The sequence below is a fragment of the Chryseobacterium defluvii genome, assembly GCF_003634775.1.
GTDB classification, from domain to species: Bacteria; Bacteroidota; Bacteroidia; order Flavobacteriales; family Weeksellaceae; genus Chryseobacterium; species Chryseobacterium defluvii.
On record NZ_RBXB01000003.1, the window covers coordinates 403,699 to 461,369 of the forward strand.

General features: G+C 36.7%; 52 protein-coding genes (2 of these 52 only partly in view). 29 read left to right on the plus strand and 23 right to left on the minus strand.

Features of this window, described 5'->3' with window-relative positions; all coding sequences use genetic code 11:
- Positions 1–23, minus strand: partial view of a pseudouridine synthase gene (locus tag BCF58_RS13740; protein WP_121462382.1) — the beginning only. Its footprint begins 691 nt before the window's first position; the window shows 23 of its 714 coding nt (coding positions 1–23); its start codon is at positions 21–23; the stop codon falls past the left edge of the window.
- A 227-nt stretch (positions 24–250) separates the two neighbouring features.
- On the opposite strand from BCF58_RS13740, the gene BCF58_RS13745 reads away from it, so the two are divergent.
- The 4 genes from BCF58_RS13745 (at position 251) to BCF58_RS13760 (ending at position 5,205) form a co-directional block, all read left to right on the plus strand.
- Complete coding sequence (locus BCF58_RS13745) at positions 251–1,792, plus strand: glycine--tRNA ligase (protein WP_121462383.1); 1,542 nt, start codon at positions 251–253, stop codon at positions 1,790–1,792.
- An 80-nt stretch (positions 1,793–1,872) separates the two neighbouring features.
- Complete coding sequence (locus tag BCF58_RS13750) at positions 1,873–3,009, plus strand: serine hydrolase domain-containing protein (protein ID WP_121462384.1); 1,137 nt, start codon at positions 1,873–1,875, stop codon at positions 3,007–3,009.
- An 11-nt stretch (positions 3,010–3,020) separates the two neighbouring features.
- On the plus strand, positions 3,021–3,632 hold the full coding sequence (locus tag BCF58_RS13755; RefSeq protein ID WP_121462385.1) for a YdeI/OmpD-associated family protein: 612 nt from the start codon (positions 3,021–3,023) through the stop codon (positions 3,630–3,632).
- 13 nt (positions 3,633–3,645) lie between these two features.
- Positions 3,646–5,205: an AraC family transcriptional regulator gene (locus tag BCF58_RS13760; protein WP_147462062.1), complete on the plus strand. Its 1,560-nt coding sequence runs from the start codon at positions 3,646–3,648 to the stop codon at positions 5,203–5,205.
- Here BCF58_RS13760 and BCF58_RS13765 read toward each other — a convergent pair whose 3' ends face one another.
- The 4 genes from BCF58_RS13765 to BCF58_RS13780 all read right to left on the minus strand — a co-directional run bounded on the left by BCF58_RS13765 (position 5,206) and on the right by BCF58_RS13780 (position 9,310).
- Positions 5,206–6,096 (minus strand): hypothetical protein, encoded by an 891-nt coding sequence (locus tag BCF58_RS13765; RefSeq protein ID WP_147462063.1) that lies wholly within the window; start codon positions 6,094–6,096, stop codon positions 5,206–5,208.
- Positions 6,097–6,129: 33 nt separating this feature from the next.
- On the minus strand, positions 6,130–6,942 hold the full coding sequence (locus BCF58_RS13770) for a hypothetical protein (protein ID WP_147462064.1): 813 nt from the start codon (positions 6,940–6,942) through the stop codon (positions 6,130–6,132).
- Positions 6,943–6,952: 10 nt separating this feature from the next.
- Positions 6,953–7,813: a complement C1q domain-containing protein gene (locus BCF58_RS13775; protein ID WP_121462389.1), complete on the minus strand. Its 861-nt coding sequence runs from the start codon at positions 7,811–7,813 to the stop codon at positions 6,953–6,955.
- Between the two features lie 219 nt (positions 7,814–8,032).
- Entirely contained in the window at positions 8,033–9,310 is a 1,278-nt protein-coding gene (locus BCF58_RS13780) for a Y-family DNA polymerase (RefSeq protein ID WP_121462390.1), read from the minus strand.
- A gap of 178 nt (positions 9,311–9,488) precedes the next feature.
- On the opposite strand from BCF58_RS13780, the gene BCF58_RS13785 reads away from it, so the two are divergent.
- The 12 genes from BCF58_RS13785 to BCF58_RS13840 all read left to right on the plus strand — a co-directional run bounded on the left by BCF58_RS13785 (position 9,489) and on the right by BCF58_RS13840 (position 23,679).
- Positions 9,489–9,989 (plus strand): M15 family metallopeptidase, encoded by a 501-nt coding sequence (locus tag BCF58_RS13785; protein ID WP_121462391.1) that lies wholly within the window; start codon positions 9,489–9,491, stop codon positions 9,987–9,989.
- Positions 9,990–10,173: 184 nt separating this feature from the next.
- Positions 10,174–11,211 carry a patatin-like phospholipase family protein gene (locus BCF58_RS13790; RefSeq protein ID WP_121462392.1) on the plus strand — a complete coding sequence of 346 codons (1,038 nt, stop codon included), beginning with the start codon at positions 10,174–10,176 and terminating at the stop codon, positions 11,209–11,211.
- A 230-nt stretch (positions 11,212–11,441) separates the two neighbouring features.
- Entirely contained in the window at positions 11,442–11,612 is a 171-nt protein-coding gene (locus BCF58_RS17465; protein WP_170149029.1) for a hypothetical protein, read from the plus strand.
- Positions 11,613–11,910: 298 nt separating this feature from the next.
- Positions 11,911–13,416: a leucine-rich repeat domain-containing protein gene (locus BCF58_RS13800; RefSeq protein ID WP_170149030.1), complete on the plus strand. Its 1,506-nt coding sequence runs from the start codon at positions 11,911–11,913 to the stop codon at positions 13,414–13,416.
- Between the two features lie 10 nt (positions 13,417–13,426).
- Positions 13,427–17,536 (plus strand): hypothetical protein, encoded by a 4,110-nt coding sequence (locus BCF58_RS13805; RefSeq protein WP_121462395.1) that lies wholly within the window; start codon positions 13,427–13,429, stop codon positions 17,534–17,536.
- Between the two features lie 11 nt (positions 17,537–17,547).
- Positions 17,548–17,892 carry a nucleotidyltransferase family protein gene (locus BCF58_RS13810; RefSeq protein ID WP_121462396.1) on the plus strand — a complete coding sequence of 115 codons (345 nt, stop codon included), beginning with the start codon at positions 17,548–17,550 and terminating at the stop codon, positions 17,890–17,892.
- Position 17,893: 1 nt separating this feature from the next.
- Positions 17,894–20,437, plus strand: coding sequence for a polymorphic toxin type 28 domain-containing protein (locus tag BCF58_RS13815; protein ID WP_121462397.1), 2,544 nt, complete (start codon positions 17,894–17,896; stop codon positions 20,435–20,437).
- 11 nt (positions 20,438–20,448) lie between these two features.
- A complete protein-coding gene (locus tag BCF58_RS13820) occupies positions 20,449–20,967 on the plus strand; it encodes a hypothetical protein (RefSeq protein WP_121462398.1) in 519 nt (172 codons plus the stop codon).
- Positions 20,968–21,041: 74 nt separating this feature from the next.
- The gene (locus tag BCF58_RS13825) at positions 21,042–21,962 is read left to right on the plus strand and encodes a helix-turn-helix transcriptional regulator (protein WP_121462399.1); all 921 of its coding nucleotides are present in this window, start codon (positions 21,042–21,044) and stop codon (positions 21,960–21,962) included.
- An 85-nt stretch (positions 21,963–22,047) separates the two neighbouring features.
- A complete protein-coding gene (locus tag BCF58_RS13830) occupies positions 22,048–22,641 on the plus strand; it encodes an energy transducer TonB (protein ID WP_228434808.1) in 594 nt (197 codons plus the stop codon).
- Position 22,642: 1 nt separating this feature from the next.
- Positions 22,643–23,248, plus strand: a complete 606-nt coding sequence (locus BCF58_RS13835; RefSeq protein WP_121462400.1) for an energy transducer TonB — start codon at positions 22,643–22,645, stop codon at positions 23,246–23,248.
- Entirely contained in the window at positions 23,248–23,679 is a 432-nt protein-coding gene (locus tag BCF58_RS13840; protein WP_121462401.1) for a nucleoside deaminase, read from the plus strand. The genes BCF58_RS13835 and BCF58_RS13840 overlap by 1 nt, the downstream gene beginning before the upstream one ends.
- On the opposite strand, the gene BCF58_RS13845 is transcribed toward BCF58_RS13840, so the two are convergent.
- From BCF58_RS13845 to BCF58_RS13865, 5 genes are all read right to left on the minus strand, one after another.
- Positions 23,676–24,209 (minus strand): GNAT family N-acetyltransferase, encoded by a 534-nt coding sequence (locus BCF58_RS13845; protein ID WP_121462402.1) that lies wholly within the window; start codon positions 24,207–24,209, stop codon positions 23,676–23,678. The two genes, BCF58_RS13840 and BCF58_RS13845, sit on opposite strands and share 4 nt — an antisense overlap.
- The gene (locus BCF58_RS13850) at positions 24,209–24,967 is read right to left on the minus strand and encodes a type III pantothenate kinase (protein ID WP_121462403.1); all 759 of its coding nucleotides are present in this window, start codon (positions 24,965–24,967) and stop codon (positions 24,209–24,211) included. Before BCF58_RS13850 ends, BCF58_RS13845 begins: the two co-directional genes overlap by 1 nt.
- 164 nt (positions 24,968–25,131) lie before the next feature.
- Positions 25,132–26,976, minus strand: coding sequence for a M1 family metallopeptidase (locus BCF58_RS13855; RefSeq protein WP_121462404.1), 1,845 nt, complete (start codon positions 26,974–26,976; stop codon positions 25,132–25,134).
- A 185-nt stretch (positions 26,977–27,161) separates the two neighbouring features.
- Positions 27,162–28,259, minus strand: a complete 1,098-nt coding sequence (locus BCF58_RS13860) for a GTP pyrophosphokinase (protein ID WP_147462065.1) — start codon at positions 28,257–28,259, stop codon at positions 27,162–27,164.
- Between the two features lie 4 nt (positions 28,260–28,263).
- The gene (locus BCF58_RS13865; protein WP_121462406.1) at positions 28,264–29,952 is read right to left on the minus strand and encodes a DUF6909 family protein; all 1,689 of its coding nucleotides are present in this window, start codon (positions 29,950–29,952) and stop codon (positions 28,264–28,266) included.
- A gap of 287 nt (positions 29,953–30,239) precedes the next feature.
- Here BCF58_RS13865 and BCF58_RS13870 point away from each other — a divergent pair, with 287 nt between their 5' ends.
- The gene (locus tag BCF58_RS13870; RefSeq protein ID WP_121462407.1) at positions 30,240–32,435 is read left to right on the plus strand and encodes a glutamine synthetase III family protein; all 2,196 of its coding nucleotides are present in this window, start codon (positions 30,240–30,242) and stop codon (positions 32,433–32,435) included.
- Positions 32,436–32,772: 337 nt separating this feature from the next.
- Positions 32,773–33,483 (plus strand): C40 family peptidase, encoded by a 711-nt coding sequence (locus tag BCF58_RS13875; protein WP_121462408.1) that lies wholly within the window; start codon positions 32,773–32,775, stop codon positions 33,481–33,483.
- 207 nt (positions 33,484–33,690) lie between these two features.
- Here the strand turns inward: BCF58_RS13875 and BCF58_RS13880 are convergent, their stop codons facing one another.
- Positions 33,691–34,671, minus strand: coding sequence for a helix-turn-helix domain-containing protein (locus BCF58_RS13880; RefSeq protein ID WP_121462409.1), 981 nt, complete (start codon positions 34,669–34,671; stop codon positions 33,691–33,693).
- 199 nt (positions 34,672–34,870) lie between these two features.
- On the opposite strand from BCF58_RS13880, the gene BCF58_RS13885 reads away from it, so the two are divergent.
- From BCF58_RS13885 to BCF58_RS13900, 4 genes are all read left to right on the plus strand, one after another.
- Positions 34,871–35,533, plus strand: coding sequence for a hypothetical protein (locus BCF58_RS13885; RefSeq protein ID WP_121462410.1), 663 nt, complete (start codon positions 34,871–34,873; stop codon positions 35,531–35,533).
- A gap of 91 nt (positions 35,534–35,624) precedes the next feature.
- Positions 35,625–36,914 (plus strand): hypothetical protein, encoded by a 1,290-nt coding sequence (locus tag BCF58_RS13890; protein WP_121462411.1) that lies wholly within the window; start codon positions 35,625–35,627, stop codon positions 36,912–36,914.
- 227 nt (positions 36,915–37,141) lie between these two features.
- Positions 37,142–37,576, plus strand: coding sequence for a transposase (locus tag BCF58_RS13895; protein WP_121462412.1), 435 nt, complete (start codon positions 37,142–37,144; stop codon positions 37,574–37,576).
- A 59-nt stretch (positions 37,577–37,635) separates the two neighbouring features.
- Complete coding sequence (locus BCF58_RS13900; RefSeq protein WP_121462413.1) at positions 37,636–37,962, plus strand: helix-turn-helix domain-containing protein; 327 nt, start codon at positions 37,636–37,638, stop codon at positions 37,960–37,962.
- A gap of 138 nt (positions 37,963–38,100) precedes the next feature.
- Here the strand turns inward: BCF58_RS13900 and BCF58_RS13905 are convergent, their stop codons facing one another.
- The 6 genes from BCF58_RS13905 to BCF58_RS13930 form a co-directional block, all read right to left on the minus strand.
- The gene (locus BCF58_RS13905; protein WP_121462414.1) at positions 38,101–38,682 is read right to left on the minus strand and encodes a pentapeptide repeat-containing protein; all 582 of its coding nucleotides are present in this window, start codon (positions 38,680–38,682) and stop codon (positions 38,101–38,103) included.
- Positions 38,683–38,780: 98 nt separating this feature from the next.
- Complete coding sequence (gene rodA / locus BCF58_RS13910) at positions 38,781–40,010, minus strand: rod shape-determining protein RodA (RefSeq protein ID WP_121462415.1); 1,230 nt, start codon at positions 40,008–40,010, stop codon at positions 38,781–38,783.
- Entirely contained in the window at positions 40,007–42,037 is a 2,031-nt protein-coding gene (locus BCF58_RS13915) for a peptidoglycan D,D-transpeptidase FtsI family protein (RefSeq protein WP_121462416.1), read from the minus strand. Before BCF58_RS13915 ends, rodA begins: the two co-directional genes overlap by 4 nt.
- Entirely contained in the window at positions 42,034–42,540 is a 507-nt protein-coding gene (locus tag BCF58_RS13920; RefSeq protein ID WP_121462417.1) for a rod shape-determining protein MreD, read from the minus strand. The genes BCF58_RS13915 and BCF58_RS13920 overlap by 4 nt, the downstream gene beginning before the upstream one ends.
- On the minus strand, positions 42,533–43,387 hold the full coding sequence (gene mreC / locus BCF58_RS13925; RefSeq protein WP_121462418.1) for a rod shape-determining protein MreC: 855 nt from the start codon (positions 43,385–43,387) through the stop codon (positions 42,533–42,535). Before mreC ends, BCF58_RS13920 begins: the two co-directional genes overlap by 8 nt.
- Before the next feature lie 30 nt (positions 43,388–43,417).
- A complete protein-coding gene (locus BCF58_RS13930; protein WP_121462419.1) occupies positions 43,418–44,443 on the minus strand; it encodes a rod shape-determining protein in 1,026 nt (341 codons plus the stop codon).
- 244 nt (positions 44,444–44,687) lie between these two features.
- Here BCF58_RS13930 and hemA point away from each other — a divergent pair, with 244 nt between their 5' ends.
- Genes hemA through hemE form a run of 4 tightly spaced genes read left to right on the plus strand, consistent with a single transcriptional unit; the run spans position 44,688 to position 48,639 of the window.
- A complete protein-coding gene (hemA, locus tag BCF58_RS13935; protein ID WP_121462420.1) occupies positions 44,688–45,962 on the plus strand; it encodes a glutamyl-tRNA reductase in 1,275 nt (424 codons plus the stop codon).
- Positions 45,949–46,860 (plus strand): hydroxymethylbilane synthase, encoded by a 912-nt coding sequence (gene hemC / locus BCF58_RS13940; protein WP_121462421.1) that lies wholly within the window; start codon positions 45,949–45,951, stop codon positions 46,858–46,860. The genes hemA and hemC overlap by 14 nt, the downstream gene beginning before the upstream one ends.
- A gap of 33 nt (positions 46,861–46,893) precedes the next feature.
- Positions 46,894–47,574: a uroporphyrinogen-III synthase gene (locus BCF58_RS13945; protein WP_121462422.1), complete on the plus strand. Its 681-nt coding sequence runs from the start codon at positions 46,894–46,896 to the stop codon at positions 47,572–47,574.
- 39 nt (positions 47,575–47,613) lie between these two features.
- Positions 47,614–48,639 (plus strand): uroporphyrinogen decarboxylase, encoded by a 1,026-nt coding sequence (gene hemE, locus BCF58_RS13950; protein ID WP_121462423.1) that lies wholly within the window; start codon positions 47,614–47,616, stop codon positions 48,637–48,639.
- A gap of 59 nt (positions 48,640–48,698) precedes the next feature.
- Here the strand turns inward: hemE and BCF58_RS13955 are convergent, their stop codons facing one another.
- The 6 genes from BCF58_RS13955 to BCF58_RS13980 all read right to left on the minus strand — a co-directional run bounded on the left by BCF58_RS13955 (position 48,699) and on the right by BCF58_RS13980 (position 55,313).
- The gene (locus BCF58_RS13955) at positions 48,699–49,331 is read right to left on the minus strand and encodes a nitroreductase family protein (RefSeq protein WP_121462424.1); all 633 of its coding nucleotides are present in this window, start codon (positions 49,329–49,331) and stop codon (positions 48,699–48,701) included.
- Between the two features lie 195 nt (positions 49,332–49,526).
- Positions 49,527–50,747 (minus strand): cysteine desulfurase, encoded by a 1,221-nt coding sequence (locus BCF58_RS13960; protein ID WP_121462425.1) that lies wholly within the window; start codon positions 50,745–50,747, stop codon positions 49,527–49,529.
- A 160-nt stretch (positions 50,748–50,907) separates the two neighbouring features.
- Positions 50,908–51,555 carry a 50S ribosomal protein L25/general stress protein Ctc gene (locus tag BCF58_RS13965; RefSeq protein ID WP_121462426.1) on the minus strand — a complete coding sequence of 216 codons (648 nt, stop codon included), beginning with the start codon at positions 51,553–51,555 and terminating at the stop codon, positions 50,908–50,910.
- Between the two features lie 55 nt (positions 51,556–51,610).
- Positions 51,611–52,549 carry a ribose-phosphate pyrophosphokinase gene (locus tag BCF58_RS13970; RefSeq protein WP_121462427.1) on the minus strand — a complete coding sequence of 313 codons (939 nt, stop codon included), beginning with the start codon at positions 52,547–52,549 and terminating at the stop codon, positions 51,611–51,613.
- Between the two features lie 84 nt (positions 52,550–52,633).
- Positions 52,634–54,070 (minus strand): SGNH/GDSL hydrolase family protein, encoded by a 1,437-nt coding sequence (locus BCF58_RS13975; protein WP_121462428.1) that lies wholly within the window; start codon positions 54,068–54,070, stop codon positions 52,634–52,636.
- Between the two features lie 10 nt (positions 54,071–54,080).
- Positions 54,081–55,313: an OmpP1/FadL family transporter gene (locus BCF58_RS13980; protein WP_121462429.1), complete on the minus strand. Its 1,233-nt coding sequence runs from the start codon at positions 55,311–55,313 to the stop codon at positions 54,081–54,083.
- Between the two features lie 277 nt (positions 55,314–55,590).
- Here BCF58_RS13980 and BCF58_RS13985 point away from each other — a divergent pair, with 277 nt between their 5' ends.
- The 3 genes in view from BCF58_RS13985 to BCF58_RS13995 are tightly spaced (at most 6 nt apart) and all read left to right on the plus strand, a layout consistent with a single transcriptional unit that may run on beyond the window.
- The gene (locus BCF58_RS13985) at positions 55,591–56,934 is read left to right on the plus strand and encodes a PSP1 domain-containing protein (RefSeq protein WP_121462430.1); all 1,344 of its coding nucleotides are present in this window, start codon (positions 55,591–55,593) and stop codon (positions 56,932–56,934) included.
- Positions 56,927–57,388, plus strand: coding sequence for a gliding motility lipoprotein GldH (locus tag BCF58_RS13990; protein ID WP_121462908.1), 462 nt, complete (start codon positions 56,927–56,929; stop codon positions 57,386–57,388). Before BCF58_RS13985 ends, BCF58_RS13990 begins: the two co-directional genes overlap by 8 nt.
- 6 nt (positions 57,389–57,394) lie before the next feature.
- Positions 57,395–57,671 carry the 5' end (the start) of a penicillin-binding protein 1A gene (locus BCF58_RS13995; RefSeq protein ID WP_121462431.1) on the plus strand. It continues 2,105 nt past the right edge of the window, so 277 of the gene's 2,382 nt are visible here — the first part of the coding sequence; the start codon lies at positions 57,395–57,397; its stop codon lies off the right edge, out of view.

Sequence of the window (57,671 nt, forward strand, 5' to 3'; positions counted from 1 at the left end):
TCCCGATAAAGAATTTCTAACATGGTACAAAAGTAAAAATTTTAGTCTGATTAGCTCTGGTTGAGTGGCATGTTTGAGCTCTTTTCCGGGGATTGGTTGCGGCGGCTGCGCCGCCGCAACCAATCCCCGGAAAAAGCGAGCAGCAAAAGCAGGTTCCCGGCTCCTAATTTCCTCAATATAAAAACTTCCATCTTCCCGCTTCTATCTTCTACATTTTCACTATTTTTGCACATTCAGACGTAAAAAAATTATGGCAAAGCAAGAAGATGTTTTCAAGAAAGTGATTTCTCACGCTAAGGAATATGGTTTTATTTTCCCTTCCAGTGAGATCTATGATGGTTTATCCGCTGTTTATGATTATGGGCAGAACGGGGCTGAACTTAAAAATAATATCAAGCAATATTGGTGGAAAGCGATGGTACAGCTTAACGAAAATATTGTGGGTATTGATTCGGCGATCCTTATGCACCCTACCACATGGAAAGCTTCGGGCCACGTAGACGCTTTCAATGATCCTCTTATTGACAATAAAGATTCTAAAAAACGTTTCAGAGCAGATACTTTAATTGAAGATTACTGTGCTAAAATTGAAGATAAGGAGAAAAAAGAAATCGAGAAAGCAGCGAAAAGATTCGGTGATGCTTTTGATAAAGATCAATTTGTTGCCACGAATCCAAAAGTGTTGGAATACAGAGCCAGAAGAGAAGCTATTCTTTCAAGAATGGCAAAATCTCTGGAAAATGAAGATCTTGCTGATGTAAAAGCTTTAATTGAAGAGCTTGAAATTGCCGATCCGGATACAGGTTCCAAGAACTGGACGGATGTAAGACAATTCAACCTGATGTTCGGGACTAAATTAGGAGCTTCTGCAGACAGCGCCATGGATCTTTATTTAAGACCGGAAACCGCACAGGGTATTTTTGTGAACTTCCTGAATGTTCAGAAGACATCCCGTCATAAGCTTCCTTTCGGTATTGCACAAATCGGAAAGGCCTTCAGAAATGAGATAGTTGCGAGACAATTTATTTTCAGAATGCGTGAATTTGAGCAAATGGAAATGCAGTTTTTCGTAGCTCCGGGTACAGAGCTTGAATTCTATGAAAAATGGAAACAAACCCGTTTAAAATGGCACCTTGCTCTTGGCTTGGGTGATGAGAACTACAGATTCCATGATCATGAGAAGTTAGCACACTATGCTAATGCTGCGGCTGATATTGAATTCAATTTTCCTTTCGGATTTAAAGAATTGGAAGGTATCCACTCCAGAACGGATTTCGACTTAAAGGCCCACGAAAAGTTCTCCGGAAGAAAACTACAGTTCTTCGATCCTGAAAGAAATGAAAACTATGTTCCTTATGTGGTGGAGACATCTGTAGGTTTGGACAGATTATTCTTGGCCTTATTCTCTCATTGCTTAAAAGATGAAGTATTGGAAGACGGCTCAGAAAGAACGGTTTTATCTCTTCCGCCTGCTTTGGCTCCAGTGAAAGCCGCTATCCTTCCACTTATGAAAAAAGATGGTTTGGGTGAATATGCGGAGAAAATCTTCAACGATTTGAAATATGATTTCAATTTAATTTATGAAGAAAAAGATAGTATTGGTAAACGTTACAGAAGACAAGATGCTATTGGTACTCCATACTGTATCACCATAGATCATGATTCCCTGAATGATCACACGGTAACTCTTAGAGACAGAGATACAATGGTTCAGGAAAGAGTTCCCGTTTCAGAGTTAAGAAGGATCATTGACGAGAAAACGAATTTCAGAAATATACTTTCGAAAATATAGAACAGAGCCTTGAGAAATCAAGGCTTTTTTTATATGCTTTTTTTAAATAGATTTGTTTTGATCTAACTAACTTGAAACACATGGGGCTAATCGCTTTACAAAGTTTTTTGATTTTCATTGTCGTTGCTACTGTCCTTATATATGCTTTCGGATACGGCTATCTTTTTAACGGCATTTCAAAAACGTATTTAAAAGGAAAATTAAGCGCCAATATTGATGATGGAAAATATTTTTCCAATAACAATATTGCAACGAAAACGCCCAAACCCTGGAAAGAATCGGCACAATATAACAAAACCGAACTACCTAAAAACTTAGTTGAAAACTTAATTCATTCCAATACGGCTTCTTTTCTGATTATTAAAAACGGAGAATTAGTTCATGAGCAGTATTGGAACGGCTATCATAAGCTTTCCAAAACCAATTCTTTTTCTATGGCCAAGGCAGTAACCGTAATGTTATTGGGAAAAGCTTTGGAAGAAGGAAAAATAGACAGTATTGATGAAAACCTTTCAACATTTTTTGAAGAATTTTCAAATAAAGAATTCGGGAAAAACCTGACACTGAAAAATCTGGCACAGATGGAAGCCGGTTTGGACTGGGATGAAGACTATAAAAACCCGTTTCTTCCTAACGCTAAAGCTTATTATGGAAGAGATCTGATGAAAGCTACCTTTTCACGTAAATTCAAAGAAGAGCCGGGAACCCGATTTGAATATCAAAGCGGTTCTACTCAATTATTGGGATTTGCCGTAAAAAAAGCGATAGGACAATCTTTAGCCAGTTATTTATCTGAAAAATTCTGGATTCCGTTAGGCATGGAACAAAATGCGGAATGGAGTGCCGATGAAAATGGGATGGAAAAGACCTATTGTTGCATCCACTCTAACAGCAGAGATTTTGCAAAGCTTGGGCAGCTTTTTTTAGATGACGGAAAAATGGGTGGCCAGCAAATCCTGAACCTCAACTTTATCGAACAAATGAAAACTCCTACCCAAAAATCAGATGAAATCTATGGAATGGGGTTCTGGGTCAATAACGACAATCCTGTTAAACATTATTATTTTCTGGGACTTCAGGGACAATATATTATTATGGTTCCGGAACATAATATGGTGATTGTAAGAACGGGCAGCTATAACAACCTGCCTAAAAGTGACAGAGGAAGGCCAGATCAGGTAAAATTCCTTGTGAACGAAGCCGTACAATTATTTTAGTTAAAGAAACTATGGAAAAACACAGTCCAAAAGTTGATGAATACATCGAAAAATCTCCGGATTTTGCAAAGCCTATTCTTAATTACCTTCGTGAAACGATTCATGAAGTATGTCCTGATGCTGAAGAAGCGATCAAATGGAAATTCCCGACGTTCATGTATAAAGGAAAAATCCTTTGTTCGATGACCTCTTTCAAGCAGTATTGCAGTCTGGGATTCTGGCTGCACGGAGAAATGAAAACGTTACAAGAAATAGATTCTACAGCAGAAAAAAGTTCGATGTTCAGTTTAGGTAAGCTTACCAAAATGGAAGACCTACCCTCAAAACCTCAACTGAAAAAAGCAATTCTTGAAGCCATGGAATTAACGGAAATGGGAGTTACCATGAAAAGAGCTGCACCCACAAAAACAGAAACTGAAATTCCTGATTATTTTAAGGAAGCTTTACAGCAAACTGAAAAAGCTTTGGAGGTTTTTGAAAATAAGTCTCCTTCTTTCAGAAAGGAATATATCATGTGGATCACAGAGGCCAAAACCGAAGCCACCCGGAACAAAAGAATGGAACAATCTTTGGAATGGATTGCCGAAGGCAAAGGCCGGAACTGGAAATACGAAAAAAAATAAAAACACAACACCAATGAAGAAAAAAGCCCTATCCGTTTTCTTCTCCCTTATTTCTATCTATCTGTTCTCTCAATCTTATCAGTTTGAGAGTAAATACAAATATGCGAGACTCCTCTCCTCTAAAAACCCGGACAGCTCAGAAATTGTGCTGAACCAGATTATTGATGTTGCACAAAAGGAAAATCAACCGCAATATCTGGTAAAAGCCTATTATTTAAAATCATTTAACAGCTATCTGAAGTCAGATGCGAAAAGCAGTCTTGATTTCGCAGAAAAAGCATTGAAAATAGCTGAACAGAATAATTATGCTATCGGGAAAGCTCTTGCCTACAGAATGCAGGGAACGCAATATGCCAAGCTGGGTCTTTTGAAAGAATCCTCTCAAAGTCTCACTACCGCACTTTCCGAAGTAAAAAATGATAATACGGATGAAGGACACGAATTGAAAGGAATGATTTATAATTCTTTTTTAATTCTTCTCAACCAGAATGAATATGGCAAAAAAGAATATTATTCTAAAAATACAATCCGGGAATTTCAGAATATTAAAAATGTCACCCGAAGAAATGAGCTTCTGGTTTCCGCCTATACCAATATGGGGTATAATTTGTCTGAGGTAAAAAAGTTTGATCAGTCCAAAGTTTTTTTTAAAAAAGCACTTGCACTAGTAGGGAATGAAAATTATTATCTCAAATGTAATATTCTTCATGACATTGGTTTTTCTTTTTCTGAGCAAAATAAACCGGACAGCGCTGTTTCTTATTTTACAAAAGCTTTAAAAATTGCTGAAGATTACGGTTTCAATGAGAAAAAAGTAGAGATTACTCAAAATTTAGAAAAAGCTTATTCTCAATTAAAAGATGAAGATAATTCTCAGAAATATAAACTCAAACACCTTGAGCTGAAAGACAGTGTAGCCTATAATCAGAAAATGGCGGTAAACCAAACATTGTCTTCCAAAGAAGAACAATTTGATGAAAAATTAACTGAAAGTCATACTATTTCCAAAAGTTTAATTATGGCTTGTGTTGTTTTGGCTCTTATACTGGGCATTGTTATCTTCAACAGCATACAGCTCAGAAAAAAGCACAAGAAAATGGTTGCTGAAATTTACCAAAAGGGGATTACTCCGGTTTCATATGAAGAAGATCCTCAGGAATCCCAAGAAGACCGCAAATCGGATGAAAGTATTCCTGTTTCTGATATAAAAATTTCCCCTGAAGCAGAGGAAAATATTCTGAAAGGGCTGAAAAGCTTTGAAGAAAGCCTTCATTTTAACAATAAAAACATTTCACGTTACAACCTAGCCAATGAACTGAATGTGAATACGAAATATCTTTCAGCAGTCATTAAAAAGCACAAGAATTTCAATTTCAACCAGTATATCAACCATTTACGAATCAATTATATTGTTGATCATCTTAAAAATGACCCTCAATACAGAAAATATAAGATCAATCATCTGGCTGATCTCACAGGATATTCTTCACACAGCGCTTTTTCTCTTGAATTCAGAAAAATCACGGGAATGCACCCTTCTGCATTTATAAAAGCGCTGGAAGATATTTCTTAGTTATTGTTCCGCAATGGTAAGATTGTTATAACCTCCTGTATTATTCAGTGATAAATTAGGCAGATCCGAATTATTCAGGTTGAACCAGATATACGGCATCAGTCTTTGTCCTGCAGTCATATAAAAAGAAGCGGTACAGTTACTTCCCGCATCAATATTTCCGATGCTGTTGGAAGACATGGTATTAACACATTTTACTGTATTAACAATATTCGCCGGTGTTAAACCGATCGTATTATCATACAATTGCCAGATAGCTTCTATCTGAATGGGATTTAATGGATCTACCGTGTAATTGATAGCCAGAGAAGACATATCTGTCGTAAAAGAAGCAATATAGACTCCATTACGAGGTGCTGTGAAAACACCTGTAGTCGCATTGAAGCTGGTCCCGGAGTTGCTTTCAAAAGTTTTCGTCCAGCCTACCAGATAATTGCTTTGACGGTTTTGTAATCCTGTTGTCGTTGTGGCTGCAGCGGGAGTGATCAGTTTAACGTTATTATTGGTTTTTGAAGCAATAACGATCACTTTATTGGTTACCGGCTGAGCGGTAAGCAGAGGAAGCCATTCATTTCCGTTAGAATATTCCACGCGGTTATTATACCGTATTGCTCCTTCATCTGCCGCCGCTGCCGTTAAAGCAGAAGTTCCAAAGCCAATGGCCCCGTTTCCCGAATTTCGGACATCCACTTTTACAGCAGGAGAATGAGTGCCTGCTCCCACACTGCCTGTATTCGTTACTAAGATATCATTACTTTGCTGTATGGGAGTAAATAGAGTTCCCGTTACCGGATTATCTTTTTGTCCGTCAACATGCAAAATCCCTCTCGGATTTGGGGTATTAATTCCCATCTGGGAAAATACATGGTTAAAGCTCAATAATACTATCATTAAAAAAATATTCTTTATCATCATTGTATGTTTTTATAATCCGAAAATACTTACTGAAGTAAGGGTTGCATCGCTATCCAGCGTTTTGGAGCTTCCCAGACTTTGGGTAAGGCTTACTGTAATATTATCTCCCTGGTTAAGATTAAAAATTCCGGAGCAATTTCCTGCCACTCTATTGGAGATTGTATTATTTCCCGGATAACTTCCTACGCATTTGAATACTTTATTCGTGGCAGAAGATGCTGAATTGGTCTGAATCAGGCTTTCAAAACGGGCATCATTGGCAATAGTTCCCGAAGACAAGGAAAATGTAAAAGAAACAATGTATATTCCTGTTTTTGAAGCGGTAAAAACCCCTGTTGAAGAATTAAAACTGCCATTAACATCTGTCTTTTCAGTCCAGTTCGTAATGGCAGTCTGCACACCACTGCTGAAATTCTGCATTGAAGAATTTTCAGCATCAACAAAATCATTCGGGACTTTATGAGCTAAAGTTACCCAAGTGGTTCCATTAGAGTAACTCAGATCCTGAGTTCCTGAATTATATCGTAATGCTCCTGCTTTTGCTGCCGAAGCCGTTTGTGACGTTTCCCCTATTCCAATAGCATTCAAACGTTCATTTGATCTTAAATCCAGTCTTGTTTTAGGAGCTTTTGTTCCTATTCCTATATTCCCGGAAGAAGTTACCATCACATCGTCGTAATAGGTAGACGGTGATGTTGCAGAGGTATTTTTCTGACCATCTATGTGGATGATTCCTTCTGGTGAAGACATATTAATACCAATCTGTGCACTGACAAAACTGCAAAAAGAAATCAGATACATACCTATCAGGCTTTTTTTCATATTCATTGTGTTATTGTTCTACTATTGAAAGATTTATAAATCCATAATCGTTACTTGCAGGAGTAGTATCCGTTCTCAAGCTCAGGTTTCCGTTATACACGGATTGGTAAATCTGAGGCTGGAATGTATCTCCTTTATTTAATTGCACTCCCGCAACACATGATCCGGCGATCTGTGCCTGTTTGGATGTATTGGAAAAAGACTTGATACATTTTTTGACGACTGTGCTTCCGTTTACTACATACCGGGCTTCGGAAAAATATCCTGAAACAATAGGAATTCTTACAAAATCATAGGTAAACGACACCAGGTAAACACCGGTTCTTGGAGCTGTGAAAACCCCTGTTGCAGAATTAAAATTAGTGGTTGGATCAGAAATCTCATTCCAGCCTGCAATTCCTGTAGAAACCTGATAGGGTATTTTAATGGCAAAATTAGCCGCCTGGATATTAGCCACTACGACGGCTTTGGTTGGGGCAGAAATAAGGTCCTGCCAGACAACACCATCAGAATATTGCATCTTCCCGCCATTTAAGGGGTTGTACCTCATCGCTCCCGCTCCGGCTACTGCAGCTGTTTGTGTGGTTTCTCCAATTCCGATAGCATTATCTGTATTATTAGCGGAACGAACATCCAGCTTAGTGGCCGGAGACAAAGTCCCCACCCCTATTTCCCCTGAAGCGGTAAAAATAACGTCGTTGGCAATTTGGGCAGAAGTTGGAGCTCCGGTTGATGGATTATCTTTAGCTCCATCGATATGAAATGTTGCCTGAGGATTGGAAGTTCTAATTCCTACTTGCGCTTTTGTGCTATTCAGAAAAAAGCAGCCCAAAATCAGCACGGCCTTCAGCAAGGCGATAAAATTTTTCATGTGAATGTTGTGTTTTTTAAAATCGTGAAATTCTGTGGCAAAGGTAAACCCAAAAAGAAGTCAGCTGCAAACAACAAAACACGCGTGAAATTCAACCAACTGAAAAACAATTAATTACATATTATTTTACAATGATAAAATTCGGAATTTTAATACAAATTCTTAAAAAATACTCCCGGTTTTAATAGGGAATTTACCTGATTGTGAAATTTAAGGCTATTAGTGAAACCTGAAATTAGCTTCAGGTAATGTATTATTTTTCAGGAAAGCTTCATACTCCGGTGAAAGCTTGGCACGACCGAAAGTATTTTTCCCGCTCATACTTCCAAGACGGACTTTATCTTTTCCGTATTTTTTGTTCAAAGCATCCATTGCTCTCATGACAGGCAGGTGCTGATTTTGAGTATCTTTTTCAAAAAGGCTGATCAGTCTTTCATTTTCCGGAACAAAGTCATTCACCACTACACCGGCTCTTTTATAATGAAATCCTTCTTTATAAATAGCTTCAAAAAGTTCATTGGCTACTCTTCCGATAAGAATGGAAGAATTGGTAGGGTTGGGCAGGATCTGAGTGATTGCTTTTTTATATTCGGGAAGGTCTTTTCTGAAACGGTTCGTCTGTACAAAAACTGTGATCATTTTACAGCATGTATTTTGCTTTCTCAGTCTTTCAGAACAATACATCGCGAATGTTTCCACACGTTCTCTCACTTCTTCTTTGGTGGTAAGCATTTCCATAAAGCTCCGGGTAACGGCAATAGACTTTTTGGGGGAAACACCTGATAGTTCCAACTGGCGGATTCCTTTCAATTCATTAATCATTCTCACTCCATGAATTCCCATCATCTTGCGGACCCACATTTCAGGTTTCTGAAGCAAATCCCAGGCTTTATGCACTCCGTTATCCCGCATTTTTACACCTAATTTCCATCCGATTCCCCAAACATCCTCTATAGGAAGCCACTTCAATGCTTTCTCTATTTTATCCTGGGTATCTAAAACATATACACCTTCAAACTGTTGCGGATATTTTTTTACGATCCTGTTGGCAATCTTGCATAGGGTTTTTGTAGGAGCAATCCCTATGCTTACTGGGATGCCGGTGTCTTCCATGATCTTGTTCCGGATCTCAAGGCAGTAGTTATAAATATTAACATACTTAAAACTGGTAAGATCCAGGAAAAGCTCATCAATACTATAGATTTCATAATCCGCCTTATCAACATATGACGCTGCAATATTGATTACCTGCTGGCTTTTGAAATTATAATATTCAAATTTGGCGGAAAAGCTTTTCACATCATGTTCTTTGAAAAGATCTTTATACTTAAACGCCGGTGCTCCCATAGGAATTCCCAACGCTTGGGCTTCTCTGCTTCTGGACACTACACAGCCGTCATTATTGGAAAGGACTACAACAGGCTTGTTTTCCAGTGAAGAATCCAACGTTCTTTCACAGGAAACAAAAAAATTATTGCAGTCTACTAACGCGTACATGATGAGGTTATTTTAAGCAAAATTATGATTTTTGAATGAGAAATTCAGATCTTGTTCAAAATTTAACAATAGATTCAATCGATTGAATTACAACATATTAAATATTTTAAAAATACGTCAAGTTCTGTCGTATTCCACTTTTACTTTTGCCTTTTAGAACCTAGTAAAAATTAAAATTATGGACAAAATATCTTTACAACGAATTGAAAAACTGCATCCTTCGGTAAGAGAGGAGGTAAAAAGGATTATTAAAGAATGTGATGCGGCTCTTACCGGAAGAGCCAAGGTACGAATTACTCAGGGATTAAGATCTTTTGAGGAACAGGAAAGGCTTTACGCCATCGGAAGAATCACAACAGGAAAAAAAGTAACCAACGCCAAAGCAGGACAAAGCATCCATAATTATGGATTTGCGGTTGATATTTGTATGATTATTGACGGAAAAGCGGCAAGTTGGGATACGGTAAAAGACTGGGATAATGACCAAGTAGCCGATTGGTATGAATGTGTAAAAATTTTTGCCAGACATGGTTGGGATTGGGGCGGTAACTGGAAGACTTTTAAAGACCTTCCTCACTTCGAAAAAAAGAGTATTCCAACAAAAAAAGGACCCATCAAAACCACCTGGAGAGCACTCTTTAAAATAGCCAGAGATAAGGATGGATATGTAATTCTTTAATTCTCTTGTATTTGAAAATTAATTTTAATACGTCAAGTTCTGTCGCTTCCTCCACCTACCTTTGCTTTACAGGAAAACACCAAAAAACAATACAAATACACGTAGGAAAAACCAATAGTTTTTGAAAGAAATTATTGGTTTACTTGTCTAAAAAAGGTTCGTTTTCTTATTTAATTAAAGCATCATGAAAAAGACAACCATTCTTTCTTTGGACGGAGGTGGAATAAGAGGAATCATTACCTGCATTATTCTGCGTTACATAGAAGAGCAGCTACAGTATCACGATAAGCCCAGCGCAAAGCTTGGAGATTATTTCGATCTTGTCGCTGGAAGCAGTACAGGGGGACTGATTGCTTCTATCATTCTATGTCCTGATGGACACCAGAAAGCTAAATATTCTATTCAGAAAGGACTAGAATTATATGCTGAAAAAGGTGGCGATATATTCCAGGTGTCTTTTTGGGAAAAACTGATCAACCCATTCGGTTTACTGAATGAAAAGATCTCCCAGGAAGCACTTGAAAAAAATCTGAATGATTTTTTTGGAAATTTAGAACTAAAAGAATTAATAAAACCCTGCTTAATAACAAGTTATGATATTGAAAACAGAAGAGCCAAGCTTTTCAACTCATGGAAAGCCCATTTGAGCAATGACAATTTTTATGTAAAAGATGTTTGCAGGGCTACCTCAGCGGCACCCACCTATTTTAGTCCGGTACAGATAAAATCTATGTATGGACAGATCTTCAGTTTGATTGATGGTGGAATGTTTGCCAATAATCCTGCACTTTGTGCCTATGCCGAAGCAAGAAAAACACCTTTTGCTGAAGTTTTGAAAAATCATCAGAAGCCCAACCATCCCGGCGTGAATGATATGATTATTGTTTCTATTGGAACCGGATTCGAATCCAGAAGTTATTCTTTCCGGAAACTCGAAAAAGCCGGAAAGATCGGATGGGTAAATCCTATTATTGATATTTTAATGTCAGCCAATGCGGAAACTGTTGATTATCAGCTTTGCCAGATGTTCCAGACATTGGGACAAAGAAACCAGAAGAATTATTACCGCATCAATCCATCATTGAAAAATGCTTCCCCTGCGATGGATAATGTAAGAAGATCTAATATTGAAAATCTGATTCAGGCCGGGTTAAGTTATATTGATGATAACAGAGAAATGCTCAATCAAATAGTACAAAAGCTCATCAAAAACAAAATATAAGCTTTTTTACTTATATGTATAAAATATAAGCTTATCACATTATATTTTATTTTTCAAAAAGTTTTAAAACACGTCAAGTTTTGTCGCTTTCACCTCCTACTTTTGAAGTATAAACCAAAGCACAAAATCAATCATTAAAAATTTTATAACAATCATTGAGTTCAATATTGATTAATACTGAACAGCAGGAATTATATCAAAATTTAACAAAAACTTTACCAACACAAGACATGGAAACGCTACATCACCATTCAGATATTATTTTTGATGAAGACCTCTATACCATTGAATGGAGCGACATCGAAAATGCAGAGATAGACTATGAAAACTATCTTGATGAGATTGAAAATTTCTTCAGAGACGATTTTGAAAATGATATTCTTGAAGAAAACATTTTATAAAAAAAATTTAAACACGCCAAGTTCTGTCGCCGTTCACCATTACCTTTGAAACGCCAGTTAAGAACACAAAAACAATCATTTAGCTTTTAATAATGTCTTTGAATTCACCATTCACAAAAATGCTGAACGGCCAGAACTGTGTTTAAAATCTAATCCATAAAATCATAAACTAATGAACCTTCTTATTAAAAATTTTGGTGGAGATCCGGACCGGAAACCACCTAAAAAAATAAGGTCGTCAACTAAAGGGCATCTACTAAAAAGAGCCTTAAATCATAACCTTTTATACCTAAAATTAATGAAAACAAGAGATGAACTAAGACTTTATTTCGAGAATGGAGACAAGCCCACTCAGGAGCACTTCTGGGAATGGCAGAATTCCTACTGGCATAAAGAGGAGAAAATTGATATGGAAAAGATCACAGGTCTGGAAAACGGACTTCCTAATCCTAATGATATCTATCCAGAAATAGATCAGGAAGGTAATGCATCATTACAGTCCTATTTAGGAAAAAGAATGTTTATCTCAAAGGGAACGATAAACATTCCGGATAGTTTTGCCCCGGGTATGTCTATTACAAAAGTATCTATTCCGGAAGGAGTCACGAATATTGGTGTCGGAGCCTTTATGAGTAATTTAATTTCAGAATTAAATCTTCCTCAAAGTATGGTGAGCATTAAAAACAATGCTTTCTATAATAATAAATTAAGCTCTATCCACTTACCAGAGGGCATTATTGATATTGCTCCCGGTGCTTTTGGATATAATATGTTGGAATCAGTACATATTCCTGAAACCCTTTCTGTAATTTCCGAATATGTTTTTGCCAATAATCAACTAAAAAACGTAAATATTCCGGATAATATCACAGAAATTAAAGAAGGAGCTTTCAATACCAATCTTTTAGAATCCGTCAGTCTTCCTTCAGGAATTATTAAATTGGGGAGATATGTTTTTGCCTACAACCAGTTAAGCTCTATAGAGATTCCTGATTCAATCACAGAAATTAATGAATGGGCATTCCAAAGTAACCAACTTACCTCTATAAGGCTTCCGGAAAATATTACAATGCTTGGAAATGGGGCTTTTGAAGGCAACAAAATTACTTCTATCAATATTCCGCAAGGGATTACACAGATCAGCAGCTCTGTTTTTATGAATAATCAATTAAAAGAGCTAAATATTCCTGAAACCGTTACGTATATCGGAGTAAACGCATTTGCAAATAATGCACTCACATCAGTGATTATTCCTAACTCTGTAACCTATATTGATGGTGCTGCTTTTCAAAACAATAAGTTAGCCTCTATTAATATTCCTGAAAACATTACCAAAATTGAAACCTCAGTTTTTACTAATAATGAATTGGTTTCATTCGAGATTTCTGACAAGATTACAGAAATTGGTTCCGGAGCTTTCCAAAACAACAAGTTAACCTCAATCCATATTCCGGAGAGTGTTACCAGAGTTTTCGATACTGCATTTCAAAACAACCAGCTCTCATCTCTCAGCATTCCGAAGAGCATTAAGAAGATTGAAAGAAGTTCATTTGCCGATAACAAGATTGCATCCCTCAATATTCCTAAAAATATTTCATTTATCCAGGGAAGTGCGTTCAGAAATAATCAATTAACATCCGTAAACTTCGAAGGTGATGTTTATATCGGCTCGTTTGCTTTTGCCGGCAATAATCTGACTCAAGTAATTCTAGGTGAAAATACCATATATCACTCTCAGACTTTTGATCCGGGTGTTGAAGTGATAGGCGGATTTATAGATAACTCTGTAGATTATTATATGTAACAACTATGCAATGAAAACAATACAAGAAACTGCGTCTGTATTTACAATCGGAGAATCCTTCGTAGGAGAAGGAATCATTAATTACAAATCAACAAATAATATGAATACAAACAATAATACATCACAAACACTTTTCAGGTTCGCCACCATGCGTAATGCTGAATTAACCGATCCAAAAAACAAAACAAGAAGATTTATCTTCAGAGACTATGCGACTCAAAAAGGAGTTATTGACTCAAGAGTACAAGCCGGAGAAACTTTACAAAGAGTCTGTGAAACAATCAGTGGCCTAGTAATCGAAACAGAAAAATCATTAAGAGATAAAGATCCTGCATTCTATGAATTGGCTGTTTGGGTGGCCAGAAACAAAGCAACAGCAACCAAAGCTGAATTTGACAAAAAGTTCCATGAATATAAAAGCTCACAGCAGCCTTTTATTTCAATTGACTCTAAAATCTGGGATAACTTGATTTATCAGGTCGTTACCCAAAAAGATTTTTATGCGAAGGAAACATTGATGCAATACTTGCATCTAAACCATATTCTTTTAACATATGATGGTTCAAGTGAAGAAATTTATCAGGATATTATCAAAGCTAAAGTAGTTCTTCCTAAGGAACTATTCAAGGTAGATCAGAGTTCATCCAATACAGGTCCAACTTCCAAAGCTCCTAATGTAATATTCAATAAAGCCAATATGAAGTTTGCGGAAGCACAAATGCACCTTAACGCAAACAAAACGTTGCTTTCGGAATTAGAAAAGTTAGAAAACAGCTATAAGAAAGGGTACCAGGAAGCATATAAATCAGCTTATGAAGGCTATCAATCTGAAATTTCACCCGTTCAGAAAAGATATATGAATGATTTAGCCGACATGGAGAACAGAAAAACGGCTATTGAAAACAGGATTAAATATTTAACAGACCTGAGTCTGAAATATCCTGAAGATTCGGGAATTCGTGAAGAAATCTCGGCCTTGCAAGGAGATCTTTTACGTTCCACGGTTCCCCTTCCGGAATATCCTTCATTTTCTTTTGAATATGCAAAAGAAATTGATGCCGATGCTTTATCTAAAAGTTTAAGCGAAGAAAGTGCTCAGGCTTTAAGCAGAGCATTTGGTGCGACCAACGTTATTTCAGCATTAACCGGAATTTCTACTTATGAAGAAATCAACCAGGTAATAGCACAAAACAACCAGTCTTTACAGCAAACCGTTTTGGATAACACGGTATTGAACCCACAGGTTTCGGCTTCAGTAGGTGGTGTTGTAGTTCCCGTTACCAACTCATATAATAATACTTCAACCTGGGTGCCTTTCAGCGTACTGACCTTTTCGAGAAATGCATCAGAATGGAGTATTATGTTAACCATCAATAACCTTGCTCAGAATATTATTTCAGGAAGCTATAAGGTGACTCTTTCCGGCGGTGCTCAAATCACATCAAGCAATGTAACTTACTCTTCTACAGGAACTAACATTTTATTCGATGTAAATCCAAGAATTCCGGGAGATCAAACCGTAAACTTAAATGGCTTTATTCTTCAGGGTGAAGTGGTATTATCTGATGGCAAAACATATACGATGGATGTTACATTAATCAGAGATCCATACCAGATAGACCGTATGATCAAGCAGGGTATCTTCAAAGGAAGCGGAGCTTTCGCATTGAAAGATATTAAGCCTGAGGTACCTACGGAAGGAAATCCAAAACCCGTACAGGGAACTTTCATCCCTTCAGGATTCGGAATGAAAAATATCGGAATTGCTGATTACCGTAAAGTTGAGCAAAGTACTTATGCTTATGTGGAAGGAGATGTAGCTCATATTGAGAACATTATGGCCAGGGAATATAAAGAAAGAGCGACAAGAAGATTAAAAAGAAGCGAATCCCAGACTACACAATCCAGCGAATCTGAAAAAGAAAAACTTACAGATACCACCTCTACGGACAGATATGAAATGCAGAATGAGGTCGCAAAAATTCTTCAGGAATCTAAGGATTTCTCAGCACAAGCTGGTTTCACCGCAAGTTGGGGAGTAGAAGGCGGAGCAAAATATGGATTAAGTGTTGGAGCCAATTATGCGACCCATAATTCTAAAGAAGAAAGCAACAGGCAAGCTGTTACAAGCGCGAAAGATGTTACAGCTAGAGCTTTGGATAGAATCGTTACCAAAGTAAAAGAAGAACGTATCGACAAAATCCTGGAAGAATACGAAGAAAATAATAAGCACGGTTTCGACAATACCAAAGGTAATGACCATGTAGTAGGCGTTTACAGATGGGTAGATAAAGTAGTGAAAAACCAGATCTACAACTATGGCAAGCGTATGATGTTTGAATTTATGATTCCTGAGCCTGCAAAATTGCATAATCTGGGAATGCTGGTTTCTAAAAATCTGGAAAATCAATTGATAAAGCCAGTTGACCCAAGGGAATCTCCTGTTCATAAACTGGAAAACTTCTCTTCTTTACTTGATGAAACCAAATTTAAATATTGGATCAGCAAATACAATGTGGATACAGATAAAAAGCCAGAAGAAATCATCTACATCGGTAAAGCATTCTCTAATACGGTTGGAGATTCAAAAGAAAACGCCGAATGGGATGAAGCCATTGCAGGAGGTGCGGAAATTCAGATCCCTGAAAATTATGTAACTGTTGCTGCTATCGGGGTAATGCAAACCGGAGGAGAGGGAACATATGGTAACTTCCTGAGAATTGGTGGAAAAGCCATGAACGGAGGTGAGGTTACAATTAATAACTTCTATCAATCCGTTCCTGTATCATTCTCTGTGATCGGTTCTCATGCGGTTGATGTAAACGCAAGTGTAAAATGTCAGTTAACTACTGAAGCTAGAAATGAATGGTTGCAAACAACATTCAACAAAATTATTGAAGCCTATGAAGCAGAATTGGAAAAATATGAGCAGGCTTTAAATGATGCAAAAGCATTAGGAGTTCAGATCAAAGGTTCAAATCCGGGATTCTACAGAAAGATAGAAAATACGATCTTAAGAAGAAACTGTATTTCTTATATGCTGGATCAAGATCCGACTGTAGAGCTCACTTTTGGGAAAAATAAATATTACCAGACCGATAATGCAGCCGAAACATTCACCAATACCGAAATTAAAGTAGATGGAACATTAGATAAATATGCCGCGTTCGTGAAATTCATGGAACAAGCCTTTGAATGGGAAATCATGAGCTACTATTTCTACCCATACTATTGGGGAAGTAGAGCAAATTGGGATGAATTGTACCAGTTTGATGATAATGACCCTGTTTTCAGAGCATTTATGCAATCTGGTATGGCCAGAGTAATTGTTACCGTAAGACCTGGATTTGAAGAAGCTGTAAGACATTTCCTTGCTACTGGTCAAATCTGGAATGGTGGTGAGGTTCCTGTAATTGATGATCCGTTATTCCTATCTATCGTGGATGAAATGAAGAATCCTAAAGGTACTAAGGAAGGAGAACCATGGAGAGAAAAAATCCCTACTTCCCTTACCATTCTGCAAGCCGGATCTATTGGTCTTAAAGTAGAAAAGGCTCTTCCAGTTTACTGTGAAGCCGGGGTTAAGTTCGATGATAATCTTGGAGAAATGTGTATGAGCAATTTTGAATTGAATGATAATCAAATCGGACAATCTGCCGATAAATTGATTGAAATTACATTCAATCATATGGATTCGCATAAAACTATCGCCGAAATGGACGAAGAGCAGGTATTTCCAAAAGTTTATGAATGTTTAGGAAATACCATAACTATCAATAGAGATGCTTCATGGTTTGGCGTACAGTCATCTACTGTCTTTTATAAAGCTCTTGCAGATGAGGTCTCTTCCATTGAAGGTGTAGAAGCTTTCCCTACGGGAGAAAATGGTCTTACTTTCAGAATCAATATTTCCGAACTGAAAACATTTACATTTAGAAAACCGGGTGAAACGGACGATTTTGAATTACTAAAAATCTCTACAGATGCGGAAACATATGTAAAAGTCCATAGCCCGACAGCATACAATACTTCACAAAGAATCCTTGATAAAAATGGAGATGCTCTTACTCAGACAGAATTTACAGACCGAGCTCCATTGTCTAAATTTTTAATTTCTTAAATCTATAAATCATGAGCCGGGTAAAACCCGAGGCTATTTGGCAGCACGAAAAAGTGCTGCCTTATATCCTCACAACGTTGAAAAACAAGATTAGTGAAATTACTGCTGTTGAAAAGATTATTCTTTTTGGGAGCAGGGGAAGACTTCCTGAAGAACAATGGGAAGAATTGGAAGGAAAAGACTGGGATATTCTGGTTCAAGCAAGATGTAAATTAAGAAATGCTCAAGTTCTGGTAGATAAAAACTATCATCTGGATCTTATCGTATTAGATGAAGAACAATTCAAACACTTTAGCCAGCATAAAACAATTAAAGAAATTTTCCCGGTTAACATGTTGAATTTAAAACACAATTAAAATGGGAAACATAAAAGATGTAATAGAATTTCTCAGATTACAAAGAAGGTATGAAGAAGCTGAGAAAAAACTCCAAGAACCCACTGATGTACAATTGTCCTACCTTGAAGAAGATGGGTCTTACAGTGCGGATAAAATTATTTTTGAAACTGATTTTATTAAGTTCAAAAGAATTGTTCAAATCTTGGAAGACAATCATGCTGAAATCATTTATTTATACGAAACACCCACTGAAAGAAAATATTTTGTAAAAACTCCTGATGGAAAACTGTGCAACCTTCTTGATCAAAGTTTAGAAACACTCTCTACTTCAGGAATGGCAGAATTTCCCATAGAGTTTAAGTACAACGCTTATATTTATGACACCGAAAAAAACCGAATCGTCATTCTTTCTGAAACACTAAAAGAAGTAGTCGTATTTCCGGACACTATTTATTATAGCCCTGATGGAGAGTTTTTGAAAGATGTAGATAACGATAATTACCAGTATCAGTTCAGTGATCATACTACCTTCTTTGCAAAAGTAATTAAGTTTCTTTTTGTGGATGCAAAAAAAGTAGTGTATGATTCTGATAAAAAGCTAAATTTCAGGAAAGCTGAACTACCCGGTAAAATGAGATTAATTCCTTTTATGGATACTGATTTAGCACATAAAACTTTCATTTTGAAATATGCTTATGACTATAAGGATTATCGCCCAAAACTAAGGCTTCCGGATGAAGAATGTGCTATCATTTTGAAATTCAATAGTGTCGGAGCTTTGTTATCTTTTCTAAATGAAACCTTATTCAGCCAGGGATTTGACATCGAAACCTCTGATAATCAATCCAGAGATCCTTTCAGGGAACAGTTTAAGAGCCAAATCATTAGAAAAGTAGAAGAGAACGTCAAAACAGATGTCAAGTTATACTATAGAGATATGATGGAAATTCTATATTATCTCCCTGAATCTGTTGCAGTAGCGATCAGCAATGATGTACTCTGGATGTTGGTAGAAGAAGGAATGAAAAGAGATAGTCTTACTAATAAGTTAAAGCTGGCCGAAGAAGATATTTACATCAAATTATTAGAAATTATTCTTCAGAAAGAAGGGCAAGAAACTGTATTTATAGAACGTCTCAGTCAAAAAATCCTTGATGGAAAAAAATATGCTTCTGTATTAGAATATCTTTATGACAGAATACATGGAGATAATGTGGTAAAATTTGTGAATCTGGTAAATCGGACCTGGAAAAAAACCCGTTTTATAATTCCTGATACAGAAAAGAATCCCGAATATCAATCAACAGACGGACCATTAATACTTCCATACGAATCCGAAAAATGGTTTGGTTTTTATTTTAGTAATGCTACAGCAAGTTTTGAAACCAATCAAAAAAAAGAACGTGTTTTACAGATAGCCTATGATACAGGTAAGTATAAAACAGAAATGAGACCAGGATTAAAAACAGACAAGCTGGTTGCTACTCAGGTTGAAATTGTTGACTATTTTTGGTATCATCCATTCTATCCTATCTATATTAAAAATCTGGGGAAACAAGAAACAGAATTAAAACTTGATGCTATCATTCCTGCCTTTATGTTGAAGGCTAATCATGACAAACAGTTCTGGAATAACGTAGTCACAGGAGCAGAATATGCTTTGGATGTAGCAACCACATTATCCGGAGTTGGAAATATTGCTAAATTTAGATACTTATCAAAATTAGGCAAAGCAGGAAGCTTAATTGCAAAAGTTAAATTAGCAGTAGGCATAGTAGAAGTAACCAGTGGAAGTGTAAATGCTTTATTAAAGATCTCAGAATTAAGAGATTCGGAACTAGGACGAGCAATCTCTGAATACCTTTTCTGGCTGGAATTATTATCTTTGTCTGGAGAGCTTACTGTTGCTATTAAAGGTGGATTGAAGCGGTCCGCACGTAAATTAGTAGAAAAAGAAGAAGACCTAATTCAATTTGAAAAAAGCCTTGATGAGGTAGCAATAGAAAAAAACGGAGTAGAGCGTAAACTAGCACAGGATGAAAAGGATGAAATTCTTGACGAACTAGAAGATTTTGCAGAACTTTCTGAAGAAGCCGGAGGATCAAGACCAAAAAGAAAAACCAGAGGAAAACCTGAAGATCAGTTGAGTTCAATAGGAAGAAATATCCCTCCTCTTACTCCTGCAGAAGTGCAGAAAGTTTTGAAATGGCAAAACTATAGAAATACATTTTTAAAGAAATGGAGAGAGCTTGATTTTTCTCATCACATGCAGGACTTGGAAAGGAAACTTGAAAAAGCCAGAAATAGTATCAAGAAAAACCTAACGCCTGATGACCTTGCAGCCGTTATTAAAGAGAACCGAGGAGAACAGATCTTAGACCCTCATGGAGTGCCTTATGACCATTTATGGGAAAATAGACAAGCCCAAATCAGTGTTACTAATGCCATAAAAGCCTTAAAAAGTCAGATGTCAAGAAATCCTGCGAATTATGATGAGTTCAAAGAGCTATTGAGAGACTTAAGTAATTTAAAAGAGGAAGTAAATAATACAATAACAAAATAAATAATATCATTATGACCACAAAAGAAATGAAACAATTATTAGAAAGTGAAACAGATGGAAACGAATTATATGACTTGCTGATTGATTGTGGCAAAAAGTACTCCTGGACAGCACAGGAAAAAGATGAACTGAAAAAAGTGATATTAAAATACTGTGATCATCCTAGTGAGCAAGCCCGTAGTGCCGCAATTCGTGTATTATGCTTTTATTGGGGATTGGAAGAATATAGAGATAAAGCTTGGGAGATGTTTTCTCGTGGGAAAGAAGATGATGAAGTAAGATCTGACGCTTTGATGAGCTGGGCAAATACTTATCGCAATCAGAACAAGATATCTGTTTTGAAAAAACTATATTCTATTCTTAAGCAGAAAAGCTATGAAAAAAGTATACGAGAAGCTTCATATTGGGCTATTTTAGGAGTTTCTTCTCTTCCCCCTCAGAATTGGCCGAAAAAGGATATAGATTGGGATCATTTTGATAAAGACATCGATTGGACACTTTTGGAAACAATTATAAATCAGGGTGAATAAACTTATCCACAAAAATAAAACACGACACAGTTTGTCGCATTAAGACCATATATTTGTCTTAGAAAAATATCCTAATGAAAAAAGATTTTTACCTGACAAGATATGCCTTAATCATTAAAAGATTAGAAAGTTCTCCGGCTACGTATTCGCAGCTGGAGGACTATCTTTTAAATTCCTTTGAGTTCCAGGACGCGGGAATCAAAAGCTATTCTATCCGTACCTTGCAAAGAGATATTCGTGAGATCTCAGATCTTTTTAATCTTTCCATTCATAATAAGAAAAAAGGTGATAACCGGTATTATATCGAGAGCCGCCCTATTATGGAGGTAGATGAATACAACCAGAAATTACTGGAATCTTTCCAGGTAAGCAATGCCCTGAATCTGCATCCGGATTTTTCAGATTTTATATTTTTTGAAAGCAGAAAGCCAACCGGGGTTGAACATTTTTATGACCTTTTCTTTGCCATCAGAAATAAAAGAATTGTATCCTTTGAGCACTATAATTATAAAAATAAACTGATGACTTCGCGGAAAGTTCATCCATTGGCATTGAAAGAATCCAAAGACAGATGGTACCTTATTGCCATCGATACAAAGGATAAGGTTTTAAAGTCTTTTGGCTTGGACAGAATCAATTATCTTGACGTAAGTGATAAGCAGTTCCGCGAAAAGTATAAATACAATTTCAGGGAACATTTTAAAAATGCTTTCGGGGTGATGAATCTGACCGAACAAAACCCACAGAAAATTGTTCTGAAATGCAGCCGGCATCAGGGGGAATATATCAAAAGTTTTCCGCTTCACCAGTCACAGCAAAGTATCAGGGAAACTCCGGAAGATATCTATTTTGAATTTTTCCTCCACCCTACTTATGACTTTATGCAGGAAATTTTATCCTATGGAAAAGAAGTCACCGTTTTGGAACCGAAAGTTTTAGTTGATGACATCCGTAATCATTTACAGGAGTCTCTGAACAGATATATCGAGGGATAACGTATTCCCTGGACTTATCTTTTTTTTAATTACATTTACACAAATATATTTAACATTGAAATTTTTACTTCTTTACGTATTCTGCATGTTTTTTTCTTTTTGTTGTGCCCAGCAGAAAGAAGAGTTTAAACAGGTGAAGAGTTTTTATAACCAGCACCGGACCATGCTTAATACCGAGTTTAAGAAAAAATTCGATACCGAGACCAATGTTTTTGGTAAAGCCGCCATTAAACGTGATTTTTTATTTTTCATGAAAAAAATGGACAGTATCGAAAATGTAGCCATGATCGGAGCTTTACTCAAAGTCAGAAATATTGAAGATCTCAGCAGATTAAAAAATCCACTTCAAAAACAGGAACCTTCTGATGAAACTTCCGCTGCTGCAAGTAAAGCTGCGGATTATCCCGGCGGAATGAATACTTTACGTGAAGAGATCGCCAAACTCTTTTATTCCGAAGGAGTCTATACCGAAGTAAAAACAGTAAAGGCCAATGTCACTTTCATTGTAGAGAAAGACGGAAGCGTCAGTAATGTTCATGCACAGGGTGACAATTTTACATTTAACCGTCAGGCAGAAATTGCATTATATTGTATTTCAGAAAAGTTCTCCCCGGCTGTGGTCAACGGTAATCCGGTAAGATACCGTTACAAGCTTCCTTTAACAATGAATATTGAATAATATGAAAAAATTCTTTACTTTTTTATTCCTTTTCATTGTAAGCTTTTATTTTTCACAGCAGACCGAAGGACTCAGGATGATTAAAAAGAAATATGACCTCGAGCTGGAAAATCTTATCGTTCAATACAAACAAGATATTGCAAACAAGGCATATCGTAAGAAATTGAAAGAAATTACGAGGATAAAAGACAATGCTGTAAAAGAGCTGGAAATCAAGCGAAATGCAGAATATCTGGAGGAACTTTTAAAAATAAAAACAGATGAATTAAACCGTGTATTTGATGTAAGTAAACTTCAAGTAATAGATGAGAGAGGTGAAATCATGCCAAGATATTCTAAAGGAAATAATGTTTTCAAAGAAGAGCTCGCCAATAATTTTTATTCAGAAGCTGTAAAAGGAAAAGGAAAAATCAGTTGTGAATTATCTTTTGTAATTGAACGAGATGGAAGTATCGTGAATGTAAAAGGGACAGGAGAAAACGAAAGTTTCAATAAGCAGGCTGAACTTGCTTTATATTTAATTCTGGATACATGGGAACCTGGAAGATTGGATGGACGCACCGTAAAATGTAGAATGCGTGTTCCGCTAACTTTAAATCTCAACTAATGTTTACCGACGAATACTTTATGAAAATGGCTCTCCAGGAAGCCGAAATAGCCTTGGAAAAAGATGAAGTTCCTATTGGATGTATTATAGTTTCCAATAACCGCGTGATTGCGAGAGCTCACAACCTTACCGAAACCTTAAATGACGTTACGGCTCATGCAGAAATGCAGGCCATCACTTCCGCTGCTAATTTTCTGGGTGGAAAATATTTAAAAAACTGCACCCTGTATGTTACTCTGGAACCTTGTGTGATGTGTTCCGGAGCACTTTCCTGGGCCCAGATCTCTAAAGTGGTTATTGGAGCCAGAGATGAACAGAGGGGCTTTATCAATAAACACCTCACCCTTCATCCTAAAACGGAAGTCGTTACCGGGATTATGGAGAATGAATGTTCTTTCATTGTGAAAGAATTCTTCAGGTCGAAACGCTAATTCTTATCCCTGAAAACAGAATACATGGGCGTATCAAAGTATTCCCCGTTTTTCTTGATGTGCTGTTTCAGAATAGCCTCTTGTTCCATACCTGCTTTTAGCAATACTTTACCGGAAGTTGGATTATGAAGAAAGTGGGTGGCATAAATTTTATTAAATTGTAGTTTTCTAAAGCCAAAATCTATAATCTCTTTCGCGGCTTCAGTCACCAAACCTTTATTCCAAAAGGGCTGGGCAAGCCAATACCCTAACTCAGCTTTATCATCACCCCTGTCATGAAGGCCTATCGCGCCTAATATCTTTCCTTCTTTATTTCGAATGGCAAATGTAAACCCGCTTTTCATTTCGAAGGCCTGCCGGGAAATCTGCAGCCAGAATTTAGCATCCTCTTCCGAATAAGGATAAGGAATGTTAGAAGTAAGTTCAGAAAATATTTTCTCCTGAAGATATTCTACCACGAAAGGAATATCCTCTTCTTTTAACTGGGAAAGAATAAGCCTTTCTGTTTCTATGACGGGAAAATTTTCCATTATAAATTTTTTCCTAAAAAATACAATCCCTTTAGTGTATGGAGCCTGTCCATTACATGAATTTTATCCGTTAACGGTTTGTAAATATGAGAAACACCTCCTGTTGCCACCACAAAGCAATTATCATCTACTTCCTCATTGATCCTGTCGATAAAGCCTTCCACCATTCCGAGAAAGCCATACACCATTCCGCTTTGCATACAGGTTATGGTATCCAGTCCCAGAACAGATTTTGGCTTTTTAAGCTCTATTTCCGGAAGTTGGGCTGTGTGACTGATCAATGAATTCAGGGAGGTTACAATTCCGGGAGCAATAATAACTCCTAACGTTTCACCGTTTTCAGCAACACAACTTGCCGTAAGCGCTGTTCCGAAATCCAAGACTATTTTTTTTCTGTTAGGATATAGATTATGGGCAGCCACAAGATTAGCATAAATATCTGTTCCCATTTGCTTAGACTTTGCCTGTACATCAGAATGAGTATTCCGGTCTACAATTACGGGAAGTATTCCATGAATTTTTTTGATCGCCGAACTCATTACTTTGGTAAGCTGAGGGACAACGGATCCTATGATTACCTTATTGATTTGGGTTGGCTCTATTTTATAGGTTTGGTACAACATCAGCATCTGAACATATAATTCATCTGCCGTTTTATAAGGCTTTGTGTTAATTACCCAGGAAATATCACAATTATCATCATCAAACAGCCCAAACCTGATATTGCTGTTTCCTATATTGATTACGATTGAATTCATTGAATTTTTATAACTAAAAGGTGACAAAAAAATAATGGTAAAAATAAAATTTTAGAAATTAAAAACTTACTGAATCTGATGATTATTTTTAAAAATAAGACCAATTTGATGATATGGTGAATTTATACAAAAAAAATAAGGAGCTTAAACACTCCTTATTTATATCATTTTACTTCCACAAAGTTATTTTCCATATTTACATCAGCTATTCTCTGACTGAAATCAATTCCTAAAACAGCTAATTGAGATTTTGTATAAGGAATTGTTAAAGTATATTCTTTCTGTGTCCATGGCCAGTATTCCATTGTCTTAAAGTCACCATAGATATCTTTTTCCTTCCAGGAATGGGTCATATTCAATGGAATCTGATACGTAATGATTTTTTTATCCGTCGTCATCACACTGAAATCGACCGGCATTGGAACCTGCCCGTTATTCACCAGGGTAATGGTTGTAGATTTGGCATCATACTTTACGTCTTTAATTCCGTAATCAATAGTTTTGGTTGTATTAATCCAGTAATGATGAAACCATTTCAGATCCATCCCGGAAACTTTCTGGGCAATATGAAGAAAATCCCTGTCCGAAGGATGCTTCATGCTCCACTGATTATAATACTGTTTTAAGGTTTCAGCAAGGTTTTGTTCACCCATAATATATCCCAACTGTACTAAATATAATTCGCCTTTCACATAGGTGGAATAAGTGTAAGCCGAACCATTATCATGGTGGTCACCTAACCAGACAGCCGGTTCTTCAATTCCCTTTTTAATAAAGTTTCTGTAGGCATTCAGGCTGTTGGCAAAAGGGTTCGGAAGCGGCTCTTTCGGAGGGAACAACTGATTCATTACAAAGTTTTCCGCATAGCTCGTAAATCCTTCGTCCATCCATGGATGCATACTCTCATTGGTTGCCAACATCTGCTGATACCATGAGTGTGCTCCTTCATGAGCCATCAACCCCATTAATCCTTCCATATCCTGAGCTTCCCCTAAAATCATGGTACACATTCCGTATTCCATTCCGCCATCGCCTCCCTGAATAAAAGCATACGTAGGATATACATATTTTCCAAAATGAGAATTCATAAGCTGGAAATATTTGGTAACATAGGGCTGAGCCTGTTCCCAAACTTTGGTTTTCTCATTATTCTGATACACCAGAAACACTTTCGGGCCTTCAGGAACATCAAAGCTTTTTACGATATAATCCCGGTCTGCACTCCACGCAAAATCCAGCATATTCTTAGCGGTCCATTTCCAAACTGCTTTTTTGTCTTTTTCGGTTTTAATTTTTGCATTAGCATCATATCCTTTCACCTCTGTTGGGTTTTGAAGAATTCCTCCCGCTCCTACCACATAATCTTTATTAATTTTAATGGTCACATCAAAATCTGAAAAAGGGGCATGAAACTCTCTTCCTACATAATCAAATGTTGCCCAACCATCATAATCATATTCCGCAATCTTCGGATACCATTGGGTCATCGTCATATCAACTCCTTCCCTGTTGTTTCTTCCGCTTCTTCTGATCTGCTGAGGAATTACTGCATCCCACTCCATGGTAAAAGCAGTAGTAGAATTAGGCTTAATGGGTTCATTTAAATATACCTTCATAATGGTTTCCTGAATTTCAAATTTCAGATCCTTCCCATTCTGTTTAATCCAGTGAATATTTTGAGCGCCTTCCTGATCTTTTGGAATAGACGCCAATCTTGAAATCCCGTCTTTCTGCAATCTTGAGTCACCATTTTTCCCCTGGTTCCCCACTCTCTGGTCCATCATCGAATTAGGCTTAAATGCATTCCAATATAAATGAAAATAGACTACCTTCAGTTCGTCAGGTGAGTTATTGGTGTATTGTATGGTTTGATTTCCGTTATAGGTAAATTTTTCAGCATTGACATCAATATCCATCTTGTATTTGGCAGCCTGCTGATAATAAGGCGTTTGCTGAGCCTGAAATTGTGAAATGATAAACGCAAATAGGATTGCAACCGATTTTCTCATTTAAAATTTATTTTTTTCTAAAGGTAATAATTTCCGCTTGAACCTCAAATGTGGAGTTATTTGAGATTTATCTTGTTTGATAATCTCTGTCGTTTTTGAATAAATAATATTTTGTATAAAAAATCCTCAAATTGTAAACATTTGAGGATTAAATAAAATTAATTTTTAGTAAAATTTCCTTCATTTTAATTTTTTGAGATTTTGGAATATGCATTCATAATATCTTGCACATGTTTTTCAATATCTTGTTTTGATTTATTATAGAAAAATTTTTTAGAATATTCTTCAATAAAATCTAAATTGTTTTTCTCACTAACAAGCACATACACTAAATAAAACAAGGAAATTCCTTTACTAAAATAGCTCTTGTTTTCATTGTCATCTATTTCTACAACATCCTTTTTCCTAATTTTATTAAATTCTTTGGCAAATTCTGATATTCTCCCATTATATTCTATCAATTTATCTTCTAACTCTTTTATAGTAGTAATACCCACAAAATTTAATCTAGAATTCATCGATTGATCTTCACTATAATAGGAATTTAAATTAATTCCTGTCTTTTTAGAAATGTCTAAGTCAATTTTGTTGACTAATTCATTTTCTTCAATAAAAGTCTTAAGAGAAGCAGCATTAATTTCAACTTTCTCAGGATTTTCCACTATTTTCTTTCCAACATCTTTTGTATATTTTTCAAGCCCATCCCTAATTTTAAGAAACTCTAAATCAGCCGTTTCTAATAATGCGGCTACTCTATAAAAACTTCTTTTAAATTCATTGGGAATTGCACTTTCTGTTTTATATCCTAAATCATGTTCTATTTCTGCCCAAGCATGTTGCAAAATAGACCTTATCTGGATTTCAAACTTAATATCTTTAAACCTTTTATATTCTGTTAAGACTTTTCTATCTTCATGAAGCGTTACCACTTCATGAAGAGATCTATATCCGAATTTATCAGAATCTAATATTCTCTTATCTATTGAATTTTGAGTATCTTTTACAAATTCTCTATCAATAATATTTGCTATTTTATCAACATCATCCTCAAAGTAGGTTATAACCCTAACTCCAATTAAATCTGTTATATCAGATAAATCATTATACTTTTGTTTCCTAGATATCTTTTCATCAAGTCTCTTAGCATTCTTAACCCTAGATTCAATTTTATGATATCCTATATTATTTTGTATTAATAATTCTCTAATAAGCCCTTCAACTTTTAATCTAAAGTCATTATACTTTTTTAAGTTTTGCTCAAATTGAATCGCTAATGAATGCATAATATTACTTTTTTGAGGTAATTTTTTTCCCGCTTTCCAAAATCTTTTCAAGGATTCTTAAAGTAATAAGATACGTCGGTTTTACTCCCGTAAGTCCTAATCCTCCCGAAGAAAGTGTGCTTCCTGTTTCCAAAGGATTATCCGAAGCATAATATGCATACATGACGAATAGATCCGGTGAAATATGATGCCTGATTTTAGAAGCTACCTGGATAGCTTTTTGATAATGAGCCCCTTCCATTTCAAGACCGATCGCTTTCCACGAAGTATTCATAAAATAGGAAAGAATATCCCTGTTCTGAAGTGAAGTTCCCAGAACCGTAATCATAGGTCCTTCAAAAGCTTTTAGTTCATCATCTTTAAAATCTTCCAGTGACAAAGCGTTTTCAAAAGGATAATTATCTGCCGTTCCCTCAAAAATATGGGATGTAGGAATCATAATATCCCCTTTTCCTCCGGCAAGGATTCCGGCTTTTCCCATAATAGAAACCGATTTCACTTTCATCATATACACCTCTCCCTGATGTTCGTAAGGCCTTAACAATTCATCCATCACCTCAAAAGCCTGTTCTCCGAAAGCATAGTCAAAAACCATGATCACATCATCTCCATTGAATTTAATATGACTGAAAGGAGTATTCTTTAAATCTGTTTTGCTCAGATCAATGATCTGGACATCTATATTACTTCCGCTTTTATCATCAATATAGATCATTCCTTCTTCCAAAGCATATTTTGAAACCTTGTCGCGGAGCTCTTTTTTATCGGAGATTTCTCCATATAATTTGTAATCTACCTGCTTATGATCTTTTTTCTTTAAAGCATCATTGGCATACAGCATGTTTTTTACCGAGTGCATGTTGGCCGAAATAATATGCAACGGACGCATGTGAAGATTGTTTTCAAATAAAACTTCTTTCACCTTGTGAGCCCATTTTTCACCGAAATAGTGGTGCCCTACTCTTTCTTTTAATATCGCGCTGAAATGAATTTCTCTTTCTCTTGTCTGCTTTGCATCTTCCAAACTTACTTTTCCTAAGTTGTAAATGATCTTAAATAAGCGATCCGGATTACTATCATCCCCGAAAGCATTGTAAGCATTCAACGTTTCATCAAAAGTTCTTCCTATTAAAGAAGAAAGATGAATAAGGGCTACTTCTTTTTCTCTTCTGCTGAATTTCTTTTCCCCTTTTACCACTTCTTCAATGATTTTAAAAGCCCGTATCGGCTTCCAGTTTTCTTCCTGAATGAAAGCGAGGTTTCGAATTTTATCAGCTTCTATAAATAAGAATGTTAAGTGGGTAAGAATATCATAGATTTCCGAACGCCCCAAAAGAACTTCAATATTCATCTGGTGTTCATCTATCCTGTAACAGTTTCTTCTTCTCTTTTTAGGTACAATAGGTTCGAAACTTCCCTTATCAAATCCTTCATCCGAAGTAAGATGAATAAAAGCACATTCCTCAATTCCTTCCGGAAGCCTGTCCAAGACATACATCAAACCATCCAGCTCCAGTTTATTAGGAACATTCATGGTTCCGTAAATTTCCGGATTGATGATTTTCAGCAAGCTTCTGATACTTTCTCCTGAAACACCGGCGGGTTTAAAAAAACCTCTGTAAAAGAGGTGTCTCATAGAAATGTACAATCTTTCAATTGCTTCCGTTGTTTCTCTTGCTCTAGAATTTGTCATAAAATAAATTTCACACAAATATACAAAATCTCCCATCAACTCACGTTAAGTATCTTTTAATAAGAGATTTAACATAATATCAATTCTCTAATGAATACATTGAAGTATAAAACAGATCTGTGGAACAAAAATTCTTTTTACATTTTAAAACCAGAATCACCCCCTTTCAAAAAACTAAACCTCAGTTTAAATTTTTATTTTTTTATAACAACCCCTAAAAATTTTAGGGTAAAAATATTTTCAATCCGTTTTTTTTGTAAATTTGCCCAGTAAAAATTAACCTTATTATGTCAACTTTAAGATTCAAAGCGTTAGAAACCTTACCATTTAAGGACTTTAGAAGAGACAACTCTGTTGAGGTTCCTGCAAAATTATCAGAATTATTCTGTCAGAATGTTTTCTCTGAAGAAACAATGAGAGAATATTTAACGAAAGAAGCATTCCAGTCTATTATGGATGCCATAAAAAAAGGGACTAAAATCCAAAGACATATTGCAGATCAGGTAGCTGTAGCTATGAAAGATTGGGCAATGAGCAAGGGAGTAACTCACTATACTCACTGGTTTCAGCCTTTGACAGGAAGTACTGCGGAAAAGCACGATTCATTCTTTACTCCTATTGAAGGAGGAAGAGCTATTGAAAGATTCAGTGGCAGCATGCTTATCCAGCAAGAACCTGATGCCTCTTCTTTCCCTAACGGAGGAATCAGAAATACTTTCGAGGCAAGAGGTTATACTGCTTGGGATCCTACGTCTCCGGCTTTCATCATGGGAACTACTCTTTGTATTCCTTCTATCTTCATTTCTTACACCGGAGAAACTTTAGATTATAAAACGCCTCTTTTAAGAGCGCTGAACGCGGTAGACGAGGCTGCAACCAACGTGATGCAGTATTTCGATAAAAATGTAACAAAAGTAACTCCTACCTTAGGTTGGGAGCAGGAATATTTCTTAGTTGACTCGGCATTATACCAGTCCCGTCCGGATCTGGTTCTAACGGGTAAAACCTTATTAGGCCACTCCCCTGCAAAAGGACAGCAACTGGATGACCACTATTTTGGTTCTATCCCGACAAGAGTAATGAACTTCATGAAAGAATTGGAAATCGAATGTATGAAATTGGGTATTCCGGTTACCACAAGACATAATGAGGTAGCGCCCAATCAGTTTGAGCTGGCTCCTATGTTTGAGGAAGTGAATGTTGCCGTAGACCACAACTCTTTGTTGATGGATCTTATGGCAAGAATTGCCCACAGACACCATTTCCATATTTTATTCCATGAAAAACCATTCGCAGGAGTGAACGGAAGCGGAAAGCACAACAACTGGTCTTTGGCAACCGATACCGGTGAAAATCTTTTAAGTCCGGGAAAAAACCCTAAGAAGAACCTACAGTTCTTAACATTCTTCGTGAATACGATTAAAGCTGTTCATGAATACGCAGATCTTCTAAGAGCTAGTATCGCTTCTGCAAGCAATGATCACAGATTGGGTGCAAATGAAGCCCCACCGGCAATTATTTCTGTATTTATCGGAAGTCAATTGTTCAGAGTTTTGGAAGAGCTTGAAAAAGTAACGGAAGGAAAACTTTCTCCGGACGAAAAAACAGATTTAAAACTAAATGTAGTTGGAAAAATTCCTGAAATCCTTTTGGATAATACAGATAGAAACAGAACTTCTCCTTTTGCATTTACCGGGAATAAATTTGAGATCAGAGCGGTAGGATCTTCTGCCAACTGTGCAGAGTCTATGACTGTAATGAACACCATCGCTGCAAAACAGCTGAACGATTTCAAAAAAGAAGTGGACACCTTGATTGAAAGCGGGTTGAAAAAAGACGAAGCCATCTTTAATGTATTAAGAGAGTATATCAAGCAATGTAAGAACATTATGTTCGAAGGTGACGGATATTCTGATGACTGGGCAAAAGAAGCTAAGAAAAGAGGATTGAACAATCTTAAAACCACTCCTGAAGCTTTGAAGCAGGAAATGGATAAAAAGTTCCTAGACCTTTATGAAGAGGTAGGCGTATTTACCCACAGAGAAGTAGAGGCAAGAAATGAGATCAAACTTGAGAAATATTCTACCGTAATTGATATTGAAGCAAGAGTTCTAAGTGATATCGCAAGAAACCATATTATTCCTTCCGCTTTAAATTATCAAAACAGATTAATTGAAAACGTTAAAGGTCTTAAGGAGATTTTTGGAGATAAAGAATTCAAAACATTAGCGAAAGAGCAAATGAGCTTAATAGCAAGTATTTCTGAAAACGTTTCCAAAATCAAATTAGGGGTGGAAGATCTGATCAAAGCAAGAGAAGCTGCAAAAGCGGTGTCCGACAGCCAAAAGCAGGCGGAAGCTTACTGTAACAAAGTAAAGCCTTATTTTGATGTTATCAGAGAAGCTTCTGATGATCTTGAAATGATGGTGGATGATGAGCTTTGGCCAATGACGAAATATAGAGAAATGTTATTCACAAAATAACATCCATAAGTTCCATATAGTTCAACTCTCCGGTATTTCCGGGGAGTTTTTTTTGTTTTATTAACAGGGCTAAAATTAGAGTTTTGAAAGTTAAAAGCCCATTAATAAAGGAAGCATCATTTATTTTGTTAAAAAATCTTAATAAAAAAAAACCGCAGCCTACCAAAAAAGGGGCATTGCGGTTTGTTTTTCTTTAACATACTTAAGTTATATGTTAAAATGTGTTAAAATAAGAACCTGACAATAATCATATCTCGGGTCTTTTTCTCGGAATCTCTACTTTTGTAATGCTTTTGAAAATAAATATTCCTTTTTTAACACGGATAATCAAATATATATGAAGAAAAGAGTTTTGTTTTATGTACTTGCTTTTGTATCTACGATGTCGTTACAATCTTGTGTTACCAACTATGTAGTTTCAAAACCAGCAACATACACTAAAGAATACAAAACAAATGCCAAACTAGCTTCCATAGATACTAAAAAAATGGAGCAGGATAAGCAAAGATTAATCGATTCATTCCTTGCTGAAAAGGCAGCTTCTTTAGCTAACGCAAAAAATTCCATTAAGAATTCTGAGATCGCCAAAGCGGTCAAATACAATAAAACCATTGATAATATCTTATCTGAAGCCGCAACATATCTTGGAACTCCTTACAGATATGGAGGAACTACAAGAAACGGTATAGATTGTTCAGCTTTTGTACTTTCTGTATTCGGTGCTGCAGCCGGACTTAGCTTACCAAGAGTAGCAGCATCCCAGGCTCAGGAAGGAGAAAGGATTGAGAAAGGCAACCTTCAGAAAGGAGATTTGGTTTTCTTTTCTCACGGAAAAAGAATTTCTCATGTTGGTATTGTAGAAAGTGTTTCTGAAGATGGAGAGGTAAAATTCATCCACGCGGCAACTTCAAGAGGTGTAATGATCTCTTCACTGAATGATTCTTACTGGGGTCCTAAATACAGATTTGCCAAAAGAGTGATCAACGAAAACGGAGATACTTACAACAACCTGGCTGCCACTACAGCTTCAACCGGAACAAGTTTTTAATTTTAAATAATTGATTTAAATAATGAATAGGCTGTCCCAAAAGACAGCCTTATTTTTTTAATTCATTTCAAATAACATCAAAAGACGGCTTTGAATTTTTTTTTAATATGTGGGCAAAAGCAACCAATCCGATATCTATTTCCCGCAGACCATGACCCTTTGAAGCTTTTACCTCCACCTCTTATTTGGTATCATTTACCTTTTCAATCATTCGATCTTTAATTTATCATTGATATTTTGAATATACTCACTGGGAGTCATCCCCACAAATTGCTTAAAGGCTCTGTTAAAAGTAGACTGGCTGGTAAATCCTGCCCCGGTATAAATATACATTAGTGTTACCCTGCTCAGATCATTTTCTTCTATAAGTTTTTTCACATAACTAATCCTGTGTGAATTCACATAATTGTTGAAGTTAGAATATCCCTGCAGCCTTATTGCCCTTGAAATATAATTGTTGCTTACTTTTAGAATAGTACTCAGGATAGAAATATTGAATTCTGGATTGATAAAAAGCTTATTATTAACCATTTCCTTTTCGATATTTTCAAAAAGTAATTCTGCACCGGACCTATCCTCTTCATTCAGTTTAACAGGAAGTATAATTTGTTCTTTCTCCTCAATAGCTGTTATGATCTCCAGTTCTCTAATTTTATCCTTATAATAAACAAAAAGGCAGATAATAATGATATTAAAGCCGATTACAGAGATATCAGTATACCTGATCTTTTCGTAAGGAACTTCTTTAAAATTAAATGAAAAAAAAATGGCGGTAAAACATATAATTACGAGAATAAGCAGAGCATATATAGAAAAAATAAAACCCTTTTTTTTGCCGAGAAAGATATATGCCCCAAATGGGATAGGCACAAGCCAACATAAGTTAACAATAGTGTGTTTCCAAAAATAGAGTATGAAAAAAACGATATACAGCGGTGCAATAATAAGAAAGCTTCGTACTCTTTTTTCTAAAAGGAGCGACGGAAAAATAGCGTCAAAAACATATACATGAATAGACATAACGACGGCTCCAGCCAAACAATAATACCCTACTGCTTCGTGCTTAATGAAATAAAAATATATTAGGGCATATATCAGTAAAATAACCGCCATTATATAATTATATCTTATTGACAGTTCACTTTTTAATCTTACTATTTCCTGTTCCCTTAGTGTTGCATTATTCATTTTTTGTCTTCTTTTTAATAGGCTTCCAATCAAAAATCACTTTCGACTAAAATAAACAACTGAATATAAGGCAATTAAACCTTCTATTATTGGTTTATCCATCTCTTATTAATATTCAATCAATAGTCACTTTTCACTGATGCTTCCTGCTCATTTATTTCTTAATCCCTAACAGGGCATATAATTTTGCATCATCACAATGAGAAAACAAATAATTTACAAAGGAAAAAATTTATTACCCATTGTTCTCGTATTGGGAACAGTGTTTCCAATGTATGGTAAGTCTAATTCGTTAAGATCTGACGATAAGCTTATTGACAAAAATAATCAAAATAACCATTCTCCTCTAATTTTTATCCGGAAGGGAACTCTTCTTTTTAACGCAAATCAATTATCGATTCATACTGATAAAAAATCCTCACTTCCGATCAAAACCAAAAAAAGAAAAACAGATAATACTCTTTTTATTTCAGAAGGGACAGCAGTATACAATTTGCAGGATGTTGTTGTTTATCGAGAGAAAAAAACAAATATTCCCAAACCGGCGAAAATCTTTGCCAAAAACACAAAACCACATAAAGAGCCGACCGAAACGGGTAAAAGCAAATCTGAAAAAATTATAAGCAATTGCTTTTCAGACCATAGTAAACAGAACCACTTTATACAAGCTTCGGATTACAGGTTTTGCATTACCCCCAAACAGAATGATTATCATAACCTGCTGATAAATGAGCGTGGCATTGGTGTTCATCCTATTGCTTTTCCGGAAGGCACACAGCCTGAATATCATCATGATATGGTCTTCTGTTACCTTATTAAAGACTTCAGCATCCGGCCGCCGCCTCGCGTGGCAGAAACTTAAAAGCAAAAATAACATTACAAAAGTGTAACAGCTCTTATAATCTTAAATCTGTCACATAATCATAATAAATAATATCATAACAGAAAAACAAATGAAAAAAAATATTTACACAGCAATAGCCCTGACATTATCTTCCTTAGCCTTATCTCAGGTCGGGATCAACACACAAAACCCACAAGGTGTTTTCAATATCGATGGAAAATCCGGAACAGCAACCACTAATACGACAACAGGCACACCAACTGCCGCACAGCTTGCGGATGATTTTATCGTAACCTCTTCAGGAGCCACCGGTATTGGGGCAATCCCTGACGCTTCAGCTATCCTGGAACTGAATGTCAGCCAGCTTGCATCAGGAAGCCAAAAAGGTTTTTTAGGCCCAAGAGTCGCTTTAACAGCTTATAATGATGCATCCACTATCCCAAACCCAGCAACTGGTTTATTAGTCTATAATCTGGGAACCCAGCCCACCTTTACTTTTGCAGGATATGCATATTGGGACGGTACCCAGTGGAGGCTTTTAGACGGTCGCTCACTAAAGCCCGGTACAATAGGAACTTTAAAATGCACTGAAGCGAACCTTAATCCACTGACTTATACAGCCGGAACTCCATTCGATGGGATAATGACCATTCCTTATACCGGAGGAAACGGAGGAATATACGGAGCACAGACCATAGGCCCTGTGAACGGGCTTACAGCTACACTTATACAAGGTAATATCGCACATGGAGCTGGTACCTTAAGCTACTCTATTACCGGGACACCAACCGTATCCAGCCCTAATACCACCACATTTCCAATTTCGATTGGAGGGCAAACATGTAGTGCAGAAGTTGGCGGAGGCAAAAAGCTGGCACCAGGAGAATATCAGTTCTTTACTTTTACATTACCAGCGACATATGTCGGATTATTGAGTACATATATCGGTGGTACTTATGATGCTATTTTAGGACAAAAGGTAAGATTGGATATTAATTTTACCAACAGCTCTAATGCAGGCTCCGGCGCAGTTACCTACAATCCTCGTTTGGTAAATATCTCTGCTTCTAACATTAAAATGTGGTATGCAGCATTATCAAATGAAACTAATTATCGTCGTGCTAATGTCCTGGTCGCTCCGGGGGGTTATCTGGAAACCGATAACGGAATTTATCTTAACTGGGGAGACAATATGCATAGTGGTTCAACAGCGATTACTGCAACCTCTGGTGACAGGACTGGAAGTGATAATTCCCAGGAGATAGAAACAGTGGATTTACTTGTAGACGGAATTTGGTACAGAATAACAGTTTATGTTTCCGTAGATAACCTAAATGATACTGATGCTACTAATAACATCCGACGTGTCTTTATGACAGCACAGAGAATGTCGGCTTAAATGATTAATTAAATGCCCCCGCCTTCTAATTTTAAATACACAAATAATGGGAAAGAATCAAAAGGGGGTATCTTTTTACCATAGAAAAACTATAAACACAAAGTTATAAAACCGGCCGGGCAACTGTCTTAATTCGATAGGTTTTGTATGATTTTTTTCATCATTGTGATTTTACAGCCCGGCTTTTATCAAAATATACAACCTAACAAGTTTAAAAGACGTACAACATGAACTTCAAAAGCATCCATATCGGACAAACGGTTGAGCAAGGTGTGGCAGACCGAAAAATAGAACTATTCCGCATTTGTAATTTCTTTACATGTACCGAGGAAGAAATAAAAGAAATGTATCAGCAAAAAAGCCTTGAAACGGAAACCTTGCTGAAATGGAGCAAACTGTTGAATTATGATTTTTTTCGTGTCTATTCACAACATCTTATCCTGTATGCACCACCCACGACAAAAGAGAGGGATCAAAAATTCAAAGAGACAAAACTTCCCCAGTTTCGAAAAAATATCTATACTAAGGAAGTCATTGATTTTATACTGGAGCAGATACAAACAGGTGAAATGACCAAAGTAGAGGTAATGAAAAAATACTGCATTCCTAAAACCACGCTTTACAAATGGTTGATAAAACATGGAAAACAGATGGAAAGCTAACATAGCTCTATTTAGAATCTGATAAAGTATAAAATCTTAACATACAATGAACACGACCAATGAAAAATAATCTTCCTGACTATAAGAGCATTTATTCCGATATATTAAGCAAAAAATCCCCACAAAAACAAAAAGAATGTGAAGCATTGCTTAGCCGGGAAAGCTTATCTGCTTTAAACATTATTGAACTTAATACAATCATCTTCGGGACACCGGATAAGCAAACCGAAAATTTCAATAAGATGCACCGTTCCTACCGAAAATCTGATATTCTGAAAATATTAGATTATCAGAAAAAGAACAACCTCAATAACATTCAGCTTGCAGGGCATTTCAAATTGAGCCGCAATTCCATTACAAAATGGAAGAAACTTTTTCAAGTCTGATAATAATGAGTGAATTTGTACCGGGGAACTTGCAAAAAGAGGCTGTCTCAAAAAGCAGAACAGTCTCTTTTTATTGTAATGATCCTTTTTCCATACAAGAGAGTCTATATCGCTGATATTAATTATTAAATTTTAAACCTAGCTATTTTTCTCTATTTCTATATCAAGCTTATATAAGAGCCCCGGGACTTCCGAAAGTGAAAATTTCGCTTTTTTAAGACGGTTGGTGACCGGATCTATAGAGTAATTGAAAGATGTTCGTAAATCAGCCTTTTCGAGGTTAGTGTTTTCAAAAACAGATCCTGCTAAATCGCAGTCATGGAACAAGGCATTAGAAAGGTCACATTCTTCAAAATCCACTTCAATCAATTTCGAATTTTTAAATGATATCTTTTTAAGAGAGGTTTTATAAAAGCTGGAATTGTTTAAGGAGCATCCGTCAAATGTAAAAGAAAGTCCAAATTCATTGCAATCGTTAAATGAAAGCCCAAGCATTTTACAATCTTTAAAAGCCACATCCCTGAAAGCCGTTTTTACAAGTTTAGCCAAACTCAGATTACATCCGGTGAACTCGCAGCCGGTAAATTTAAATCCTGAAAAATCGGCATGCTCAAAGCAACAGTTTTTAAAAGTACAGTTTTCATATTCGCCTTTTTCCAACGGATGTTGGGCAAAATCAGTATTGCTGAAATTTTGTTCTGAAATATAAGCTTCTTTCATACACTATGCTTTTATGATTATAATACGTCTTGATAATCTTTGATTTGGAACATACCGTGAGATATTGATTTTCTTTTTTTATACCATCTCCGATGAGGTTACACCAAGCTGTTTTTATCAGAATAATTTAATTTAAAGAAAATAAAGGTCATAATAGAAAATGCCAGCAATGAGCTTCCCCCATAACTGAAGTATGGCAACGGAATACCAACGGTTGGAAAAAGCCCCATAACCATTCCTAAATTGATCGAAAAGTGCATCAGAAGGATTGAGGCGAAACAATACCCAAAAACACGATTAAAAGTAGATTTCTGTCTTTCTGCGAGATAATAGATCCTGCCAATGTAGATCATGTAACAAAGAATCAGGATAGCACTCCCCACAAATCCCCATTCTTCTCCTACTGTACAGAAAATATAGTCGGTTTCCTGTTCAGGTACAAATTTACCCTGGGTAACGGAACCTTCGCGATATCCTTTCCCTAAAAGTCCCCCGGAACCGATTGCTGTTTTAGAATATAATAAGTTATAACCGGAAGTATCTCTGAACGCTTTTTCACCTTTATAAAGAACTTCAATTCTTTCTCTTTGGTGCTTAGGAAGCTTTTCTAAAACATAAGGAGAAGCAAAAGCTAATCCGCATAATATAATAATGGAACCCGCAATCCCTGAGATAGAGATTACATTCCAGGACATTCTGTAATAATTCATGGCAATCCATCCGCCGGCAATCAATACAATCGTAATGATTACATAAATAGGATTAACAGCCAACGAAACCAGGAATACTCCCGCAAACAGGAAGCCAACTCCAAATAACAATCCGCTTAATCCTTCTCTGTATAAGGCAATAAAAAATGCAATGAATACCAGCATGGAGCCCACATCCGGAATAGCTAAAACCACTACTGCCGGAATACCTATAATCCCTAAAGAAGTCCACAGGGATTTCTTATTACTCAAATTAAAATCAGGTCCGGAAACATAGTTTGCTAACATAAGGGCGGTTCCTATTTTGGCAAATTCAACAGGCTGCATGGTAAAGCTTCCGAACTTATACCAGTTCTTTTGCCCTAAAATTTCTTTCCCGAAAGGAAAAAGGCCAATCAACAGTAATACCCCGCCTATATAAAAAATACCCGCCATGTTTTCGAAGAACTTACTTCTTCCAACAAATATAATAAGCCCAACAAACAGAGAAATACAGAAGAATATCAACTGCTTTTCTCCCAGCTTCTGATCCACGCTGTAAATGTTTGCAATCGCAAATGCGCAAAGCAGGAAATATAGGCCAAGCCCTATTTTATCTAATCCTTCCGTCCATTTCATTGTTTCTTGGTTTTACTTATTTGGGTCTCTTCTTCTATTTTCTTCTTGAGCTTGGCTTTTTGTTTTTTAACAAATTCAATACTGTCCTGCATTCTTTTAAGCTTAATGGAGTCCGGTTTTGGTTCTACATATAAGCCTTTTCGTTTCAGATCTGCAATCCATTGTCTTTTATATTCAGGCATAAAGCTGGAGGTTGTCATCTTTTTGTAAAGATGTTCTCTCTTCAAATCCCCGGTAATATATTTTTCTGCAATTACCGTACAAGCCGGACCAGCCCATGTAGCACCAAATCCCGCATGCTCCATTACGGCCGCTACAACAATTTTAGGTTTATCCGCCGGTGCAATCAATACAAAAATAGAGTTGTCTTTTCCTTGTGGAACTTGTGCTGTACCCGTTTTAGCCAATTGGGTAAAGTCATTTGACTTCAACCCGTGCGCCGTACCTCTTAGAACTACCGCCTCCATTCCTTTCAGAACAGGAATAAAGTACTTCGGATCAACCAGTGTTTTATGTTTCTTTTTAAATCTCGGATCCGGATTAGGCTTTCCATCAATGGATTTAACAATATGGGGAGTATAATACCATCCCTTATTGGCAATGGCTGCTGTATAATTGGCCAGCTGAAGAGGTGTAATCATTACATCCCCTTGTCCCATTCCATTAAAGACTGCACCGGTTGCTAAAGGATCCCAATTTTTATAATCCTTTTTAGAACCACTTGCTTTAAGAATAGCTTTCATTCGTTTTTCATAAAACTCTCCGGACGGAATCTTCCCGGGAGCCCCGGAAGCCAGGTCATTATTTAAAAACTGACCCACTCCAAAACTATTCATAATTTTCTTCCATTCATCCACTCCTTTGGAAGGGTTTCCAGGATATTTATTGATAATTGCCAAATATGCATACGAAAAAAAACAGTTACTCGAAACCTGAATTGAAGGAATTAATGGATCTGCCCCTCCATGCCCTTTAATCCTCAGACCTCTGTAATTAAATCCGCCACCGCAAGGAAAAACAGTGTTTTCATCCATAACACCCATCTGCATTGCAGCAAGAGCCGTCAACAATTTAAATGTTGACCCGGGTGGATAAGCTGCCTGAACAGATCTATCAAACATAGGTTTGTTCTCGTAAATAGTATCTTTATTTAAAGCATAAATATTTTTAGATTTATTGGCTCCTGTAAACAAATTAGGATCGACATCCGGTCCTGTTGCCAGTGTTAGGATTTCCCCATTATTAGGGTCGATTGCAACTATAGCACCATGCTTATTCACCAACATTTCCTCTGCCATTCTCTGAAGATCATAATCGATGGTTAAAGTAATATCCTTACCCGTAACTACGTCCTTATCCAGCGTCCCGTTTTTATAAGACCCGATGCTTCTGAGTTTAATATCTTTCTGGATATATTTCATTCCTTTTATCCCGCGAAGCTCTTTTTCATACGATTTTTCAATTCCCCTTTTCCCTATGAAATCCCCGGGAAGATAATAGGTGGAATCTTTTTTAATTTCGCCTTCATTCACTTCACTTGTATACCCTAAAAGGTTTCCGGATGTAGAAACTTCATATTGGCGTTGAGGTCTTGAAACTATGCTAAACGCCGGATATTTAAAAATAATCTCCTGGACTCTGGCAATATCTTCCCTGCTAAGATCCTTGATAAAAGTCATAGGAGTCAGCTTGGAATAATATTTTTCTTTTTTGATGGTCTTGATTCTATTGATAAAATCTGATTTGGTGATCCTCATCAGATTACAAAACCCTAATGTATCAAAATCAGGCTTCATCAGAGCCTGGGTAAAGGAAATCTCATAAGCCGGCTGGTTACCCACCAAAATTTTCCCATTACGGTCGAAAACAACTCCCCTTTGCGGAATAATATATTCAATTTTAATAGAGGTATTGGCGGCATTTAAGGCATAACGGTCTGTAAACAGCTGCAAATAAGCAAGTCTCGCCACAAAAATTGCGGCAACAACGATAAGAACGGAAAAGATTTTTAAATAACGTGTGTTCAAACTTTTTGTTTGATTTTAAATATTAATGCATATATAACGATAAATATAAAGGAAATTATACTTGTTACCAATACATTAAGTAATATTTCAAAAAACCTGCTCAACTTAAAAAATTCAATGTACTGCACTAAAAGCTGGTGCAGAAAAATACTTGAAAACAGGAACAACAGGAACTGAGCCCATTGAAGAGACTGAAAAGAAAAAAAATCTGTAGATGTATCTGTAGATGTCCTGAAAATCAAGGTCCTGAAGTAGGCAATTAAAGTCGTTGCAAATGCATTGATGCCTCCCGAATTTAAAAACATGTCAATAGCAAGGCCTATTAAGAAGCTTAATGCCAGAAACTGGAATTTATTTCTGAAGAAGGGATAAAACATGACAAATACGGGATACAGTACCGGTGTGTACTTTCCGAATAACGTAATCCTGTTCAAAACAAAGATTTGCAATGCAACAAGAAAAATCATGATTAAAATATCCGTAAATAATGTCCTGCTAATCATTTTCTTTTTTTATTACTGCCTGCAATGTATCCTGGATTCTCTGTACCTCAGCTTTCTTAAGATTTTTAACAACATACACCTTGCTCAATGCCCCCATCTTTTCGCTGAGCTCCACTGAAATATCCCAGAAACCCGTTTTATTATCTACTGAGTATCCTGCAATGGTACCAATCATAACACCTTTAGGGAAAATCGCTGATTTTCCGTCGGTGACAACAGTATCCCCGATTTTCAAAGCAACATATTTGGGAATATCTGCTAAGTGCATTACTCTTGAATTATCTCCGCCCCAAGTTAGGGTACCAAAGTATCCTGAATTTTTTAAGGCCGCATTGATCCGGATCTTATTAACGCTTAAAACGGACTGAACCAGTGCATAGCTGTCTGTAGAATTGATAACAATTCCGGCAATTCCTTTCGGAGCCATTACGCCCATTTGTGGAAACACCCCGTCTCTTTTCCCACGGTTGATCGTGAAATAATTATTCCTTCTGTTGATACTGTTAAACACAATCTCTCCATCTACAAATGTATAAATCTGTCCTCCTCCCAGCGTATCATGAACTTTTCTGAAAACTGGATTTTTTGCACCCTCTTTTCCATAAAGCTGTACCATTAAGGCTTTATTCTGGGCTACCAGATCCTCGTTGATCTGCTTTAGCTTAAGGTAAGAAACACCTTCGTCGATATATCCCGAAACCCAGGAATTGAAGGCAGCGGTTTGCCCGGCAATCCAGGATCTCTGCATGGCGTTTTTAGAGAATATCAGAACCAGAGCAATAATTTGCAAGAAAATAAAGAAGACAAAAAGTGCGTTCTTCGAAAATAATCTCAGCAAAAATCCCATTCAGATAATATAAGTTCGTAAAAGTTAAAATTATTTAATTAAGAAATTGAACTTATCCATATTCTTAAGCGCAATACCCGTTCCTCGCACTACGGCTCTCAACGGATCCTCCGCTACAAACACAGGAAGACCTGTCTTTTTGTGAATTCTGTCTGCAAGACCTCTCAATAAGGCGCCTCCACCTGCAAGATAGATCCCTGTTTTATAGATATCTGCAGCTAATTCAGGTGGTGTTAAAGAAAGAGTTTCCATTACAGCATCTTCAATTCTGATGATCGATTTGTCCAATGCCCTGGCGATCTCCTTATATCCAACCATAATTTCCTTTGGTTTTCCAGTGATAAGGTCTCTTCCTTGTACCGGGATGTCTTCGATATCTACATCAAGATCTTCAACGGCAGATCCCACTTCAATCTTCACTCTCTCTGCTGTTCTTTCTCCGATGTATAAATTATGATGAGTTCTTAAATAATATGCAATATCATTAGTAAATACGTCTCCTGCAATTTTCACGGACTTATCACAAACAATACCTCCTAAAGCCACTACTGCGATTTCCGTAGTTCCTCCACCTATATCGATGATCATGTTACCTTCAGGTTTCTGAACATCAATACCCACTCCTATTGCAGCAGCCATTGGTTCATAGATCAATTTCACTTCCTTTGCATTTACTTTTTGTGCAGAATCTCTTACCGCTCTCTTCTCCACTTCTGTAATTCCTGAAGGGATACAGATCACGATTCTTAATGCCGGTTGAATGAATTTACCTTTAATTCCGGGAATTTTTTTGATAAATTCTTTGATCATATGTTCAGAAGCATGAAAATCTGCAATTACCCCATCTTTCAATGGACGGATAGTTTTGATATCCTCATGAGTTTTTCCCTGCATATGCTTTGCCTGTTCCCCTACAGCAATCGGCCTTCCCGTAGAACGCTCTATGGCAACTATTGAAGGCTGATCAATAACGATCTTATTATTATGAATGATAAGGGTATTAGCAGTTCCTAGGTCTATCGCAATTTCTTGCGTAAACATATCAAATAAACTCATATATTTCTTCTGATTTTAAGATTACAAAGATATAAATTAAACACGACGAATAAAATTCAACGCGTATATAATTTGGTTAAAATTTTATTAAAATTTGAAATATTTTTTTAACGATTTCTCTGCATTTTTCTATACATTAAAAATTGCCATCAACTCAACCTCTTTTTTATAGTTTTTTACGATAATTATCATATACATTATCAGAGAATGATTAATTAAAAAAAACGTAAATTTGCGACTGCTTATGTTACAGTATTCTGATATGCATCAAACATCAAATTTCGCCGTACTTTCTATAAGCTACGAAAAAGCTGACGGAGAAACACGTGGGAAGTTTGCTTTTTTTGATGAAAATATTAAAAGTTTCGTTTCCCGAATTCATGATGAAGATTTAGGAGATGCTTTTGTGGTATCCACCTGTAACAGAACAGAAATCTATACCACTACTCCCAATTACCTTTTAGTTGCGGAAGAATATTGCAAAACAATCGGTGTTCATCTTACGGATTTCCTTCAGTTTGCCAATATTCTGACAAAAGAAGAAGCTTTAACCCATTTGTTTAGGGTAGCGGCAGGCTTGGAAAGCCAGATTATTGGTGATTTCGAAATTATCGGGCAGATTAAGAAAGCCTACAGTCGTTTTAAAAAAGAAAGACAAAATTCTAACCCGTATCTGGAAAGAGCCATTAATTCGGCAATTCAGATTTCCAAAAGAATTAAAAATGAAACCGGAATTTCAAACGGTGCGGCTTCTGTTTCCTATGCCGCCGTTCATTACATCTTAAATAATCAAAAAAGGATCACCGACAAAAACATCCTTCTTTTAGGAGTGGGCGAAATCGGGCAGAACACCGTTGAAAACCTGGTGAAACACGTTTATCAGCCTAAGATTAAAATTGCCAACAGAACCCAGGAAAAAGCGGAAAAAATCTCACAGAAATACAACATTCCTCACGTTGACTATGCTGATTTTGACAAAGAATTGAGGAATACTGATATCCTTATTGTGGCCACAGGTGCAAAACATCCCATTATCAATTCTTCTCATTTTCCCAACGGAAAGGAAACATTGGTTATTGATCTTTCCATTCCCCATAATGTAGAGAAAGACGTTACCAATAATGAGAATGTAACGCTAGTGGATGTTGATGAGCTTTCTAAACAAATTCAGGAAACTATTCAGCAAAGGGAAAAAGAAATTCCAAAAGCGGAAAAAATCATCAAGGAAATGACCAAAGACTTCCTTGAATGGGAAAAAAAGAGAAGATTAGCACCTAATATCCATCATTTCAAAGCGGTTTTAAAAAATATGGAACGCAATGAAATGCATAACTTTTACAGAAAAAACAAATACATCAATGTAACGGATATGGAGCTTTCTGATAAAATGATCCAGAAAATCACCAACCGTTTTGCAAAATATATCATCGATAATCCTTGGAAAGCCGAAGAAATTAGTAAATTAATGCACGAAATATTAGTTGAACAACCAAACAACGAATTCAATGAAAAGCATTAGAATCGGAACAAGGAATTCCGCACTTGCACTTTGGCAGGCGAGAGAAGTTGCAAGGCACTTACAAAACAATAACTATTTAACCGAGATCGTTCCTATTGTTTCTTCCGGGGATAAAAATCTTACCCAACCCCTTTATTCTTTAGGGATTACCGGAGTTTTCACAAGGGACCTTGATGTGGCATTATTAAATGACGAGATTGATATTGCCGTACATTCTTTAAAAGATGTACCCACTCAGTTACCTGAAAATATTGAACTGGTCTCTTACCTTGAAAGAGATTATCCTCAGGATGTCCTGATCCGAAAGGAAGAATCCAGAAATAAGGAGTTCCACGAATTAAAACTGGCAACAAGCAGTTTAAGAAGAAGGGCTTTCTGGTTAAAATACTATCCGGATGCCACTTTTTCCGATATCCGAGGAAACATCCAAACCCGTCTTCAAAAACTGGAAGAGGGAGATTTTGATGCTACTATTTTATCTTTAGCCGGAATCAAAAGAATGAAAATGAGCATTGATTATGAAATGCTTCCATTGATGATTTCAGCACCGTCACAAGGAGTAATAACGGTTGCCGGACATTCTGATAAAAAAGAAATCAACGAGATCGTAAAACAGATGACCAATCATAAGCGTACCCAGATCTGTGTTGAAATGGAAAGAAATTTCCTGAATACTCTGGAAGGAGGATGTACGGCACCTATCGGAGCTTTTGTAGAAATCATCGAAAACCAGGTTCGCTTTAAAGCCGCCCTGTGTTCATTGGATGGCAAAAATTGTATCTCGCTGGACGAGAACTTCGAATACAATGAAGCGGAGAATTTTGGAGAAAAATTCGCTAAAGTTATCCTTGAAAACGGTGGAAAAGAATTGATGGCAGAAATTAAAGGCAAGCTGTAAAACGTTCCTTTATTCCCACATAATTCAACGAAAATGAAAATCTTATTTACCAAAAATATAGACCCGTTTGTGATATCCAAAGAATTAGGAAGGGATATTTCGGCAGACTATGTTGAGGTAATTAAGGTTGATCCTATACAAGTAACCCCATTTGACTTAAAAAATTATTCTTTGATTTTTTCGAGCGTGAATGGGGTAAATTCTTTTTTTAAAAATCAATTCAAGCCTAACGAAGATTTCACTGCAAAAAACTACAATAAGATCTATTGTGTAGGAGAAAAAACGAAAAAGGAATTGCGAAAGCATGGTTTTGGAACTTTTAAAGTAGTAAGGGACGCAGAAACGCTCTCAAAATTTATTATCGGTAATTGTCCGCATGAAAAATTCCTTCACTTTTGTGGAAACCTGGCCATCGATGTTCTTGACAAAAGCCTTCCATTACAGAATATCAAGTATAAAAAAGTGACGGTGTATCATACTACAGAAACCTATCCTTCTATACCTGAAAAATATCATGCTGTAGTTTTTTTTAGTCCAAGCGGAGTTCGTAGTTTTGCAAAGCACAACTCATTGGAAGGAATGAAACTATTTTCCATAGGAGAAACCACTTCCAACGAATTGAAAAAATACACAAAGGAAAAAATCTTCACTTCCGAAGGAAGAAATTTACACTCTATTTTAGAAATCATAAAAAAAGAGAGTAGCAGCATATGAATACCTATTGCCGGAAAAGCAATATTGATTAAATAAGTTATGATCAAAAACGACCTATATTTAAAAGCACTTCGCGGAGAAACCGTAGAAAGACCGCCAGTTTGGATGATGAGACAGGCAGGAAGATATTTACCTGAATTCATTGCGCTTCGTGATAAATATGATTTTTTCACACGATGCCAGACTCCTGAACTTGCCGCCGAAATTACCGTACAGCCGATCCGCAGATTTCCGTTGGATGCGGCCATTCTATTCTCCGATATTTTAGTGGTTCCCCAGGCAATGGGAATTGATTTTAAGATGAAGGAATCTGTGGGTCCTTGGCTGGATAATCCGATCAGAACCATGGAACAGGTTCAGAATATTGTAACTCCAGATGTGAATGATGCGTTAGGATATGTTTTTGATGCCATTGAGCTGACTCTTCAAAAACTAGACAATGAAATTCCATTGATCGGTTTTGCCGGCTCTCCATGGACGATTCTATGTTATTGCGTGGAAGGAAAAGGAAGCAAAGCTTTTGATATTGCAAAATCATTCTGTTTCCAACAGCCGGAAGCCGCTCATTTATTACTTCAAAAAATTACGGATACTACGATCGCTTATTTAAAGAGAAAGGTAGAAAAAGGAGTTTCCGCAGTACAGGTTTTCGATTCCTGGGGTGGAATGCTTTCTCCTGAAGATTACCAAGAATTCTCATGGAAATATATCAACCAGATTGTTGAAGCTTTAAGTCCTCTTACTCATGTGGTGGTGTTTGGAAAAGGATGTTGGTTCGCTTTGGAAGAAATGACTATGTCTAAAGCTTCTGCTTTGGGAGTAGACTGGACGATCAAACCAGAGTTTGCCAGAACTTTAACCAATCATACGATGACCCTGCAGGGGAATTTTGATCCTGCAAGATTGCATTCAACACCTGAAACTATCAAGAAAATGGTGAATGAAATGATCCACCGCTTTGGGAAAGACAGATATATTGCGAATCTGGGACATGGTATTCTACCTAATATTCCTTTGGAAAATGCCGAAGCTTTTATTCGTGCAGTAGTGGAATGGAAACCCTAAAATTAAATTCTTTATAAATACAAAAGCCCTTTCAGTGTTGAAAGGGCTTTTTAGCAATATTAATTGATCTCTGTAATGAAGTCTTCTTTAGGCTTTCTCACTTTGGTCAGGTTCACCAACCAGTCATTGCTTGCGTCTCTGTAACCAAGCGGTAAAAGAAGAACACTTTTTAATCCTTTTTCTTTCAGGTTCAGAATTTCATCAACCGCCTCAGGTGAAAAACCTTCCATTGGCGTTGAATCTACTCCTTCAAAGGCTGCTGCTATAATTGCGGCACTGAAAGAAATATAAGCCTGTTTTGCGGCATGGATGAAGTTTTCCTCAGCCGATCTTTGAGGATAAGCTCCCAATAACTGCTGCCTGTAGTTTTCCCATCCTTCATTTTTAAACCCTCTTACATCATTGGTAAGATCAAACATTTTGTTGATTCTTTCTTCCGTATAGTTATCCCATGCCGCAAAAACCAAAAGATGAGAACTGTCTGTAACCTGAGGCTGGTTCCATGCATGAGGTTTGATCTGTTCTTTGATATCCTGATTGGTAATTACAATAATCTCGAAAGGTTGTAATCCGCTTGAAGTAGGAGCTAATCTTGCTGCTTCTAATATTTTATCCACTTTTTCCTGTGGCACTTTCTGACCGTTCATTGCTTTGGTCGCAAATCTCCAGTTCAGCTTTTCTAATAATTCCATAAAATTAAATTTTGACTAAACAAAATTACCTCTAATCAGCCTATCTACCGAGCTGGAAATTACTATTTGAAATATTGTCAAAATCTATTATTTAAATTTATTATAAATAAAAATATTATCTTTTTTAAAGCACCTATAAAAGACAAGCATCCCTGAAATTTCAAGGATGCTTTATCAATTGTATATGTAATTTTTTTAGCTTAACATTCGTTGTGCTTTTTTGACCCCCTCCACAAGCAGATCAATTTCCTGGAAGGTATTATATACTGCAAAACTTGCTCTTACGGTTCCTGCAATATTGAAGAAATCCATAATAGGTTGTGTACAGTGATGTCCGGTTCTTACGGCAATTCCCATTTTATCAAGGATCATTCCTACATCCGAAGCAATACCTATTCCTTCAAGATTAAAGGAAACTACCCCTGTTCTTTTGGCCTTTTCTCCATATACTTTTAACCCTTCTATTTCCAACAGCTGTTTTTGAGCATATTCTAAAAGAACGTTTTCATGTCTCTGGATATTTTCATGGCCTGTTTTTTCTATAAAGTCTACTGCTGCTCCCAAAGCAATATTTCCACCCACATTTGGTGTTCCGGCCTCATATTTGAATGGTAAAGCGGCATAAGTAGTCCCTTCAAAAGAACATGTGGCAATCATCTCTCCTCCTCCATGAAAAGGTGGCAAAGACTCCAAAATCTCCTGTTTTCCATATAAAATACCCGTTCCCATCGGGGCATACATTTTATGTCCGGAAAACACAAAGAAATCACAATCCAGCTTCTGTACATCAATTTGAAAATGCGGTGCAGATTGTGCGCCATCAATAACAATATATGCATCTGAATTCTTTCTTGTTTTGGCAATGATTTCTTCAACAGGATTTACAATTCCTAATGCATTGGAAACCTGATTTACAGAAACCACTTTTGTTTTTTCGCTTAAATACTGATCCAGATAATCCAACTGAAGAATTCCGTTCTCATCAATAGGGATCACTTTAAGTTTTGCCCCTGTTCTTTCACAGAGTAATTGCCACGGAACAATATTAGAGTGATGCTCTAAATAGGAGATGATAATTTCATCGTCTTTTTTAAGCTTTTGCGTTAAAATATAAGAGATAAGGTTTAATCCCTCTGTTGCTCCTTTGGTAAAGATCACTTCAAAATCATGTTCAGCATTAATGAATTTCTGGATCTTTCTTCTCGAAAGTTCCATTTCTTCTGTTGCCAGCTGGCTTAGAGTATGAATACCTCTATGTACATTGGCATTAAGCTCCGTATAATATTTCTTCCATACTTCTAAAACCGAATCCGGTTTTTGAGATGTTGCCGCATTATCCAAGTAAACCAAAGGTTTACCGTTCACCTGCCTGTTTAATATAGAAAACTGACTTCTGATTTCCTGAATGTCAAACATGTATTACAATTTTATCATTAATGACGTTCTTATTTAGAACACTTCAAATTTACGGCTTTTTTCTGAAAGGGGCATTGATGAATATGATGATAGATGTAATCTAAAAATAAAAACCTGCCAAAACTGACAGGTTTTATATAGTTGTTTAAATAAGCAATTCTTATTCTGCTGCTGCTGTTTCTTCAGCTGCCGGAGCTGCTCCTTCTTCAGTTGCAACTTCTTCTTCATCTTCATCATCCATTGCCGCAGCAGCACCTTTCATTGCATTTCTAGACATCTTCACAGCTACTACAACTGCGTTGTCAGGGTGCATGAATGTATATGATTCAGTTTTAATGCTACCGATGTAAAGTTTGTTACCAATTCTTAATGGAGTAACATCCACAACGATTTCATCAGGTAAATTAGCAGGAATAGCCTTTACTTTCAATTTTCTGAAAGATTGACGTAAAACACCACCAGCAACAACACCTTTTGAACGTCCGGTAATTCTTACAGGAACTTCCATAATAACTGGCTTATCGTCAGATAATTGATAGAAGTCAACGTGAAGAATTTTGTCTGTAATCGGGTGAAACTGAATGTCCTGAAGAACAGCCGGAATTGTTTGACCATCAACTTCAATAGATACCGTGTGTGCTTCAGGAGTGTAAACTAAACCTTTGAAAGCTTTCTCTTCAGCAGAGAAATTTAAAGGCTCGCCACCTCCATAAACAACACAAGGAACTAATTCAGCATCACGTAAAGCTTTTGTAGACTTTTTGCCCACGCTTTCTCTTTTTGTACCTTGAATTGTAATAGATTTCATTATAAAAAATTTAAAAAAATTGTTTCAAAATATTTTGCAAACAACTGGCAGTCAATTAAATAATAAACTTACTGCTAATTGATCTATGCTCATGAACCATCTTCATCACGTCTGCAAATAACGGGGCGCAAGATAGCACTTTTATTTTAGATGACAAATGATTTTTTAAAGGAATTGAGTCAGTAACAATAACTTCCAGCAATTTTGAGTTCTCAATATTCTCATAAGCCTTTCCTGAAAGCACTCCGTGAGTAGCCATTGCTCTTACTGTTTTAGCTCCTTTTTCCATTAAGATATCCGCCGCCTTACAAAGGGTTCCTGCAGTATCAATCATATCATCAATAAGGATAACATTTTTTCCTTCCACATCTCCGATAAGGAACATTTCTTCAACGACATTGGCTTTTTTTCTTTCCTTATAAGCAATTACTACTTCTGCACCTAAATGCCCGGCATAATTTTTTGCTCTTTTAGCACCTCCCATATCCGGAGAGGCAATCGTAAGGTCCTCTAAATTCAGATCTCTGATATAATCTACGAAAATTGTAGAAGCATATAAGTGGTCGACCGGAATTTCAAAGAATCCCTGGATTTGATCAGCGTGTAAATCCATTGTCATAATCCTTGTAGCCCCTGCAGCCGTTAAAAGATTGGCAACTAATTTTGCACCTATCGGAGCTCTTGGCTTGTCTTTTCTGTCTTGCCTAGCAAGTCCGAAGTATGGAATCACTACCGTGATACTTTTTGCAGATGCTCTTTTTGCGGCATCAATCATAAGAAGAAGCTCCAAAAGATTATCTGCAGGAGGGAATGTAGATCCGATCAGGAAAACCCTTCCTCCTCTTACCGATTCGTCTAAAACCGGTTCAAACTCTCCGTCACTGAACTCCTGAAAGTTGATTTTTCCTAATTCCTGCCCATAATATTGGGCAATTTTCTCTGCCAAGTCCCTGCTTGTCCTTGTACAAAATAGATAACTTAACTGTTCGGCCATTTTTACTTTTTAAAGATTTGCAAATTTAAAAAAAAACCACAAGATTTACTCCTGTGGTTTTTATGTTTTTTGTTAGCTTATTCATTATGGGAATTTTACCCCTGAATATTTATTAGGATCAACTTGTGGTAAAGTTGATTTATATTTCATATTGATCGTTTTGATAAATTCGTTAGCAACAATAGCATACCCTCTACCAGTAAGGTGAACACCATCTAAAGAAAAGGCTCCTCCTGTGACAAATGTTGCAGTATACTTTACACCGTCCCATAGAATTCCTGATTTAGAATTGAGTTCCGTCATCTTGGCATTCATATCTACAAATGCTAATCCTTTAGATTCCGCTACTGCTTTAATTGTGGTATTGTATGCAGTAGTTGCGGTCAATACTTTTGCCGCTTCAGCTTCCGTTAATACAAGCTTATCTTCCAGAGGGTTTGACGTTCCTCCTCCAGCCTGAGGATTAAGAACCTTACTTGCCGGTAATAAAATCAAATCTTTGGATGTTGTTTGTCTGTATTTCGGTAACCCCGGAACAGCCGTTAAATCCTTATCAACAATAACTGCACCGTTGGCAACAGCCCCGGCAGTAAATTTAATCAACCTTCTTTGATATTCAGCATCATTAATTGCTCCTAAAGCTTTGGCCTGGGCCAACCCTGCATTATATTGTGCGTACCCTCCATTTAGCTGGGTAACCTGTGCATCCGTTAAGTTTGTAAGAGGCATTGCCGGTACTCTGGTGAAAAAAGGCACATTTGTTACAGTAGGAATATTTGCTATAATTCCTTTTCTTGTTGTACCACTTGGGAATAATGCACTAACCAGTGCTGTATAGGTACTATTAAATCCTACTCCTACCGCACCATCAACCGGGGTAATTGGATTAGATCCATCACCTCCCGTAGTGGCATATCCTAATACATCATTATTTCCAATCCATAAAGATATAAAAGTCGGATTCTGAGCCAATGCATCAGCAACTACAGATGAAGTGGTTGAAGTTGCAAATCTGGTATAATATGGGTTCGCTAACCCTAATGGAAGGTTTGCAGGATTCCCATATCCTGGAGCCAATAAATGTGCTACTTTAGCACCCGGAACACCTAAGTTCTGATATGGACCTCCAGCTTTCACATTATCTAAAGCTGCACCAGGAGCACTTTCAACAGGCGCGAGGCTTCCATTTACCAACTGAAGAGTAAGCTTTCCCGGGAAACCTGGCAAATTGGTAAATCCACCAGTATTATTTGGCATCAACGGTTGTTTAAACTCTCCTCCTCCTGCAAGTTTCATCTGCATTGAAATCATGGAAGGGTACGATTCATTCTGACCGTCAACATAAAGAGCTCCGTCCCTGTAACCTGAAGTTAAGGAATTCCCTAAAGCAACATATTTGGAGAAGTCTGCCTCTCCAGCCGTCACCTGTACATCTTTTACATCTGTATCGAAATCATCTTCGCAGCTCGTTGTAAAAAGAAGAGCAGAAATAGCGAATGTAGAAATTATAATTTTTTTCATAGTCTTTCAATTAAAAAGGGTTATAAGATAAGCCTAAACCTAAATAGAATGCCGTAGCTTTAGCCTGTCCGTAAAACCCGAGATTAGCATTTTTCACATCTCTTGCCTGAGGCATCGCATATCCTCCCGATATATCCACACCGAATTGTTTCAGCTTAAATCCTACCCCTCCTGTAACGACATAGGTGTTAAAGGATGGTGTTTCAGGGATAAAGTTTTCATCGGTATAAGGAGATTCATCATAATAAGCTCCAAGACGTCCAAAGATCATATCATTGAATGCATACTGGGTTCCCAGTCTGAACGTTTTAGCATTTCTAAAGTTTTTAGGAGAGACAGATATTGTCGGGTCTGCCTGATTTCCAACAGGAGCATTAGCAAAATCTAATGTCAGCTTACTGTATCTTTCCCACCCGTGATAGTTAAAGTCTGCAGACACTAACCACTTCGGAGTAATTTTATAGGTTAAACCAATGGTATATTCTTCTACTAAAGGTAAAGTTGCTTTGAAGCTATCTGTTCCTGATGCATCTAGTCCTAATAGCGGATAAATAGAAGCTGAAGGGAATTTAAATGTTGCTTTTCCATCCTTAGCTTTCATGTCAACCGGCGAGCGGTAAGCAATACTCACATCCAATTTAGGATCTGGTCTGAAATAGAAACCGAATCCATACCCGTGTCCGCTTGCTTTGCTGTCAAGATTAAGCTCTCCTCCAAATTGAGTAATTGCCTTATCCCAGTTTACATTACCTTTTGCGTAGATATAACTTGCACCGAAAGCCAGCCAGTCATTAAACCTATAGGAAACCATTGGCTGGAAATAAAAACTTTTAAGTTCCAGTTTCTGAACCATTTCTTTTCCTTCCCAATCGCTAGGCCACTCAATGGTACTTCCGAACGGGGTAGTAAAGCTAAAACCAACAGACAGTTTTTCTATAGGTCTGTAAGCTATTGCAGCATAAAGAGGTGTTCCGGTAGGATTATCAGTTTCCGTACTCTGCAGAGTATTCAGATTTTGAAATGTAATTTTATTACTTGCACCAAATCCTCCGGCAACAATACTTAACTTAGAGGGAATAAATGACATTCCAGCAGGATTGAAGAATGCCACACTCGCATCTTCAGCATGTGCACTGGTATGAGCCATCGCCAACTGTTTTACCCCCTGCAAAGAAACCCTGAAGCCTCCCGCATAAGATAAAACACCCGCCAATAATGCAGTTGATACTAATATTTTTTTCATAGACTATTATTATATAATCCAAATATAAAATTATTTTAGATACTCCTGTTAATATTTCTTAATAAATTAAACAATAACACAAAAGAAAATTATGTTTAAAATAACACTTTAACAAGAATGATATTTAATTGAATATATATTAGGCAATTAATAACATTACACCTCCATTGATGGTCTTTTGTTTAATGTTAAACAATAATGGTCATGAATATTTGAAACTTTTAGAATTACATAAAGATAAAAATATATAAATTTGCAAGATTAAATATAATATAATATGAGTTGTGGATGTAAAACATCCGGCGATTCTGCACATTCATGCGGAACAAAGTCCGCGAATGGTTGTGAAAGTGTAAATACCTGTGGTAATAGTTATAAATTAAGTGTTTTCGACTGGCTATCCAACATCAATAACCCTGTGGAAAACAGGTGTGATTATGTAGAAGTTAGATTTAAAAATGACAGAAAATCGTTTTATAAGAATGTAAATAATATCCCATTACATATAGGTAGCGTAGTAACAGTAGAATCCAGTCCCGGACATGATGTAGGTGTGGTAAGTCTCACCGGAGAACTAGTGAAAATTCAAATGAAAAAGAAAAAATTTTCAGAAGAATCATCACTTAAAATTTATCGATCTGCCAATCAAAAAGACATTGAGGTTTGGCAGGAAGCAAGAAAAAAAGAAGATCATGTAAAGATTGAGGCAAGAAAAATCGCCCACAGGCTCGGCCTGGAAATGAAGGTCACAGATGTTGAATATCAGGGAGATGCCTCAAAAATTACATTTTATTATACCGCTGACAACAGAATAGACTTCAGACAACTGATCAAAGATTATGCTGCTGCCTTCAGAACTAAAATCGATATGAAACAGATCGGTTTCAGACAGGAAGCAGCAAAAGTAGGAGGTATCGGTTCGTGCGGAAGAGAATTGTGTTGTTCTACATGGTTAACGGATTTCAGATCCGTGAATACAAATGTTGCCAGATATCAGCAGCTGAGTATCAATCCTCAAAAATTAGCAGGACAGTGCGGCAAGTTAAAATGTTGTCTTAATTATGAATTAGACAGCTATCTTGATGCTTTAAGCGACTTCCCTTCTTCTTCAACAACATTAGACACGGAAAAAGGAAGAGCATTCTGTATCAAAATAGACGTTTTCAAAAAGAAAATGTGGTTTGCCTACGTTGAAAATTCTATCGCCTGGTATGACTTTGATATTGATTTGGTTAAAAAATTAATATCAAAAAACAAACGCGGAGAAAAAATATTACCTCTTGAAGATCTGAAGCAACCTGAAACTTCGCTTCAGAGCATAGACCTGATTCAGGAAAATAATGTTGACCGATTCGAGAAGAAAAAAGGTCCTCATCACAAAAATAAAAATCAGAACAGGCCTAACAATAATCAGAACAATCAGAAAAGAAACAACAGACCTGAGAGACCTGAGAGATCTGAAAAACCCGAAAACACCAATCCCAATCAGCAAAAACAGCAAAAAGCCCAACAGCCGGCCGCTAAGTTGGAAAAGGTAGAAGCCAGCTCTGATGCTGAAAAGAAACCGAACAAGAAAAAATTCAAAAAGAAATATCCTCCCAAAAAAGATAAAAATGCGTAAAATTTTAGGATTATTATCTCTTATCCTTTTCTTTAGCTGCAACTCTTCAGGAGAAAACGTCACTATGAATTCCGTTGATAATAAATGGAATAAGAAAAGTGAGCAAAAATTTAATCTTGAAATATCAGATCCGCAGAATCCTAAAAATATTATATTTGTTGTAAGAAACAACAATGATTACCCCTACAGTAATATAAGGTTTATTGTGAATTTCACTAATCTCCAAAACAAAAAAAAGGAGACCGATACCATGAACTATATTTTGGCAAAACCAAATGGTGAATGGCTTGGTACAGGTTTTGGAGACACGAAGGAGACACTCTTTCAATATAAGTTGAACTACAAATTTCCGGCAAAAGGCAAATATGAAATTGGTCTGATCCAGGCGATGAGAAATGACAATCTTCCCGGAATTGAAGACATTGGAGTAAAAATAGAAACGGCTAAACCGTAACCATACATGGAAGAAAACAAACAAAACGCAGGAAGCCAGGGAAAAACATTTCCTCTTCCGCCCAAAAAAAATAAAAAAAATACCTCTTGGAAAAAATGGGTTAAGTTTATTTGGCTTGGACTCATTGCGGTAGTTTTAGGAATTTCAGCACTTTTCTTCGCAGTTTCTCAAGGTTTTCTTGGAGAAATGCCCGATGTAAAAGAGCTTGAAAACCCGGATATTTATGTTGCGTCTGAGATCTATTCCGCAGACGGAGTATTATTAGGCAAATTTGAAAAAGAAA

What these genes read in the sequence shown, in the direction of transcription:
- BCF58_RS13760 (WP_147462062.1), top strand. Translation starts at nt 3,646, where the DNA reads ATGAAGAAAAAAGCCCTATCCGTTTTCTTCTCCCTTATTTCTATCTAT.
- BCF58_RS13845 (WP_121462402.1), bottom strand. Translation starts at nt 24,209, where the DNA reads ATGGAAAATTTTCCCGTCATAGAAACAGAAAGGCTTATTCTTTCCCAG.
- BCF58_RS13785 (WP_121462391.1), top strand. Translation starts at nt 9,489, where the DNA reads ATGGACAAAATATCTTTACAACGAATTGAAAAACTGCATCCTTCGGTA.
- BCF58_RS13930 (WP_121462419.1), bottom strand. Translation starts at nt 44,443, where the DNA reads ATGAGTTTATTTGATATGTTTACGCAAGAAATTGCGATAGACCTAGGA.
- BCF58_RS13755 (WP_121462385.1), top strand. Translation starts at nt 3,021, where the DNA reads ATGGAAAAACACAGTCCAAAAGTTGATGAATACATCGAAAAATCTCCG.
- BCF58_RS13965 (WP_121462426.1), bottom strand. Translation starts at nt 51,555, where the DNA reads ATGAAATCTATTACAATTCAAGGTACAAAAAGAGAAAGCGTGGGCAAA.
- BCF58_RS13810 (WP_121462396.1), top strand. Translation starts at nt 17,548, where the DNA reads ATGAGCCGGGTAAAACCCGAGGCTATTTGGCAGCACGAAAAAGTGCTG.
- BCF58_RS13835 (WP_121462400.1), top strand. Translation starts at nt 22,643, where the DNA reads ATGAAAAAATTCTTTACTTTTTTATTCCTTTTCATTGTAAGCTTTTAT.
- mreC (WP_121462418.1), bottom strand. Translation starts at nt 43,387, where the DNA reads ATGGGATTTTTGCTGAGATTATTTTCGAAGAACGCACTTTTTGTCTTC.
- BCF58_RS13920 (WP_121462417.1), bottom strand. Translation starts at nt 42,540, where the DNA reads ATGATTAGCAGGACATTATTTACGGATATTTTAATCATGATTTTTCTT.
- hemA (WP_121462420.1), top strand. Translation starts at nt 44,688, where the DNA reads ATGTTACAGTATTCTGATATGCATCAAACATCAAATTTCGCCGTACTT.
- BCF58_RS13945 (WP_121462422.1), top strand. Translation starts at nt 46,894, where the DNA reads ATGAAAATCTTATTTACCAAAAATATAGACCCGTTTGTGATATCCAAA.
- BCF58_RS13780 (WP_121462390.1), bottom strand. Translation starts at nt 9,310, where the DNA reads ATGTACGCGTTAGTAGACTGCAATAATTTTTTTGTTTCCTGTGAAAGA.
- rodA (WP_121462415.1), bottom strand. Translation starts at nt 40,010, where the DNA reads ATGAAATGGACGGAAGGATTAGATAAAATAGGGCTTGGCCTATATTTC.
- BCF58_RS13825 (WP_121462399.1), top strand. Translation starts at nt 21,042, where the DNA reads ATGAAAAAAGATTTTTACCTGACAAGATATGCCTTAATCATTAAAAGA.
- BCF58_RS13850 (WP_121462403.1), bottom strand. Translation starts at nt 24,967, where the DNA reads ATGAATTCAATCGTAATCAATATAGGAAACAGCAATATCAGGTTTGGG.
- BCF58_RS13990 (WP_121462908.1), top strand. Translation starts at nt 56,927, where the DNA reads ATGCGTAAAATTTTAGGATTATTATCTCTTATCCTTTTCTTTAGCTGC.
- BCF58_RS13860 (WP_147462065.1), bottom strand. Translation starts at nt 28,259, where the DNA reads ATGCATTCATTAGCGATTCAATTTGAGCAAAACTTAAAAAAGTATAAT.
- BCF58_RS13975 (WP_121462428.1), bottom strand. Translation starts at nt 54,070, where the DNA reads ATGAAAAAAATTATAATTTCTACATTCGCTATTTCTGCTCTTCTTTTT.
- hemE (WP_121462423.1), top strand. Translation starts at nt 47,614, where the DNA reads ATGATCAAAAACGACCTATATTTAAAAGCACTTCGCGGAGAAACCGTA.
- BCF58_RS13775 (WP_121462389.1), bottom strand. Translation starts at nt 7,813, where the DNA reads ATGAAAAATTTTATCGCCTTGCTGAAGGCCGTGCTGATTTTGGGCTGC.
- BCF58_RS13830 (WP_228434808.1), top strand. Translation starts at nt 22,048, where the DNA reads ATGTTTTTTTCTTTTTGTTGTGCCCAGCAGAAAGAAGAGTTTAAACAG.
- BCF58_RS13875 (WP_121462408.1), top strand. Translation starts at nt 32,773, where the DNA reads ATGAAGAAAAGAGTTTTGTTTTATGTACTTGCTTTTGTATCTACGATG.
- hemC (WP_121462421.1), top strand. Translation starts at nt 45,949, where the DNA reads ATGAAAAGCATTAGAATCGGAACAAGGAATTCCGCACTTGCACTTTGG.
- BCF58_RS13815 (WP_121462397.1), top strand. Translation starts at nt 17,894, where the DNA reads ATGGGAAACATAAAAGATGTAATAGAATTTCTCAGATTACAAAGAAGG.
- BCF58_RS13900 (WP_121462413.1), top strand. Translation starts at nt 37,636, where the DNA reads ATGAAAAATAATCTTCCTGACTATAAGAGCATTTATTCCGATATATTA.
- BCF58_RS13980 (WP_121462429.1), bottom strand. Translation starts at nt 55,313, where the DNA reads ATGAAAAAAATATTAGTATCAACTGCATTATTGGCGGGTGTTTTATCT.
- BCF58_RS13880 (WP_121462409.1), bottom strand. Translation starts at nt 34,671, where the DNA reads ATGAATAATGCAACACTAAGGGAACAGGAAATAGTAAGATTAAAAAGT.
- BCF58_RS17465 (WP_170149029.1), top strand. Translation starts at nt 11,442, where the DNA reads ATGGAAACGCTACATCACCATTCAGATATTATTTTTGATGAAGACCTC.
- BCF58_RS13885 (WP_121462410.1), top strand. Translation starts at nt 34,871, where the DNA reads ATGAGAAAACAAATAATTTACAAAGGAAAAAATTTATTACCCATTGTT.
- BCF58_RS13905 (WP_121462414.1), bottom strand. Translation starts at nt 38,682, where the DNA reads ATGAAAGAAGCTTATATTTCAGAACAAAATTTCAGCAATACTGATTTT.
- BCF58_RS13855 (WP_121462404.1), bottom strand. Translation starts at nt 26,976, where the DNA reads ATGAGAAAATCGGTTGCAATCCTATTTGCGTTTATCATTTCACAATTT.
- BCF58_RS13790 (WP_121462392.1), top strand. Translation starts at nt 10,174, where the DNA reads ATGAAAAAGACAACCATTCTTTCTTTGGACGGAGGTGGAATAAGAGGA.
- BCF58_RS13800 (WP_170149030.1), top strand. Translation starts at nt 11,911, where the DNA reads ATGAAAACAAGAGATGAACTAAGACTTTATTTCGAGAATGGAGACAAG.
- BCF58_RS13890 (WP_121462411.1), top strand. Translation starts at nt 35,625, where the DNA reads ATGAAAAAAAATATTTACACAGCAATAGCCCTGACATTATCTTCCTTA.
- BCF58_RS13870 (WP_121462407.1), top strand. Translation starts at nt 30,240, where the DNA reads ATGTCAACTTTAAGATTCAAAGCGTTAGAAACCTTACCATTTAAGGAC.
- BCF58_RS13865 (WP_121462406.1), bottom strand. Translation starts at nt 29,952, where the DNA reads ATGACAAATTCTAGAGCAAGAGAAACAACGGAAGCAATTGAAAGATTG.
- BCF58_RS13765 (WP_147462063.1), bottom strand. Translation starts at nt 6,096, where the DNA reads ATGATAGTATTATTGAGCTTTAACCATGTATTTTCCCAGATGGGAATT.
- BCF58_RS13985 (WP_121462430.1), top strand. Translation starts at nt 55,591, where the DNA reads ATGAGTTGTGGATGTAAAACATCCGGCGATTCTGCACATTCATGCGGA.
- BCF58_RS13955 (WP_121462424.1), bottom strand. Translation starts at nt 49,331, where the DNA reads ATGGAATTATTAGAAAAGCTGAACTGGAGATTTGCGACCAAAGCAATG.
- BCF58_RS13895 (WP_121462412.1), top strand. Translation starts at nt 37,142, where the DNA reads ATGAACTTCAAAAGCATCCATATCGGACAAACGGTTGAGCAAGGTGTG.
- BCF58_RS13770 (WP_147462064.1), bottom strand. Translation starts at nt 6,942, where the DNA reads ATGAAAAAAAGCCTGATAGGTATGTATCTGATTTCTTTTTGCAGTTTT.
- BCF58_RS13820 (WP_121462398.1), top strand. Translation starts at nt 20,449, where the DNA reads ATGACCACAAAAGAAATGAAACAATTATTAGAAAGTGAAACAGATGGA.
- BCF58_RS13745 (WP_121462383.1), top strand. Translation starts at nt 251, where the DNA reads ATGGCAAAGCAAGAAGATGTTTTCAAGAAAGTGATTTCTCACGCTAAG.
- BCF58_RS13750 (WP_121462384.1), top strand. Translation starts at nt 1,873, where the DNA reads ATGGGGCTAATCGCTTTACAAAGTTTTTTGATTTTCATTGTCGTTGCT.
- BCF58_RS13960 (WP_121462425.1), bottom strand. Translation starts at nt 50,747, where the DNA reads ATGTTTGACATTCAGGAAATCAGAAGTCAGTTTTCTATATTAAACAGG.
- BCF58_RS13805 (WP_121462395.1), top strand. Translation starts at nt 13,427, where the DNA reads ATGAAAACAATACAAGAAACTGCGTCTGTATTTACAATCGGAGAATCC.
- BCF58_RS13970 (WP_121462427.1), bottom strand. Translation starts at nt 52,549, where the DNA reads ATGGCCGAACAGTTAAGTTATCTATTTTGTACAAGGACAAGCAGGGAC.
- BCF58_RS13840 (WP_121462401.1), top strand. Translation starts at nt 23,248, where the DNA reads ATGTTTACCGACGAATACTTTATGAAAATGGCTCTCCAGGAAGCCGAA.